The following is a 57,671-nucleotide window of genomic DNA, read 5'->3' as shown; positions in this document are numbered from 1 at the left end:
TCTCGGCTGCCTGCTGGTCCCGGCGATGTTCGGAGCCACCGGCACCGCCATACGCGCCCTCGAAGTCACCGCCCTGCCCGGTCAGATCGACCGGTTCACCTCCCAGTTCACGCAGAGGTTCCGCAATGTCCGCTGACACCGACACGGCGCCCACCGCCGTGGTGGGCCCCGCCCGACGGACCGCATCGCCGTGGGTCCTGATGTACCACTCGGTCGCCGAGTTCACCGACCCCGCCGAGGACCCGTACGGGATCACCGTCACCCCTCGCGCCCTGGAGGCCCAGCTGCTGTGGCTGCGCTCCCGCGGGCTGCGCGGGGTGTCGGTCGGCGAGCTGCTCAGGGCCCGCGCGGCCGGTCGCGCGGCCGGGCTGGTCGGGCTGACCTTCGACGACGGCTACACCGACTTCCTGACCCACGCGCTCCCGCTGCTGCGCCGCCACGACTGCACCGCCACCCTCTTCGTCCTGCCCGGGCGGCTCGGCGTGGACAACGTGTGGGACCCGCTCGGGCCGCGCAAGTCCCTGCTCACCGCCGAGGGCATCCGCGAAGTCGCCGCGGCCGGACAGGAGATCGGCTCGCACGGGCTGCTCCACCAGGACCTCACCGCGGCCACCGACGACGTGCTGCGGCAGGAGCTACAGGGCAGCCGCGACCTGCTGCGCGAGCTGACCGGAACCCTGCCCGAGGGGTTCTGCTACCCGTACGGGCACCTCGACGCCCGGGTCGTCGCCGCCACCCGGGCCGCCGGCTACGGCTACGCCTGCGCCATCGACCCCGGCCGGCTCGCGGGCCCGCACGCCCTGCCCCGTACGCACATCAGCCAGGCCGACGGGGGCGCGCGGCTGCGCGTCAAGCAGGTGCGCCACCAGGTCCGCGAGCTGCGGCGGGTGGTCCTGCCGTGAAGGCCCTGCACATCATCACCGGGCTCGGGGTCGGCGGCGCCGAGCAGCAGCTGCGGCTGCTGTTGCGGCACATGCCGATGCGCTGCGACGTCCTGACGCTGACCAACCCCGGGGCGGTCGCCGAGGGGCTGCGCTCCGACGGGGTGCGGGTCGTGCACCTGGGAATGCGGGGCAACCGGGATCTGGGGGCGCTGCCGCGGCTGGTGAAGTTCATCCGGCGCGGCCGCTACGACCTCGTGCACACCCACCTGTACCGGGCCTGCGTGTACGGGCGCCTCGCGGCCCGGCTCGCCGGCACCGCGGCGACCGTGGCCACCGAACACTCCCTCGGCGAGGCCGAGATCGAGGGGCGGCCGCTGTCGGGCGGGGTGCGCGCCCTGTACCTGGCCAGCGAGCGGCTGGGAGCCGCCACGGTCGCCGTCTCGGACACCGTGGCCGCCCGGCTGGAGGGGTGGGGGGTGCCGGCCGCGCGGGTGCACGTCGTACCGAACGGGATCGAGTCCGTCCGCTTCCGCTTCGAGGACGGCGTCCGGCGCTCCACCCGGGCCCGGACCGGGCTGCCGGAGCGGGCCTTCGTGGTCGGCGGGGTCGGCCGGCTGGTGCCCGGCAAGCGGTTCGACGTCCTGGTGCGGGCCGTGGCCGCGCTGCCGGGGGCGCACCTGCTGCTCGCCGGGGACGGGCCCGAGCGCGCGGCGCTGCGGCGGCTCGCCGCGGAGCTGGGCGCGCAGAGCCGGATCCACCTGCTGGGCGAGCGGGACCCGCTGGGCGACAGCGCGGACGGTCGCACTCCGGGGATCCCGGCGCTGCTGGCCGCCATGGACGTCTTCGTCTCGCCGTCGCGGGAGGAGGCCTTCGGGCTGGCCGTGGTCGAGGCGCTGGCCGCCGGGCTGCCGGTGCTGCACGTCACCTGCCCGGCCATCGACGACCTGCCCGCCGCGCAGGCCCCCGGCGCCCGGCGCATCGGCACGGGCACGGACGAGCTGATCGCGGCCCTGCGCGGCCACATGGAGGCGGGGGCCCGCCGGCTTCCGCCGCCGCCGGTGGTCCGCCGCTACGACATCACCCGCAGCGCGCGGCAGCTGCTCGACGTGTACGACCTGGCCCTGGCGGGGGCCGCCTCCCGGGGCTCCGCCCCGGACCCCGCTCACACACCGGCGGTGCCGGTGCCGGGTCCTGCCCGAACCCCGGGGCCGGAATGACCGGTCCGACATCCCCGAAGGAACCGCACACCGTTCAGGAAGCGAGCATGCTCATGGCCGACAGCGCCGATCAGAAGAAGTCCGGGAGCACGTCCGAGAAGAAGGCCGACCACCGGTCCGAGAAGAAGCGGCCGCGGAGGCGGTTGCTGCCGCCCCCCGCATGGTGGCCGCTGCCCGCGTGCGCCCTGCTGGGGCTGGCCGCGGGCGGGGCGTACGGGGTGCTCAAGGCGCCCGAGTACGCCGCCACCAGCTACGTCGTCGCCGTGCCCGACGACACCACCGAGCCCGCCACCGCCCTCGGCTTCGCCCAGGCCTACGCCCGCATCGCCACCAGCAGCTCCACGCTCGCCTACGCGCAGCCGCGCGCGGGCATCGCCGCCCGGCAGCTGCGGACCCAGGTGCGGGCCGAGACCTCGCCCGAGTCCCCGATGATCGCGATCACCGGTACCTCCAAGAGCCCCGCCGAGGCCGCCGACATCGCCAACGCCGTCGCCGACGCCCTGTCCCTGAGCAGCAATCAGGCCGCGAAGAACACCGGCGTGCAGCTGCTGCTGTTCAACCAGGCCGTGGCCCCCACCGACCCCGCCTCCCCGTCCGCCGCCATCAGCGGAGCCGTCGGGATGTGCGCCGGCGGGCTGCTCGGCGGGCTGTGGCTGCTGGCCCGGCCGGCCCGGCGCAGGGACCGGGAGCAGGTGCGGGAGCAGGCGGAACCGAGGGTGCGGGCGGCGGAGCAGCAGCCGGTCGTCGAGGAGTACCCCTCGCTCCCCGCGCAGGGTGAACACGCCGAGACCAAGGAGAAGGAGTCCGTGCGATGAGTACGGGCCCCGCCGCGGCCCTGTCGGTGACGCTGTGCCGCGACTCCCGGCAGTTCGCCGCGCTGGAGGAGCCGTGGAACCGGCTCGTCCGCGCCTGTCCCACCGCGACCCCCTTCCAGAGCCACGCCTGGCTGCACTCGTGGTGGCTGTCGTACGGGAAGGACGGCCGGCTCCGGATCGTGCTCGTGCGGCGCGGCGAGGAGCTGGTCGGCGCGGCCGCGCTGATGCTCGTACACCGGCCGCTGCCGCTGCTGGTGCCGCTCGGCGGCCCCATCACCGACTACTTCGACGTGCTCGTCTCCGCCGAGCACACCGACCAGGTGGTCCCGGCGCTGGCCCGCGGGCTGCACCGGGCCGCCCGGGGCGCGGTCGTCGACCTGCGCGAGGTCCGTCCCGGGGCCGCGGCCGAGGCGCTGTTCAAGTACTGGCCCGGGGTCGGCGCCCGGCTCGCCGACTCCACCTGCATGGAGCTGCCCGCGCTGCCCTTCGACGAGCTGGTCAAGCGGATGCCGGCCTCCGGCGCCCAGCGGGTGCGGGCCAAGCTCCGCAAGACCGACGCGGCCGGGATCGAGGAGCACGAGGTCGGCGAGCACGAGGTGCCGCGTGCCGTACGGACCCTGCTGCGGCTCCACGAGAAGCAGTGGCGGGGCCGCGGGGTGACCCCCGAGCACCTCAGGCCCCGCTTCGCCGAGCACCTGACCCGGGCCACCCGGCGGATGGTGCGGGCGGGGGAGGGGCGGCTGACGGAGTTCCGGCTGGACGGCAAGGTGGTGGCGGCCAACGTCACGCTGCTGTCGGCCGGGCTCAGCGGCGGCTACCTGTACGGCGCCGATCCCGACCTGCGCGCGCGCAAGGTGGACGTGGCGACGCTGCTGCTGCGCCACGAGGCCGGGCGGGCGCTCGCCGAGGGCCGTCCGGTGGTGAGCTTCCTGCGCGGCAACGAGCCGTACAAGAACCACTGGCGGCCCGAGACCGTGGTCAACCAGCGGTTCCTGCTGGCGACCAGCGCGCTCGCGCCCCTGCTGCGGCTGCACGAGTCGCAGGTGACGGGGCGCGAGCGGGCGGTGGACGCGCTGCGGGAGGCGCTGCCGGCCGCCAGGGACTGGCGGGCGCGGCTCAACGAACTGCGGGTGCGATGACCCGTCTAGAAGGGCCAGAAGCCGGAGTCCTCGCCCAGGTCGACCTTGACGCAGACCGACTGCTTGCCGACCAGCTTGGAGAGCCACTCGCCGAAGCTGAGCGGGACGCACCACTCCTTGGAGTTGAGCGGCGGCTTCACCGGCTCCGGCAGCGGCTGCGGCTGGGGCCGGGAGGGGACGGGCTCGGGCGACGGCACGGGCGTCGGCGTCGGCGTCGGCGTCGGCCCGGACACCTCGGGGGTCGGGACCGCCGGGCTCGGGGTCACCGGGAGCGGGACCTCGGGCGTGGGGACCAGCGGGCTCGGGGTCACCGGGGTGGGGACCACGGGGGTCGGGGTCACGGGGGCCGGGGCCACGGGCGTGGGCCGGGGCACCTCGGGCGTCGGCGTCTGGGAGGGGGCCGGGACCTGCGGGCTCGGGGCCTCGGAGGGCGTGGGTACCTCGGGAGTCGGCACGGCCGGCGTCGGGACCTGCGGGGTCGGGACTTGAGGAGTCGGGATCTGCGGGGTCGGGATCTGCGGGGTCGGGATCTGCGGAGTCGGGACCTGAGGAGTCGGGATCTGCGGGGTCGGGACCTGAGGCGTGGGGACCTGAGGTGTGGGGATCTGCGGGGTCGGGGCGGTCGGCGTGGGTACGACCGGCGTAGGCACGACGGGCGTCGGGACCACCGGGGTCGGGACCACCGGCGTCGGCACCACCGGGGTGGGGACGACCGGGTCGGGACCGTCCGCGCTCAGTGCCTCGCGGAAGACCTTCGTGGACTCCGGGTTCTCCTTGCACTGCCACACGCCGTGCGGGCAGTAGTCGGTGATGGTGTGGTAGAGCGGCTTGTGCAGCTCGATCCACTTCAGCATGCGCCGCACGTACTCCGGGTTGTCCCCGCGCCGGAACAGCCCCCACTCCGGGTACGAGATCGCCTTGCCGTGTGCTTCCGCGAAGTCGACGTGCTGCTGGAGCCCGTACGGCTGGGAGATCTGCTCGTCGAAGTTCCGGCCGGGACCCTGGTCGTACGAGTCCATCCCGATGATGTCGACGACGTCGTCGCCGGGGTAGCACTCGGTCCAGCCGATCGCGTCCTTGCCCCGGTTCGGCGCGAAGTCGAACCGGAACTCCTGTCCGGGCACGGCGCGCATCGCGGTGACGATGCGCTTCCAGTACACCTTCCAGTTCTCCGGGTCCGGCGCGCACCGGTGGGTGTAGGTGATGCCGTTCATCTCCCAGCCGAGCACGATCACCGTGTCCGGCACGCCCAGCGCCACCAGCCGTTCGGCGAGCCGCTGGAAGTGCCGGTCGAACTCGCCCTCCGCGCCCGCCCTGATCAGGCGGGCCACCTGGCGGTCGGGCACTCGGCCCTCGTTGCGCTCCTGCATGGGGACGTTGAGGACGAACAGCCGGTCGTCCTGGGCGCGGCGCCACCGCGCCCAGTCCTCCAGGAAGCCGACGTTGCCCTCGATGCCCGCCCACCGGTCGCCGGGCAGGTAGGTGTGCCCGACGCGGATCTCCTTGCCGCCGAGCCAGTTCGACAGGCCCGGGATCCGCGCCACTCCGGGCGGCCCGAAGTCGAGATAGGCGCCCATGGCGACGTCCGAGCCCGGGTACCGGTCCTCATCGGGTTCCGCGAGCGCGGCTCCGGTGGCGAGCAGTCCGGCCGTGACCGTACCGATGCAGGTGCTCGCCAGTCGGCGGCGTGGTCTGGGCATGGCGTCTCCCGAGCTTTCCTGAATCGGTGTGCTTACCAAAGACGTTAGGCATCAGATCTGACGAATGGCCTGTTCGGTGCTCTTGCCGTAGGCCATTCGCAGGTGCGCACCCTCTCCGCTTGGTCCGACTAGGTGAAAGACACCGCTGCCATGCACGCGTATCTCAACCATGTGCCCGCCGTTCTGCTCAGACTCGACCGGAATCCGTTCCACCACGGAACCCTCGGCGCCGTCAGATCCCTTGGCCGCAAGGGCGTGGAGGTCCATGCCGTCGTCGAGGCCGGGGGAGGTCCCATGGGGCGTTCGCGCTATGTGCGCGCCGTGCATCCCGGGCCGGCCGGCGGGCTGGACCCGGAGGCGCCGGAGACCCTGCTCGAGTGCCTGACCGGGGTGTCGGAGCGGATCGGCAGGCCGGCGGTGCTGATCGCCATGGACGATCTGAGCGCGATCACGGTGTCCCGGATCGGGCCGATGCTGACGGACCGTTTCCGGATCCCCCATCAGCCCGACAACCTGCCCGCCCGGGTGGCCGACAAGGCCGAGCTGGCGCGGCTCTGCGCCCGCTGGGACGTGCCGCACCCGGAGACGGTCGTCCCGGCGAGCGGCGGCGAGGCGGCGGAGGCCGCCTGGCGGCTCGGCCTGCCGGTGGTCGCCAAGTGGAGCCGGCCCTGGCTGCTGCCGGCCGGGGCCGACGGGCTGCGCAGCACGATGCTGGTGCACACCGTCGCCGAGGCGCGGCGGCTGTACGAGCGCTCCGCCGAGGCCGGGAGCCGGCTGCTGCTCCAGCGGTTCCTGCCGGCCGGGCCGGACACCGACTGGTTCTTCCACGGGGCCTTCGCCCGCGGCGGGCGTCCGCTGCTGGCGGGGTCGGGCCGCAAGGAGCTGTCGTGGCCGGTGCGGACGGGGCTGACGGCGGTGGGCCGCTGGCTGCCGGACCCCGCGGTGGAGGAGGCGGGGCTGCGGCTCGCCGAACGCCTCGGCTACCAGGGGATCCTGGACCTGGACTTCCGCCGGGACGAGCGGGGCACCTTCCGGCTGGTGGACTTCAACCCGCGCCCGGGCGCCCAGTTCCGGCTGTTCACGGACACGGCCGGGCTGGACGTCGTACAGGCGATGTACCTGGATCTGACGGGTCAGCGGGTCCCGGAGCCCGTGGGCGGGCCGGGCCGGGTGTTCGTCGCCGAGAACTACGCGCTGCTGGCGGCTGTGCGCGGCCGCTCCCTGCCGCGCCGCCGCGCGTCGGGCGCGTCGGCGGGCGCGTCGGCGGGCGCCGGGGAGCCGGCGTCCGGATCGGCGTCGGGTCCGGCGCGGGCCGTCGCGGTCCGGCGGCCCGGCCCGGACCGGGCGCCGGCGGGACGGCCCGGGCGGCCGGCGGTGGGCCGGGAGCGGGGGCGGGTGGAGGCGGCCTGGTTCGCCGGCGACGACCTGATGCCCTTCCTGGCCATGCTCTGCGCCTTCCTCGGGCGCGGGTTCGGCAAGGGCGCGCGCGTCCTGCGGGGTGTGCCCGCCCAGGGCCGGCGCACCGCCCTCGCGGCGGTCCGGGCGCCCCGCCAGCGGGGGCGGGACCAGCCCGGCCCGGCCCCGCTCTCCCGGTCCGCGCCGCCGGAGGCGCCGGCGTCGCCGGACGAGCTGGTGACCCGTTGAGTACGACAGTGGAAGGACGGCCGTGACCCGGATGGACGATCTCGTGGTGGTCGGCGCGGGCCCGTACGGGCTGTCGGTCGCCGCGCACGCGGCGGGTGCGGGGCTCGACGTACGGATCCTGGGGCGGCCGATGGCGTCCTGGCGCGACCACATGCCCGACGGCATGTACCTGAAGTCGGAGCCCTGGTCCTCCAACCTGTCCGCGCCCGACGGGCGGCACACGCTGGCCGAGTACTGCGCCACCCGCGGACTGGCCGCGGAACACGGCACTCCGCTGCCGATCGGCACGTTCAGCGAGTACGGGATGTGGTTCGCCCGCCAGGCCGTGCCGGAGGTGGAGGAGGTGACCGTCACGGAAGTGACCCCGCAGGGCGACGGCTTCCGCGTCCACACCGCCGAAGGGCCGCCGCTCCTCACCCGTACGGTCGCCCTCGCGGTCGGCGTGATGCCCTTCGCCCACCACCCGCAGACGCTGCGGGACCTGCCGCCCGGCCACTACTCGCACAGCAGCGGACACCGGGACCTGACCCGCTTCGCCGGTCTCGAGGTCGCCGTGCTCGGGGCCGGGCAGGCGGCCCTGGAGACCGCCGCCCTGCTGGCCGAGCAGGGCGCCCGGCCCTGCCTGGTCGCCCGCCGCGCCCGGCTGAACTGGAACGCGGTGCCGCAGCCGCTGAACCGCCCCGCGCTGCGCGCCCTGCGCGATCCGCACAGCGGGCTCGGCACCGGCTGGCGCAGCTGGGCGTGGTCGGAGCTGCCCTGGGCGGTGCGGCGGCTGCCCGCCGCCACCCGGGAGCGGATCGCGGCGACCGCGCTCGGCCCGGCCGGCGCCTGGTGGCTGCGGGACCGCTTCGAGCGGCGGGTGCCCGCGCTGCTCGGGCACCGGCTGCACCGGGCGGTCGCGGTGGGCGAGCGCACCCGGCTCGGGCTGACCACCAGGTCCGGCGAGTCCGTGGTCCTGGACACCGCGCACGTCATCGCGGCCACCGGGTTCAGCCCGGACCTGGCCCGGCTGGAGCTGCTCGACGCTGGGCTGCGGGCCGCGCTGGAGACCGTGGGCGGCAGCGGGAGCCCGGAGCTGAGCCCGGGCTTCGAGTCCTCGTGGCCCGGGCTGTTCTTCGCGGGGCTGCTGACGGCTCCCTCATTCGGCCCTTCCATGCGATTCGTGCACGGCGCGGGCTTCACGGCGGGGAGACTGGTGAGGGGAGTCCGCAAACGGCTCGGCGCACGGGGCCCGCTGCCGGGCTCCGCCGGCGAGGCCCGGTGTCCCCGGGCCGCCGCCGGGCATCCCAAGACGTATCTGCGGTGAGATCCGCAGTGAGACCCGCGGTGAGAGGGGTCCGCGATGAGCGCGGAGCGAGCACAGGGCCGTGGCTGGGTACGGATTCCCGGCAGCCGTGCCGAACAGCCCGCCACGGCCCGGGCCACCGGGTACGACCGTGGCCCGTACGCGACGGCGTCCCACCCCGTCCAGCCCCCGATCTACCTCTCCCTCGTCAAGCGCTGGCGGGAGGCCGGGCGCACCCTTCCGGGGCATCCTGACGAGGAGTGGGAGCGGCTGATCTCCCAGCCGTGCTGGCCCGGCCGTTAGGTGGTGTGTGTCTCGTGGCAGCGGCGGAGCGCGACCGTCCCGAGCAGGTCCGGCCGTCTCCCCGGACCGGGCCGGGGGAACGGCTGGCGCTGAACGGCATGGGAAGTTTCGAGTGGGACCTGGACGCCGGATCGCTGGCCCTGGACGAGGCCGGGATGGACGTCTTCGACCTGGAGCCCGAGCGGTTCGACGGCACCCCGGAAGGGGTCGGGCTGCGGATCCCGCCCGGGGACGGCGCCCGGCTGGCCGAGACCGTGGCAGGTGTCCTGGAGAGCGGCGCGGACACGTACGGGGCCTACTTCACGGTGCAGCGGCGCGACGGCCGGGACCAGTGGACGCACACCCAGGGCCGGGTGCTGCGGGACGGCGACGGGCAGCCGCGGCGGATCGTGGGGATCGTCCGCGACGCGACGGCCGAGCTGGCCCAGGCCACGATGCTGCGCAGGCTGGAGACGGCCCGGGCCCAGCAGACCACGATCGTCCAGCGGACCACGGAGGCCCTGTCGCGGGCGGTGACGGTCGACGACGTCACGGCCGCGCTGACCGGGGCGGGCGCCCTGGAGCGGCTCGGCGCGGACGGGCTGGCCCTGGGGCTGGTCGAGGGCGGCACGATGAAGATCATCGCGCTGAGCGGGGAGTCGCTGGAGATCCTCAGCGAGCGGCGGTTCACCCGGCTGGACGGCTCGCTGCCGCTGTCGCAGGCCGTGCTCAGCAGGCAGGCACGTTTCGCCACCTCGCTCAGAGCGCTCGGTGAGGAATTCCCGCTGCTCAGCGACTACCTGAGCCGGATCCGGTTCGACGCGGCCGCCTATCTGCCGCTGATCGCGCAGGCCCAGGCCATCGGCGGGCTCGTCCTCTTCTACCGGCGGCGCACCGAGTTCAGCCCCGAGGAGCGCAACCTCTGCCTGGGCCTCGCGGGCATCGTGGCCCAGTCCCTCCAGCGGGCGCTCCTCTTCGACCAGGAGCGGGAGTTCGCGACGGGACTTCAGGCCGCCATGCTGCCGCGGCGGATCCCGGACATCACCGGCGGGGAGATCGCGGTCCGCTACCACGCCGCCTGGAGCGGGCGGGAGGTCGGCGGGGACTGGTACGACGTGATCGCGCTGCCCCGCGACCGGGTCGGCATCGTGGTGGGCGACGTACAGGGCCACGACACGCACGCGGCGGCCATCATGGGTCAGCTGCGGATCGCGCTGCGGGCGTACGCGGGCGAGGGGCATCCGCCGTCCACCGTGCTGGCCCGGGCCTCGCGCTTCCTCGCGGAACTGGACACCGAGCGCTTCGCGACCTGCATGTACGCCCAAGTGGACCTGGAGACGGGCGGCGTACGGGCCGTGCGCGCGGGGCACCTCGGCCCGCTGATCCGGCACACGGACGGCCGGACGGGCTGGCCCAACGTGCGCGGCGGGCTGCCGCTCGGCCTGGCCACCCTCTTCGAGCAGGAGGAGTTCCCCGAGACCCGCCTCGACCTGGTCCCCGGGGAGACGCTCGTGCTGTGCACGGACGGCCTGGTGGAGGAGCCGGGCACCACCATCACCCACGGGATGGAGGCCCTGGCCCACGCGGTCCGCAGCGGCCCGCAGGAGGCCGGGGCCCTCGCCGACCACCTCTCCGACCGGCTCTGGGAGCGCTGGGGCTCCGGGGACGACGTGGCCCTGCTGGTGCTGCGCCGGGAACCCGACCCGGGCACCCACCGGGCCCCGCGCATTCACCAGTACATCCACCAGGCCGACCCGGAAGGGCTCTCGGAGGCCCGCTACGCCCTGCGCCAGGCGCTGCGCGACTGGGGCATGCCGGACCTCGCCGACGACGTGGAACTGGCCGCCGGGGAACTGCTGGTCAACGCCCTGCTGCACACCGACGGCGGAGCGGTGCTGACGATGGAGGTGCTGCCCGAGCCGGTCCGGCGGATCCGGCTGTGGGTCAAGGACCGCTCCAGCGTGTGGCCGCGCCGGCGCACCCCGGGCGAGGCGGCCACCACGGGCCGGGGGCTGCTGCTGGTGGACGCGCTGGCCACGCACTGGGGAGTGGAGTCCCGCGGCGACGGCAAGGCCGTGTGGTGCGAGTTCGACGCCGCGGGCGGCCCCCGGAGCGCGGGGTGACCAGGCGGTCACCCCGAGTTGTGGGAGTCCCGGAGCGGGGCGATGATGCGCGGTATGGAACGGATCGTGCTGTGCGCAGGCTGAGCAGGGGCGCCGTGGCGGGCATCCTGGCCGTGCTCCTGCTGGGCGGAGTCATGGCGGGGCTGCCGACGGTCGTGGACTGGACGACGGGGCGGCCGCACGCGGACCCCGGGTGCCAGTCGGTGGCGTTCATGTCGATGACGGACGTCGCGCCCGAGTGCCGGTAGCGGCGGCTACCGGCCGGGCGCCTCGGGCCGGAGCGGCCGTCTCAGTGGTCGGCGACGAGTTCGATGTCCTTGCCGTCCTCCGCGACCGTGTCGATGGAGCGCGGCATCAGGCCCGAGAAGTGGATCTCGTTGAGCCGCGCCTCGGCGCGCGCCGGGCCGGCGTGGACGCCCGGGGTGAACTTGAGCGAGCCGGTGGCCTGCCACTCGTGCTCCCGTCCGTCGCAGGTCGCCTCGCCGCCGCCGAAGGCGAGCCGCGTGCCGTCCTGGACGACGGCGGCCGCGATCTGGAGCTTCGCCCCCACGGGTGACGGGCTGGTGCAGTGGTACGTCCCGGAAAGGGTGACCGTACCGTCCTCGGAGATATGACCGTACGGCTGTACGGAAATTCCCTGGTCGAAAGAAGTCGCTTCGGCGGGGGCTGTGAATACTGCCGTGGCGGCCAGTGCGGACAGTGCCGCGAGGGCCATGCGGCTTCCGTGAATAGCCATGATTCCTCCGGTGGGTGCGGGTGGCGGGATTCCGCCGGAACGAATTGTGCTGGCAGTCGGGGGCAACTCGTCGTACACGCCTGCCGGGCGTGCTCGTGTCGGTGTGTGCAATTCCCTGCTCGGGCGCGTGAGACTGACCGAAATACGTCCCCGAAGGGATCCCGCATGCGCCAGTCCGCCGCTCCCGCTCCCGCACCCGCTCCCGCTTCCGCACCCGCTTCCGTCCGCGCCCACGGCCGCTTCCGCCCGCCCTCCCGCCTTCCGCGGTGGGCCGCCGCCGCCCTCCTCTCGCTGCTGGCGTTCGGCGCCACGGCCTGCCAGGGCGCACCCGAGGGGGCCGCCCTGGCCCCCGCCGCGGCTCCCGCCGTCGTGGTGGACGACGGGGCGCCGGGCGCCGAGGGCTCGGCCGGGCGGACCGGGGTGAAGGATGCCCGTGTGGGTGAGGCCGTACGGGTGCACGGCCGGCAGGTCGGACGGCACCTGGAGGCGCTGCTGAGCGCGTACGTGGACCCGGCGGTCAGCGTCGAGAAGAATTTCGCCCCGGCGGCCGGCAAGCGCTGGGTGGCCGCCTCGATGTCGTTCGTCAACGTGGGCGGGGCCTCGTACGGGGCGCTCGGACGCATGTGGGCGCACGACAGCGCGGGACAGCGCCACCCGGTGGTGCCCACCGGTGAACTGACCACCGGCAAACCCCTCGTCTTCGATTCCCTCGCGGTCGGTGAGCGGGCCGAGGGATGGGTCGTGTTCGAAATCCCGGAAAACGCGCGCATTGAGCGGCTCCAGTACCAGGACGCGAACATCCAGGCGAATTCCGGAGGGGGATTCTGGGCGGTCTAGCCCGCCCGGGTGAAAGGCCGTGAAAGGGTCGGGCGGCAGACCACTAGGGTGCGGCGCATGACTTCTACTCAAGCCGAAATCGACCGGTCCCAGCTCGGCACCCTTTCGGTGCTCGCCTGGATCGGCGACCCCTCCGAGGCGCACGACATCCCGTACCTCCTCGCCTACACCCTCGGGGACGGCCCGGGCGGCCGGGAGGCCGGCGAGGCGGCGGCCCGCGGGCTGCTGGAGGAGATCGGCCTGCCCATCGGCGACGTCGTCATGGACGGCACCCGCAACCCGGCCGCCTTCCCCGTGCAGATCCTGCTGGAGGGCAACCAGATCGCGCTCACCCTGCCGGGGATGAACGCGCAGTGCACCGCCCCCGACGAGTGGGTCGCCGCGGCGAACGAGAGCGGGCAGGCGTACTTCCTGTTCGCCACCCGCGCCTGGCCCGAGGCCGTACCCGGCCGGCCGGTCGACGCGCCGACCCTCCAGGCGTTCGCGGGCGACGAGGCCGTGCTCACCGGCAGCGCGCACTGCGTGCTGACCGTGCGGCGCCTGCAGAAGTAGCCGCGCGCCGCCGCGCACCGGACCGCGGTGCACTGCCGCGCAGCGGGCCGCCGCGCACCGGACCGCCGCGCACCGGGCCGCGGCGCACCGGGCCGCCGTGCACCGGGCCGCCGCGCACCGGGCCGCGCCGCCGCCAGGTTCTCCGGCCGCCGGGCTCCCAGCCTGCCCGGTGGCCGGTTCCGGTTCCGTTCCCGGCCCCGGTCTCAGGGGCGTTCGAAGGCGAACCTGAGCGAGCGGACCCGGTTGTCGAAGTTCGACCCGGCCAGATCCGGCAGGCCCACCGCGCGCAGGCCGACGGGCCGGGTGAGCAGTTCGCGGAACAGCTCCTTCATCTCCACCCGGGCCAGGTGCGCGCCCAGGCAGAAGTGCGGCCCGCCGCCGCCGAACCCCAGGTGCGGATTGGGCGAGCGGGTGATGTCGAAGGCGTCGGGGTCCGGGAAGACCGACTCGTCGCGGTTGGCGGAGGCGTAGTACAGGACCACCTTGTCGCCCGGCCGGAAGTCGTGGCCGCCCAGGGTGTGTTCGGCGACCACGGTCCGGCGGAACTGGATGATCGGCGTCGAGTGGCGCACCATCTCGTCCACCGCGCCGTCCGCGTACTTCTCGAAGTCCGAGAGCAGCAGGTCGCGCTGGCCGGGATTGTCGGTCAGCAGGGTCAGCCCGTGCGTGATCGCGTTGCGGGTGGTCTCCACCCCGGCGACCATCAGGAGCGAGAAGAAGGCGCCGAGCTGGCGGGCGCCGAGGGCCTGGCCGTCGACGTTCGCGCACACCAGCGCCGAGATCAGGTCGTCGGTGGGGTTCTTGCGCCGCTCCCGGCCGATGCCGGCCACCATCCGCTGCATCCGGGCCAGCGCGCGCAGGCCGCGCCCGGGCATCCGCAGCCGGGCCGCCAGCCCCCGCTCCACGCCGATGTTCTCGGAGGCGTGGTTGACGCGGTCGGCGATCTCGGCGCGGTAGTGCTCCGGGATGCCCATCATGTTGCAGATGACCTCCAGGGGCAGCCGGGAGGCCACCGCCGAGACGAACTCCTCGGGCTCCTCGGCCAGTACGTCGTCCACGATGCGGGTCGCCACCGCGTGGATGTCCGCCTCGGCGGCGGCCAGCAGGCGCGGCGTGAAGGCCCGTTGCACGATCTTGCGGAGCTGGGCGTGGTCCGGGCCGTCCAGATTGACCATGGAGTCCCCGAACAGGGCGCGGACCCAGCGGGCGGGCTCGGGGGTGGTCACGCCGGGCGCGCTGGCGAAGACCTTGGGGAGGCGGCTGGCCTCCTGCACGTGGGCGTGGCGGACGAGGGCCCAGTGCCCGCTGCCCTCGGGGACGAACACGGGCGATTCCCGGGCCCGCAGGCGGGCGAAGGCCGCGAGGCGGTGGGCGGGGGGCTGCTGCCAGAAGCCGGGCTCGGCCAGTTCCCTGCCGGGGTCCTGGCCGGGGCGTTGTGCGGGGAGTGTCATGGCCTGGAAACGGCGGAGCGGGCGCGGGAGTGACGGCCCGGGCTGAGCCCGGCAGCGGCGCCGCAGGTCACCGGGGCGTCCGGGTCGACAGGGTCATGCCGACGGCCACGGTGGCGGTAGCGACGAGCCCCGCCCAGAGCACCGCGTACGGGCCCGTCCACGTGCAGGCCAGCACGGCGAGCGCCGACACCGGGAGCACCAGCTGCTGGGCGAGGCCGCGCTTGAAGTGCCGGGAGTGCAGGAGCCACACCATCAGCAGGAACACGGCGGTCGGGACGGTCACGGCCGCGTTCGCCGCGACCTGGGAGATGTGCGCCTTGTGGACCGCGTGCTCCACCGAGACCTCGATGCCCGCCCCGATCGCCGCACCGGAGGCGAAGATCAGCAGGTGGCCGTAACCCCACGGGATGGCCTCGCGGTTGGATGTCAGGTGCTCGTGCATCGGCACCGCAAAGTAGATCCACCACGCGGCGAAGACGATCAGCAGCCCGCCGCCCGCGATCGGCAGCAGCAGGTCCAGCGCCTCGTTCTCGTCGAGGGCCGACTTCACCGCCACCGTGCTCGCGGCGATCGTCTCGCCCAGCACGATGATGGTGAACAGGCCGTACCGCTCCACGATGTGGTGCGCGTGCCACGGCGTCTGGTGACCGTGCTCGGCGATCACCGGGACCAGCAGTTCCATGGCGGCCACGACCAGGAACAGCCAGCGCTTCCAGTCGTCCGGGGCGAACAGCAGCGCCACCCAGGCGGCCTGGCAGATCACCAGCCCCGCCGCGTACTTCAGCGCCGACGCGCGGGCGGCCCCGGTCTCCCCGGCGGCCGCCCGCAGCCACTGCGCGGTGAGCGCCACCCGCATGATCAGGTAGCCGATGACGGCCACCGTCCAGTCGTTCTCGTCGAAGGCGCGGCTGACGCCCGCCGCGTAGACGAGCACGCCCGCGATCTGGACGAGGGTCGCGATCCGGTACGGCACGTCGTCGACGTCGTAGGCGGAGGCGAACCACGTGAAGTTCATCCACGCCCACCACACGCCGAAGAAGACGAAGAAGTAGCCGATCACGCCCGCGCCGGGATGGCCCTCGGCCAGCGCGTGCACCAGCCGGGCACCGGCCTGGGCGATCGCGACGACGAAGCAGAGGTCGAAGAACAGCTCCAGCGGGGTCGCCGCGCGGTGGTGCTCGTCGCGGCTGCGCGCGGTCATGGGGGTGTACGCCATATCGGCCAGCAGACCAGACGCGTGCGGTTTCAGCAGGCCAGACGCGCGGCCCTCGCCATCAGGGTGCCCCGGGCGGTCGCGTACCGCTCCACCACCAGGCGGGCCAGACGCGGATGGTCGGCCAGCGGCTGCGACACGGTCCAGGCGCCGCACCCGGCCAGGGTGTGCGTGAAGCGGCCCGGTGCCAGCAGGTGCGCGGCCACGGCGATCCGGCGGTGCCCGGCGGCGCGCAGGCCGGCCAGCGCCTCGGGCACGGAGGGCCCGGCCGAGGTCAGGTAGGCGGGGACCACCGGGACCGGGTCGGGGCCGCCGTCGTCCGCCAGCAGCGCGGCGAGCCGGGCCGCGCAGTCCGCCGTACCGGCGTTGCCGCCGGGCCGGGAGGAGCCCGCGCCCGCCACGATCACCGCGTCGGCCGGCGCGTAGGGGCCGCGGCGGCGCTCGGCGTCGCGCAGGCGGCTGTGCAGGGCGAGCGCGACGGCCGGCTCGCCGGCGAGGCTCTCGGTGAGCAGGCAGCCGGTGCCTTCGAGGACGGCCGGAATGTCGATGCGGCGGTGGTAGCCGTCGCCGAGCAGCAGCGGGACGACCACCGCGCGCGGGTGTTCCCGTACGGCCTCGGCCAGGGACGGCGACTGGACGTCCAGGTGGCCCACGGCCGCCCGGACCCCGCTCAGCGAGTCGATGGCGGCGGTCAGCCGGCCGATGGTCGAGGCGGCGGCCGGGGCCGCGCTGCCGTGCACGGCGAGTACGAGCATGTCCCTCACGCTAGGCGCCCGCGGGGCTCCCGGCAGGGCGTCGAAGGGCCCCCGTCGGGGGCCGCAGGTCCTGCGCGGGGAGGGGGCCGTCGGCCCAGGTCAAGGGGTCCTTTTCGGTGCGGCGGGGCCGGGGGCGCGGCCTACGGTCGAAGGGTCGGGAGCAGTCGGGAAGATACGCACGCACACGGAGTGAGTGAGACCCATGGCGCAGACGCTGGTTGTCATCGGGCACGGCATGGTGGGACACCGCCTGCTGGAGGCGCTCGCCGAGCGCGACGCACTCGCGGACCCGGCCCGCCCCGGCGACCCCGGGTGGCAGGTCATCGTCCTCGCCGAGGAGGAGCGCCCCGCCTACGACCGCGTGCACCTGTCCGCGGCCTTCACCGGCGCCACCGGCGAGGAGCTCTCCCTCGCCGCCCCCGGCTTCCTGGAGCGGTACGGCATCGACCTGCGCCTGGGCGACCCGGCCGAGCAGGTCGACACCGCCGCCCGTACGGTCACCAGCCGGTCCGGGGCGGTCGTCGGCTACGACGCGCTGGTGCTGGCGACCGGCTCGTACCCGTTCGTCCCGCCGATCGAGGGCGCGGACGCCGAGGGCTGCTTCACCTACCGGACGCTCGACGACGTCGAGGCGCTCACCGCGTACGCCGCGGACGCCCGCACCGGCGTGGTCATCGGCGGCGGGCTGCTCGGCCTGGAGGCGGCGGGAGCGCTGCGCACCCTCGGACTGGCCACCCACGTGGTGGAGTTCGCGCCGCGGCTGATGCCGCTCCAGGTGGACGACGGCGGCGCGGCCGCCCTGCGGGCCACCATCGAGTCGATGGGCGTCGCCGTGCACACGGGCGTCGGCGCGGCCGGAGTCGGCACCGACGGGGACGGCCGGGCCGTCAGCCTGCGGCTGACCAGCGGACAGGACATCAGCGCGGACGTGGTGGTCTTCTCGGCGGGCGTGCGCCCGCGCGACCGCCTGGCGCGCGAGTGCGGGCTGGCGGTCGGCGACCGCGGCGGCGTGGTCGTGGACGCGCACTGCCGCACGAGCGACCCGTACGTCTACGCGGTCGGCGAGTGCGCGCAGACCGTGGACGGCAAGGTGTACGGCCTGGTCGCGCCCGGCTACCAGATGGCCGAGACGGTCGCCGAGGCCCTCGCGGGCGCCGGGACGCTCACCTTCACCGGAGCCGACACCTCCACCAAGCTCAAGCTGATGGGCGCCGACGTGGCCTCCTTCGGCGACCCGTTCGCCCCGGAGGGCCGGGACGGGGCCGTCTCCGTGGTGTTCTCCGACGCGCGCGAGGGCGTGTACAAGAAGCTGCTGCTGGGCCCCGACGGCGCGCTGCTCGGCGGCATCCTCGTCGGCGACGCGGAGGCGTACGGCTCGCTGAAGCCGCACGCCGGCCGGGTGCTGCCGGCCCCGCCGGAGGCCTTCATCCTGCCCTCGTCGGAGGGCGTCGCGCTGCCGGGCGCGGACGCGCTGCCCGACGACGCGGTGGTCTGCTCCTGCCACAACGTCACCAAGGCGCAGGTCCGCGACGCCGTGGTCGCCGAGGCCCTCACCGACATCGGCGGGATCAAGAAGTGCACCAAGGCGGGCACCGGCTGCGGCGGCTGCCTCGGCACGCTCCAGGCCGTGCTGGACGCCGAACTGGAGGCGGCGGGCATCGAGAAGCCGCGCGGCCTGTGCGAGCACTTCGCCCTCACCCGCGCCGAGATCTACGAGAAGGTCCGCACCGAGCACATCCGCAGCTTCAGCGAACTGCTGGAGACGTACGGGGAGGGCGGCGAGGGCTGCGCCGTCTGCAAGCCGGTGGTGGCCAACGTACTGGGCACCCTCGCCCCCGACCTGGGCATCGGGCACATCCTGGCGGGCGAGCAGGCGGCCCTCCAGGACTCCAACGACCTGTTCCTCGCCAACCTCCAGAAGGACGGCACCTACTCGGTCGTCCCGCGCGTCGCGGGCGGCGAGATCAGCGCCGAACAGGTCATCGCGCTGGGCGAGGTGGCCCGCGACTACGGCCTCTACACGAAGATCACCGGAGCGCAGCGGATCGGGCTCTTCGGGGTCCGCAAGGAGCAGCTGCCGGACATCTGGCGCCGGCTGGGCGGGGCGGGCTTCGAGTCCGGGCAGGCGTACGGGAAGTCGCTGCGCGCGGTGAAGTCGTGCGTCGGCGCCCGCTTCTGCCGGTTCGGGCAGGGGGATTCGATCCAGCTGGCGATCGACCTGGAGCTGCGCTACCGGGGTCTGCGCACCCCGCACAAGTTCAAGGGCGGGGTCTCGGGCTGCCTGCGCGAGTGCGCGGAGGCGCGGGGCAAGGACATCGGCGTCATCGCCACCGCCAACGGCTGGAACCTGTACGTCAGCGGCAACGGCGGCGCGGTCCCGCGCCACGCCGACCTGCTGGCCTCGGACCTGTCGGCGGCCGAACTCTTCGTCCTCGTCGACCGGTTCCTCATGTACTACATCCGCACCGGCGAGCGCCTGGAGCGCACGGCGGCCTGGATCGAGCGGCTGGACGGCGGCCTGGAGCACCTGCGGGAGGTCCTGATCGAGGACTCGCTCGGCATCTGCGCGGAGCTGGAGGCGCAGATGGAGCGGCACGTGGCGGCGTACGAGGACGAGTGGCAGGCGGTCCTGGAGGACCCGGCGGCGCTGGAGCGCTTCGGGACGGTCGATTTCGGCGGCGCCCCGCGGTCGCTCGAGCCGGGGCGCGGACGCGCCGCCGTACTGGCGGACGGCACGCAGGCGGCCCTCTTCAAGGACCGGACCGGAGAGGTGTACGCGGTGGGCAACCGGGACCCCTTCTCGGGCGCGGACGTCATCGCCAACGGGATCATGGGCTCCCGCGACGGGGTCCCCGTCGTCGCCTCCCCGATGCACAAGCAGGTCTTCGACCTGCGGACGGGCGTCTGCCTGGACGATCCGGAGGTCCGCCTGCCGGTGCTCCCGCTGGACTGACGCACGGGCGCACTGCCGAACGCACTGTGGGCGACGGGACCTTGTCCCGTCGCCCACAGTGCGTTCTCCTCTGCCGCGAGGCACCCGCGGACACGGAATCTGGATAGGCAAGGACACACCTCGACCTCTGAGGACACACCATGAGTTCCGCCACGAAGGACGCGGTACGGCCGCAGCTCGCCGATCCGGCGCAGTACCGTCCCGGCCGCACCATCACCGAATGGACGCCGGAGGACCCCTCCTTCTGGCAGTCCACGGGGAAGAAGGTCGCGACCCGCAACCTGTGGATCGCGGTGCCGGCCCTGCTGGTGGCCTTCGTGGTCTGGCAGGTGTGGAGCATCACGGCGACCAACCTGAAGGACGTCGGCTTCGGCTTCTCGCAGTCCCAGCTGTTCTGGCTGACGGCGGTCCCCGGCATCACCGGCGGTACCGCGCGCATCCTCTACACCTTCATCGGCCCGATGATCGGTCAGCGCCGCTTCACGGCGCTCTCCACGGTCGTGCTGATCGTGCCGCTGCTGTGGCTGGGCTTCGCGGTGCAGAACCCGGACACCCCCTACGGCACGATGATCGCGATCGCCGCGCTGTGCGGCATCGGCGGCGCGAACTTCTCCTCCTCCCTGGCCAACATCGGCTTCTTCTACCCGAAGGGGGAGAAGGGCAACGCGACGGGCATCAACGGCGGCCTGGGCAACCTGGGCGTGTCGGTGGTCCAGCTGCTGACCCCGATCCTGATCACCTCGTCGGTCCTGGCGATCGGCGCGGGCCAGAAGAAGGCCAACGGCTCGGAGATCTACCTCCAGAACGCGGCCTTCGTCTGGGTGCCGGTGCTGATCGTGCTCGCCGCGGTGGCCTGGTTCGGCCAGAACGACCTGAAGGTGGCCTCCACCCCCTTCAGCCAGCAGAAGATCATCTTCAAGCGCAAGCACAACTGGCTGATGACCTGGCTCTACGTCGGCACCTTCGGCTCCTTCATCGGCTTCGCGGCGGCCCTGCCGCTGCTGATCAAGACCACCTTCCCCGCCTACTCGGTGGCCACCTACGCCTGGATGGGCCCGGCGCTGGGCGCGCTGGCCCGCTGGGCGGGCGGCTGGATCGCCGACAAGCTGGGCGGCGCCCGGGTGACGATCCTGTCCTTCGTGGGCATGGCCGCGTCCATCATCGGCGTGATCACCTTCCTGCCGGCCGGCTCTGACTCCGGCTCCTTCTACGGCTTCTTCTTCTGCTTCCTGTCGGCCTTCTTCTTCTCGGGCATCGGCAACGGCTCGACCTTCCGGCAGATCCCGGTGATCTTCCGGGGCCAGCACCTGAAGGGGCTGACCGAGGGCACCCCGCAGTACGCGGCCGCGCTGAAGCAGGCGGAGATCGAGTCCGGCGCGGTCACCGGGTTCACGGCCGCGATCGCCGCCTACGGCTTCTTCTTCATCCCGGCGATGTTCGCCAACTTCGCGGTGACCAGCGCGATGTGGGGCTTCGTGGGCTTCTACGCCTCCTGCGTGGTCGTGGCCTGGTGGTTCTACGCCCGCAAGGGCGCCGAAGCCCCGAGCTAGACCCCGCCCAGCCCTCGTCCGAGCCTCCGCCCCGGCCCCCTCCACGGGTCCGGGGCGGAGCCCCGAGGCGGCGGTGCGTGCGGGCCCGCACCCGCACACCCGCACACCCGCACCCGCACCCGCACACCCGACACCCACGAAAGGCCACGCCAGTGCTCGGCATGTTTCTGCAACTCGGGGTCATGGTGGCGGCCATCTGGCTCGGGTCGCGGAAGGGCGGCGTCGCCATGGGGCTCTGGGGAGCCGTCGGGGTGTTCGTGCTCGCGACCTTCTTCGGGGTGACCCCCGCCGACACCTCCGGCATCGTCGACGTCATGCTGATCATCCTCGCGGTGATCATGGCGGCCGCGGCGATGGAGGCGGCCGGCGGCATCGACTACCTCGTCGGGCTCGCGGAGCGGGCCATCCGCCGCAACCCCCGCCGGGTGGTCTTCGTCGCACCCCTCGTCGCCTGGGCCTTCACCCTGGGCGCCGGCACCGCGCACGTCTTCTACCCGCTGCTGCCCGTCATCCACGACGTGGCCCGCGAGGGCGGGGTCCGGCCCGAGCGGCCCATCGCGGTGGCCTCCATCGCCGCCACCTTCGGTATCACCGCCTCACCCGTCTCCGCCGCCATGGCCGCCATGATCGTGATCTTCGACGGCGAGGGCTGGAACCTCCCCCGGATCATGGCGGTCGCCGTCCCCGCCACCCTCCTCGGCGTGCTGGTCGCGGCCGCCGTGCAGTCCAGGGTCGGCAAGGAGCTCGACCGGGACGCCGAGTACCTGCGCCGGCTCGCCGCCGGGGAGATCGAGGCCCCCGCCCCGGCCGAAGCCGCCGCGCCGCCCGGTCCGCGGGCGCGCTGGTCGGCGTACCTCTTCCTCGGGGGGACCGTCGCCGTGGTCGTCAGCGGTCTGCTCCCCGCGCTGCGCCCCGACACGGGCAAGGGCCCGCTCTCCATGCCCGCCACCATCGAGATCCTGATGATGGCGGTGGCCGCGCTGATCCTGCTGCTGTGCAAGGTCGACGCCAAGCGCGTGCCGGGCACGGACGTGGCCAAGTCCGGTCTGGTCGCGGTGATCGGCGTCTTCGGACTGTCGTGGCTGGGCCTGTCCTTCATCGGGGCCAACGAGGCGCGGATCACCGGCGCCCTCGGCGGGGTCGCGCAGGACCACCCGTGGTTCTTCGCCATCATGCTGCTGCTCCTCTCCGCGCTGCTGTTCAGCCAGGCCACCACCACGAAGGCGCTGATGCCGCTCGGCCTCGCCCTGGGCATACCGGCACCGTTCCTCATCGCGATGTGGCCCGCCGTGAACGGCTACTTCCTCTTGCCGACCTACGGGACCTTCATTGCCGCGATCAACTTCGACCGGACCGGTACCACCCGCGTCGGCCGGTTCGTCGTCAACCACTCCTTCATGCTGCCGGGCCTGGTCACGACGTGCGTCGCGGTATCCACAGGCTTCGCTCTGGTTCGTATCGTCTGATTTTTCGAGAAACTTGTGAAAGTTTTCACAAGCGCACGATGGACTTTCGGTCCACCCGAAATCCCAGCTCAGGGGCGGTCCGGCGGTCGGGTCGGCGGAGATCGCGGGACCTTCGGGTGTCAGCTCGGGACCAACGCGGCGCCAAATGATCGATCAAAAGGCGTGCAATGGGAGCAAGCAATGAGGCGATGGAAGAAGGTGCGGGCGATGACTGCCACCCCTGCGGAGACCACGAAGATCGGCGAGGCCTGCGAGGCCTGGGAGGGCTTCAAGGGCGGCCTGTGGCGTGACGCCATCGACGTCCGGGACTTCATCCAGCAGAACTACACGCCGTACGAGGGTGACGACGCCTTCCTTGCCGGCCCCACCGAGCGCACCACGGCCGTGTGGAAGGCGATCACGGACAAGTTCCCGGAGGAGCGGGAGAAGGGCGTCTACGACGTCGCGTACGACATCCCGTCCTCGATCACCGCGCACGCGCCCGGCTACATCGACCGCGACAAGGACCTGATCGTCGGCCTCCAGACCGACGCCCCGCTGAAGCGCGCGATCATGCCGTACGGCGGCTGGCGCATGGTCGCCGGCGCCCTGGAGACCTACGGCTACCCGGTCTCCGAGGAGCTGGAGAAGGTCTTCACCGAATACCGCAAGACCCACAACGCGGGTGTGTTCGACGCCTACACCCCCGAGATCCGCGCCGCCCGCAAGGCCGGCATCGTGACCGGACTCCCGGACGCCTACGGCCGCGGCCGCATCATCGGCGACTACCGCCGCGTGGCCCTGTACGGCGTGGACCGCCTCATCGCCTTCAAGAAGGAAGAGAAGGAGGGGCTGAACGCCCTCCCGGCCGGCCACCGTTCGCTGGAGGAGACGATCCGCCTGCGCGAGGAGCTCGCCGAGCAGATCCGCGCCCTCGCCGAACTCAAGGCGATGGCCGCCTCCTACGGATACGACATCTCCGGCCCGGCGACGACCGGCCGCGAGGCCATCCAGTGGCTGTACTTCGCCTACCTGGCCGCCGTGAAGGAGCAGAACGGCGCGGCCATGTCGCTCGGCCGCACCTCCACCTTCGTCGACGTCTACCTCCAGCGCGACATCGAGGCCGGCCTCCTCACGGAGGAGCAGGCCCAGGAGCTGGTCGACGACTTCATCATCAAGCTCCGCATCGTCCGCTTCCTGCGCACCCCCGACTACGACGAGCTCTTCTCCGGCGACCCGACCTGGGTCACCGAGTCGATCGCCGGCATGGGCGAGGACGGCCGTCCGCTGGTCACCAAGACCTCCTTCCGGTACCTCCAGACCCTCTACAACCTCGGCCCGGCCCCCGAGCCGAACATGACCGTCTTCTGGTCGCCGCAGCTGCCGCAGGGCTTCAAGGAGTTCTGCGCGCGCGTCTCGATCGACACCTCCTCGGTGCAGTACGAGTCCGACGAGCTGATGCGTCCGCGCTTCGGCGACGACACCGCCATCGCGTGCTGCGTGTCGGCGATGCCGGTCGGCAAGCAGATGCAGTTCTTCGGCGCCCGCGTGAACCTCGCCAAGACCCTCCTCTACGCGATCAACGGCGGCCGCGACGAGAAGTCCGGCGCCCAGGTCGGCCCCGAGACCGGCGCCCTCACCTCCGAGGTGCTGGACTACGACCAGGTCATGGCCAAGTTCGACGAGCAGATGGAATGGCTCGCCGCCACCTACGTCCACGCCCTGAACGTCATCCACTACATGCACGACCGGTACGCCTACGAGCGCATCGAGATGGCGCTGCACGACCGCGACGTGCGCCGCACCATGGCCTGCGGCATCGCCGGCCTGTCGGTCGCCGCCGACTCCCTGTCCGCCATCAAGCACGCCAAGGTCACCGCGGTGCGCGACGAGACGGGCCTGGCCACCGACTACCGCGTGGAGGGCGGCTACCCGGCGTACGGCAACAACGACGACCGCGTCGACGACATCGCCGTGTGGCTCGTCGAGGAGTTCATGAAGAAGGTGCGCAAGCACGAGACGTACCGGGGTGCCGAGCACACCCAGTCCGTGCTGACGATCACCTCGAACGTCGTCTACGGCAAGAAGACCGGCAACACCCCGGACGGACGCCGCGCGGGCGAGCCGTTCTCGCCGGGTGCCAACCCGATGAACGGCCGCGACACCCACGGCTACGTCACCTCGGCCCTGTCGGTCGCGAAGCTGCCGTACGAGGACGCCGAGGACGGCATCTCGCTGACCAACACCGTCACCCCCGACGGCCTGGGCCGCACCCCCGAGGAGCGGATCAAGAACCTGGCGGGCGTGCTCGACGGCTACATGGCCAGCGACGGCTTCCACATGAACGTGAACGTGCTCAACCGCGACACGCTCATGGACGCCATGGAGCACCCGGAGAACTACCCGCAGCTGACCATCCGGGTCAGCGGCTACGCGGTGAACTTCGTCCGCCTCACCCGCGACCAGCAGCTCGACGTGCTGAACCGCACCTTCCACGGCTCCCTCTAGGAACCGTCACAGGCCGCGCGGCCCCGGGGCCGGGCCCTCACCCCGGCCCCGGGCCGCGCGATCCAACGGACACCAGATCAGCAGATCCGAACTGGAGCACCTGCCATGACCGTCCTCTTCGGTACGAGCCTCCCCGTCGGCCCCGACGCGGCGGTCGCCGTCAGCGCCGGCCAGACCCTGGCGGCCGCGGCCACCCAGCGGCCGAGCGAGGGCTCGGTGCACTCCTGGGACCTGTCGACCGGCGTGGACGGCCCGGGCACCCGCTTCGTCACCTTCCTCTCCGGCTGCCCGCTGACCTGCCTGTACTGCCACAACCCCGACACCTGGAAGATGCGCAACGGCAAGCGGACCTCGGCCGACGCCGTGATCGCCGAAGCCGCCAAGTACCGCACTTTCATCGCCGCGTCCGGCGGCGGGGCCACCGTCTCGGGCGGCGAGCCGCTGCTCCAGCCCGTCTTCGCGGGCGAACTGCTGCACCGGCTGAAGCACGAGCTGGGGCTGCACACCGCCCTGGACACCTCGGGCTTCCTCGGCGTACGGGCCACCGACGCGCTGCTGCGCGACACGGACCTGGTCCTGCTCGACATCAAGTCCTGGGACCGGGAGACGTACAAAAAGGTCACCGGGCGGCCGCTGCAGCCCACCCTGGACTTCGCGCGGCGCCTCGCGGACCTCGGCAAGGAGGTGCACGTGCGCTTCGTGCTGGTTCCGGGGCTCACCGACGCGCGGGAGAACATCGAGGGGGTCGCCGAATTCGCCGGCGCCCTCGGCAACGTCTCGCGGGTCGACGTCCTGCCCTTCCACAAGCTGGGCGAGGGCAAGTGGCAGGCCCTGGACATGAACTTCACCCTCCACGACACGCCCTCGCCCGGAGCGGAGCAGGTGGCCGAGGCCAAAGCGATCTTCGCGGCCCGGGGACTGACCGCCGTCTGAACCCGTTCGGCCCAACCGAGGCCATGGCATAACGGGCTGAATCGCCACAGACCGCCTAGCGTGGTGCTGTGTCCGAGCCCACAGAAGTACTCGCCGCAGCCCCGCCACCGCCGGAGCCACCCGAAACCCCGCCGCCGGCCGGCAGATCCGTCACCGCGCGGGCCACCCTGGCCGGCACCGTTGTCTCGCTCCTGCTCATCGCCGCGATCGTGCTGGGCAGCCGGCTGCTGCGCGACTTCGACTCGGCGCTGCTGCCGTACGCGGTCGCGACGGTCTTCCTGGCCTTCGGCGTGGCCTACCGGTACACGGTCTGGGTCTCCGCGCCCGGCGCGCGCCGCCTCTTCAAGAAGGGCTTCGGCAGCTTCTTCTCGGCCGCCAACTTCCGCAAGGCACCCACCGCCCTGCCGAAGATGATCGCCACCTACCTCGGCTTCCAGAAGTTCCTCGGCGCCCGCTCACGCCCCCGCTGGGCCGCCCACCAGCTCATCTTCTGGGGCTGCATCCTGGCCGCGCTCATCACCTTCCCGCTCACCTGGGGCTGGTTCACCTTCACCTCGGACAGCGGCTCCGGACCCGGGTACGAGATGCGGATCTGGGGCTTCAAGGTGCTCGGCTTCGACTCGCTGAACATCCTGGGCTGGCTGATGTTCCACGGCCTGGACGTCGCGGCGGTCCTGGTCATCCCGGGGGCTTCGTACTTCCTGTGGCGGCGGATGAAGGACCGCGGGGCCATCACCGGCCAGCGCTTCGCCTACGACCTGCTGCCGCTGATCTGCCTGATCGTGATCTCCGTGACCGGGCTGCTGCTGACCTTCTCGTCGATCTTCCTGCACGGCGGCGGCTACGAGTTCCTCGCCATCCTGCACATGGTGTCGGTGGTGTTCACCCTCATCTACATCCCGTTCGGGAAGTTCTTCCACATCGTCCAGCGGCCGGCCGCCGTCGGCATGCAGCTGTTCAAGTACACGGCCCGCCAGGAGGACCAGGTCTTCGCCTGCAAGCGCTGCGGGGAGCCCATCGACACCACCCCGTACGTGGAGAACCTGCGCGGCACCATGCAGGACCTGAAGCTCGACTTCAACGCCTTCGTCGAATACTGCCCGCGCTGCAAGCGGGTGCTGCGCGGCAACGCCTATCTGACCCACGTCAAGAAGGGCTTCAAGTGACCGCGACCGACCCCGCCAAGGCCGCGTCGCGGCCCGTTCCGCTCTCCATCGACCCCTCCATCGCCCCGCCCGGCACGCGCAACTTCCGCGACGCGGGCGGCATCCCCGCCGACCAGTGGCGCGCCGACCAGAACGGCGAGACCCTCGTCCCCACCCACTGCTGCTTCTGCGGCGTGCAGTGCGGGATGTACCTGCGCGTGGACAAGGGCGGCAAGGTCTTCGGCGTGGAGCCGCGCAACCACGACATCAACCGGATGCGGCTGTGCCCCAAGGGCATCAACGCCTACCAGCAGGTCAACCACCCCGACCGGCTGACCGCCCCGCTGATGCGCCGCTCCCGCGACGAGGAGTTCAAGGAGACCTCCTGGGAGGAGGCCCTCGACTTCACCGTCTCCGAGATCCGGCGCATCCAGCAGGCCCACGGCAACGACGCCTTCGGCCTGCTCGGCGGCGCCAGCCTGTACTCCGAGAAGACCTACCTGGTCGGCAAGTTCGGCCGGGTCGCCCTCAAGACCCGGCACGTCGACTACAACGGCCGGCTCTGCATGGTCAGCGCCGCGGGCGCCAACAAGCTGGCCTTCGGGATCGACCGGGCCGCCAACCCGTTCTCCGACATCCTCCTCACCGACTGCCTGCTGATCGCCGGGTCGAACGTGGGGGAGTGCTTCCCGGTGATGACCCAGTACGTCTGGGGCGCCCGCGACCGGGGCGCCTCGCTGATCGTGGTCGACCCGCGCGAGACCGCCATCGCCCGCACCGCCGAGGTGCACGTCGCCCTCAAGCCCGGCACCGACTCGGCCTTCTTCAGCGCCGTCCTCCACGTGATCGTCGCCGAGGGCCTGACCGACGACGCCTACCTCGCCGCCCACACCACCGGCTGGGAGGAGGTCAAGCAGTCCGTCGCCGCCTACCCGCCCTCCCGGTCCGCCGCGATCTGCGGGGTCCCGGCCGAGCAGATCGTCCAGGTCGCCCGGATGTTCGGCGGCGCGGGCAAGGCGATGGCCTTCCACGCGCGCGGCATCGAGCACCACTCGCAGGGCGTGGAGAACTGCCTGTCCGTCATCAACCTGTGCGTGGCCACCGGAAACCTGGGCAGGCCCGGAGCCGGCTACGGCACCATCACCGGCCAGGGCAACGGCCAGGGCGGCCGCGAGCACGGCCAGAAGGCCGACCTGCTGCCTGGCGGCCGCTCCATCATGAACGAGGAGCACCGCCGCCAGATCTGCCGGATCTGGGGCATCGAGGAATCCGAGCTCCCGCCCGCCGGCACCTCCATGATGGAGATGGTCTGGCAGATGCAGCGGCGCGAGATCCGCGGTCTGATCGGCATCTGCAACAACCCCTTCGTGTCGCTGCCCAACTACGCGACGGTCAAGGAGGGGTACGACGCCCTGGAGTTCCACGCCCAGTTCGACTTCTTCCTCTCGGAGACCGCGACCAACGCGCACGTGGTCTTCCCGGTCACCGTCTGGGCCGAGGACGAGGGCGTCATGGCCAACACCGAGGCCCGCGTCGTCAAGCACAACAAGGCACAGGAGCCGCCCCCCGGGGTGCGCACCGACACCTGGGTGATGTGCGAACTCGCCAAACGCCTCGGCGCCGGGGACAAGTTCGACTTCGCGGGCTCCCGCGAGGTGTTCGAGGAGCTGCGCGTCGCCTCGGCCGGCACGGTCAACGACTACTACGGCATCACCTACGAACGCCTGGAGGAGACCGGCGGGATCATGTGGCCCTGCCCCTCCACCGACCACCCGGGCACCCCCCGGCTGTTCGAGGGCGGCAAGACCTTCCACCCCGACGGCAAGATCCACATGCAGGTCGTCGAGTGGCACGCGCCGATGGACCCCTACACCGAGGAGTTCCCGCTCTCCCTCACCACCGGCCGCACCGTCGCGCACTTCCTCTCCGGCAACCAGACCCGCCGCCTGGGCGCCCTCGTCGAACAGACCCCGCGCCCCTGGGTGGAGGTCCACCCCTCGCACGGCTTCAAGAACGGCGACCCGGTCCGGGTGGTCACCCGCCGCGGCAGCGAGGTCTTCCCGGCCCTGGTCACCGAGGCCATCCGCCCCGACACCGTCTTCATCCCGTACCACTGGCCCGTCCCGACGGCCGCGAACGCCCTGACCATGGACGCTCTCGACCCCCGCTCGAAGATCCCCGAGTACAAGGTCTGCGCGGCTCGGGTCGAGGCCGCCGAGCAGGTCGACGAGGTTCCCGCGCCGCCCACCGCCCCCGGCCACGAGGCCTATCCGGAGACCCAGGTCTCCCGCACCGACCCCCTGCCCCCCACGTCCCCGCAGGGCCGTGGCACGGCGGAGAGGAGCTGACCCGCCATGATGGGCCGAACGATCTTCATCGATCCGGGCCGCTGCATCGGGTGCCAGGCCTGTGTCTCCGCCTGCCGCGAATGCGACTCCCACCGCGGAAAGTCGATGATCCACCTCGACTACACCGAACCCGGCATGTCCGTCGCCTCCCTCCCGACCGTCTGCATGCACTGCGAGGACCCCGTCGCCCCATGCGCCGAGGTCTGCCCCGCCGACGCGATCCTGGTGACCGCCGACGGCGTGGTCCAGCAGGCCGACACCACCCGCTGCATCGGCTGCGCCAACTGCGTCAACGCCTGCCCCTTCGGCGTCCCGAAGATCGACCTCCAGGCGAAGCTCCAGATGAAGTGCAACCTCTGCTACGACCGGACCGCCTACGGCCTGGCCCCCATGTGCGCCACCGTCTGCCCCACCGGGGCCCTCTTCTACGGAACCCTCGAGGAGCTCCAGGCCGAGCGCCCCGGAGTCCAGGTCGCCGACTCCTTCGCCTTCGGCGACGTGATGGTCAGCACCGGCGTGGCCATGGTGGTGCCCGCCGACAAGGTCCAGTGGCCGGTCCCGGGCGGGCTGCCCGTGGTTGAGGTGAACGGGGTGGACGTCCGATGAGCGTCACCGAACAGCCGGCTCCCGGATCCGGCCGGGATCCCGACGGCGACGCGGCCGCGGAGCAGCTCCGGGACCGGATCAGCGCCGACTCCCTGACCACCCGGCGCGACTACCTGCGGATCGTCGCCACCGTCTCCGGCGGCCTGGCCGTCGGCGGTGTCGGGGTCGCCGCCGGCATGCTGCACCGGCACGGCGACAGCGAGAAGCTGCCCGAGGCCAAACTGGTCGCCGCCCAGCTGGCGCCCGGCCAGTCCGTCGCCTTCCGCTTCCCCGGCGACGAGGACCGCGCGCTGGCCGTACGGCTGGCCGACGGCACCCTCGTCGGCTACTCCGCCGTCTGCACCCACCTGGCCTGCGCCGTGCTCTGGCGCGAGGACCGGGGGCCCGAGGGGGAGCTGTACTGCCCTTGCCACGAGGGCGTCTTCGACGTCCGCACCGGCGAGGTGACCGCGGGCCCGCCACCGCGCCCGCTCCCCATGGTCTTCCTGACCGAGCAGGCCGACGGCAGTGTCTGGGCCATCGCCACCGCCCGGTCGGGAGAGCCGGCCAAGGACGCCCTGTGCCGGCAGTTCGGCGATTCCCGCCCCGAGACGACCCGCAGGCTGGGCTGCCCCGGAGCGGATCGCGCCGCCTCCGACGAAAGCCGACGGACGTGAGCGACGCACAACTGCCCCCGCGCCCCGACTACCGGCCGGGAAGCGCCCAGCCCCGGCTGAACCGGCCGGTGCGCGAGCGGTATCCGCAGATCCGCTCCACCAGCGGCTACGGGGACCCGCGGATCCGGCACACGGGCCCCGGCCCGGGCGCCGGCACCGAGCAGGAGCCGGAGCGGTCCTCGAAGCTCAACGCCCGTCTGACCCTGGCCCTGACCGTGGTCGTCGGACAGCTCTGGGCGCTGACCGTGACCGTCAACGAGTGGATGAAGGGCAACACCGGAACGGCCTGGTGGGGTGCGGGATTCCTGATCCTGTCCTTCCTGGTCGTGATCGTGCTGTGGCTCCTCGACCCGAAGGACCGATGACCATGTCGATACCCACGCCCACCCCGTCCCCGGTGCCCTCGCACCGCGCGGAGACCTACAGGCCCGGCGCCACCATCGGCGACTGGCGGCCCGAGGACGACGGCTTCTGGCAGTCCACCGGCCGCAAGGTCGCCCAGCGCAACCTCTGGGTCTCGATCCCCGCGCTGATGCTCGGCTTCGTGGTCTGGCAGGTCTGGTCGGTCACCGTGGTCAAGCTCAACGACGTCGGCTTCGGCTTCTCCCGGTCGCAGCTGTTCTGGCTGACCGCCATCCCCGGCATCACCGGCGGCACCTTCCGGATCCTGTACACCTTCATCGGGCCGATCTTCGGCGAGCGGAAGTTCACCGCCTTCAGCACCTTCATCCTGATCGCGCCGATGCTGTGGCTGGGCTTCGCGCTCCAGGACACCGGCACCCCGTACTGGGAGCTGGCGCTGATCGCCGCGGTCTGCGGCATCGGCGGCGCCAACTTCGCCTCCTCGATGGCCAACATCGGCTTCTTCTTCCCCAAGCGGGAGAAGGGCAGCGCCAACGGCCTCAATGGCGGGCTCGGCAACCTGGGCGTGAGCGTGGTCCAGCTGGTCGCCCCGCTGGTGGTCACCGCCGCCGTACTCGGCGCCCCGGCCGGCGGCCCCCAGCGCGATGCCAAGGCGAACACCGACATCTGGCTGCAGAACGGCGCCTTCCTCTGGGTGCCGCTGCTGGTCATCATGGCGCTGCTCGCCTGGTTCCTGATGAACGACCTCAAGGTGGCCGCCGCCCCCTTCAGCCAGCAGAAGATCATCTTCAAGCGCAAGCACAACTGGCTGATGACCTGGCTCTACGTCGGCACCTTCGGCTCCTTCATCGGCTTCGCCGCGGGCCTGCCCCTCCTCATCAAGAACAACTTCGAGGCGCAGGGCTACCAGGCCACCACCTATGCCTGGATCGGCCCCTTCGTCGGCGCGCTCATGCGCTGGGCCGGAGGCTGGCTCTCCGACAAGATGGGCGGCGCCAGGGTCACCATGCTGTCCTTCGTCGGCATGGCGGCCGCGCTGGTCGTGGTGATCTTCGCGCTTCCGCACAGCGGGGACCAGGGCAACTTCTGGGCCTTCTTCATCGGCTTCCTGGCGGCCTTCGCCTTCTCCGGCCTCGGCAACGGCTCGACCTTCCGGCAGATCCCGGTGATCTTCCGGGACCAGCACATGCGGGAGGCCGAGGGCAAGGGCCCCGAGGCGCAGGGCGCCGCGCTGAAGCAGTCCGAGATGGAGGCGGGCGCCGTCACCGGCTTCTCCTCCGCCATCGCCGCCTACGGCTTCTTCTTCATCCCCGCGATGTTCGCCGCCATGGCGGTCACGCACGCGCTGTGGCTGTTCATCGGCTTCTACGCCACCTGCCTGGTGGTGTGCTGGTGGTTCTACGCCCGCAAGGGCGCCGAAGCCCCCAGCTGAGCGGGGCCGCCCCCGGGGGCGGCCGTACCCTGGAGGCATGAGCACCCCAGCCGCCCCCGGCCCGCAGCACGGGTCCGCCGTGCCGCCGAAGCCTGAGCCGAAGCCCAAGCCCCGGCTCGTCTTCGACGACCCGCTGGACCAGCAGTCCTCGGACGACACCGACCGGGGCTGGGGCGAGCGGCCGCCCGCTGGCGGAAGCGCGGCCGACCTGGCCCGATTCCTCGACGAGAAGCCCCCGCACCACGTCTGAGCCGCCGGGGCGGCCCGTGCGGACCGCCCGGCTAGAACCCGTCGCGCGACCCCGGTGCCCCGGTGCCGCCGCCACCGCCGTTGGCCCCGCGCTGCGCGACCAGAGCGTCCCGGATCTCCTTGAGGACCTCCAGCTCCGTGATCTCCATGGTCTCCTTGACCCCCTCCTTGGCCTTGCGGCGCGCCTCCACCTTGGCGAGGTACTTCGCCATCGGCAGCACCATCAGGAAGTACACGACGGCCGCGGTGATCAGGAAGGTCAGCGCGGCGTTGAGCACCGAGCCCCAGAGGATCTCGACGCCCGTGGGCTGGCCGCTCGCGTCGACGCCGCAGGGGGCCTTCAGGCACGACTTGTAGACGTCGAGGTTCTTGGTCCCGATGGCTCCCACCAGCGGGCTGATGATCCCCTTGACGATGGAGTTCACGATGTTCGTGAACGCGGCACCGATGACCACGGCGACCGCGAGGTCGACCACGTTGCCGCGCATCAGGAAGGCCTTGAAGCCCGCCAGGATGCTCTCCTTCTTCTTCTCGCTCACCACTGAGCCCTTCTTCATATCTGCCGAACACGGAGTCAACGGTTCCGAAAACTACGGCAGTCCGGGCGCGATGTGTCCAATCGACCCACACCTCTAGGTGACTTGACCGACCGCTTGTGCGAATCAACACAGCGTCACCGCCAGTCGGGCCGTCGCGCCCGCGCCCACGAGGTCCCGCGCGGTATCCCGGGGCACGGACAGCACCACGAGCGCCCCGCCGTCCCCGACACCCGGATCGGGGCCCGGTACTTCGGCGACCCGGGCGCCCGCGGCCACCACTCGCGCAGGCCCGGCGCGCTCCGCCGCGACCACGTCCACCCGGTCGCCGGGCCGCAGCAGCCGCACCGTCCCCGCGTCGGCGATACGCACCGGGGCCGACACCATCCGCACGGGTGCGGGCGGAGCGGCGCCCGGGGAGGCCCGGACCTCCGGTGGCGCGGCCGACCGCGAGGCCTGGGCCTCCGTCCCGCCCACGGCCAGCGCCGCCGCCACGACGGCCAGCCCGGCCGCGACGGCCCGCCGCCGGCGCCGCAGGGCCCGCCGCAGCCGGTCGCCGCCCCGCCCGACCCGCAGCGGCGGGAACGGGGGCACGGCCCGCGCCGGGGGACACGGGGACGAGCACGGGACAGCGGGAGGGGGAGCGGGAGCGGGAAGGGGAAGAGGCGGGTGAACGAGGCCGGAAGCGGACGCGGAACCGCGGCCGGAAGCCGGTACGGAACCGCGTACGGAAGCCGCGGCAGCAGGGGAAGCGGGTGCGCACGAGAGGGCCGAAGAGCGCGCGGGCGTACGGGACATGAGGGCCACCACCAGTCGGAGTGAGTCGCTGTGCCCGGACCCGTCGCCCGGACACAGCCCACGATCCGGCCTCCCGCCCGATCCCGCTCCGGCCTGTGGACGATCCCCAGCTTGTGGACAACCCCGTCACCCGCAGGTGTCAGCCCCCGCTTGTACGGCGGCTATGGCGGCCACCGCGCGTACGGCGGCTATGGCGGCCACCGCGCGTATGGCGGCTACTTCGGCTACGGCAGCTCGATGCCCAGGTCCCAGCCGTCGTGGGCGTGCGTGCACAGGCAGGCCCGCGACTCCGTCGCCGGGAGGGCGGCCACCGCGTCGAAGAGCACCTCGCGCAGCCGGCCGACGTTCTCGCCGAACACCCGCAGCACCTCCGTGTGGGACACGCCCTCGCCGGTCTCGGCGCCCGCGTCGAGGTCCGTCACCAGGGCCATCGACGTGTAGCAGAGCCCCAGCTCCCGGGCGAGGACGGCCTCCGGGTGGCCCGTCATGCCGACCACCGACCAGCCCGCCGCCGCGTGCCAGCGCGACTCGGCGCGCGTCGAGAACCGCGGCCCCTCGATGACGACCATGGTGCCGCCGTCCACCGGCTCCCACTCCCGCCCCCGGGCCGCAGCCAGGGCGACCGAGCGCCCCACCGGGCAGTACGGGTCCGCGAAGGTGGTGTGCACGACGTTCGGCACGCTGCCGTCGGGCAGCGGCTCCCCGTCGAAGTAGGTCTGCGCCCGGGACTTCGTACGGTCGACCAGCTGGTCGGGGACGAGCAGCGTGCCCGGACCGTACTCGGCGCGCAGGCCGCCGACCGCGCACGGGCCCAGTACCTGGCGGACGCCGACCGACCGCAGCGCCCACAGGTTCGCCCGGTAGTTGATCTTGTGTGGCGGGACGGTGTGGCTGCGACCGTGCCGGGGGAGGAAGGCCACCTGCCGGCCGCCCAGCTCACCCACGTACAGGGAGTCGCTCGGGGGACCGTACGGGGTCTCCACCTGGATCTCGGAGACGTCCTCCAGGAAGGAGTAGAAGCCCGAACCGCCGATGACACCGATCTCTGCGTTCACCATGCGGCCACCCTAACCGGGCATGCGGAAGGCCCCGCTGCCCGGTGGGCGGCGGGGCCTTGCGACGTATGGACGCGTGGCGCGCGGACGCGCGGTCAGGCAGCCGAGGTGGAGCTGCTGCCCGTGCTCGACGACGTCGAGGAGGACGAAGCGGCGGGAGCGGCGGCCGTGGACGTCGACGAGGTCGAGGCCGGCTTCGAGGCAGGGGTGCTGCTCGACGAAGCGCCACGGCTGTCGTTCCGGTAGAAACCGGAACCCTTGAAGACGATGCCGACCGCGGAGAACACCTTCTTCAGGCGTCCGTCACAGTTCGGGCACACGGTCAGCGCGTCATCGGTGAACTTCTGCACGGCCTCAAGGCCCTCACCGCACTCGGTGCACTGGTACTGGTAGGTCGGCACGAATTTCCTCCTGGCACTCTGACTCAATGAGTGCTAACGACGCTCCATGGTGACGTATTCCGGCGGATCAGTCCACCGTCACCGGCACGCGGTGACCCATCCCACGCTCGTTCACCCGGTTACGGGAGGCCGCGGGGGCGGCCTGCGAGGTGGCCTGCGGCGCCGCCGGCGGGGTGGCCGGTGCGGCGGACGCGGCGGCCGGAGCGGCGGCGGGGGCCGCGGCCGGCGCCGAGGAGTTCACGATCCGGCTCGGAGCCTTCGGCGCCAGCTTCGCGCGCAGGGCCAGCAGGGTGACCAGGGCCAGCGCGGTGGCGGCCATCGGCACCAGGAAGCCGTACGAGGAACCGTGGGCGTCCGTCAGGCGGCCGGCCAGGGTCACGGCGACGGCCTGCCCGAAGGCGACCGCGCCGGTCAGCCAGGTGAAGGCCTCGGTGCGCGAGGCGGCCGGGATCAGCTGCTCGATCATCGTGTAGCCGGTGATCAGCGCCGGGGCGATGCACAGACCGACGACCAGGCCGAGCGCGCCCAGCAGGACCGCCGAGTTCGCGGCCCACAGGACCGAGGCGGCGGCGGTGAGGCCGATGTAGCCCAGGATCAGGCGGCGGCGCGGGCCGATCTTCCAGGCGATGGCGCCCATGGCGATGCCGGCGACCATGTTGCCCGCGGCGAAGACGCCGTAGAGCAGGCCGTTGGCGCCCGGGTTGCCGATCTCGTTGGAGAAGGCGGCGAGCGAGACCTGCATGCCGCCGAAGACGGCGCCGATCCCGAGGAAGGCGACGATCAGGACGCGCAGGCCCGGGAAGGACAGGGCGGAGGCGTGCCGCTCGCCGTTGGCCGGGCGGCCGACCGGCTTGGGCTGGGTGGCGCGCTGCGCGGCGAAGACGAGACCGCCGACGAGCGTCAGGGTGGCCTCGGTGATCAGGCCCGCCGAGGGGTGGACCTGGGTGCACAGGAAGGTCGCGAGGACCGGGCCGACGACGAAGGTGAACTCGTCGGTGACGGACTCGAACGCGGCCGCGGTCGGCAGCAGCGGGGAGCCCTCGAGCTTGGCGGCCCAGCGGGCGCGGACCATCGGGCCGGCCTGCGGGACGGAGGCGCCGGTCGGGACGGCGGCCAGCACCAGCGCCCACAGCGGGGCGCCGAGGAGCGCGAGGGCGGCCAGCGCGCCCACGGAGGCGGTGTGCGTCAGGGCGGCCGGGACCAGGACGGCGCTCTGGCCGAACCGGTCGGTGAACTTGCCCATCAGCGGGGCGAACACGGCCATGGACACGCCGGTCACGGCGGTCACGATGCCGGCGCTGCCGTAGGAGCCGGTGGTGTGCTGGACGAGCAGGAGGATGCTGACGGTGAGCATCCCGAAGGGGAGCCGGGCGGCGAAGCCGGGAAGTACGAAGCCCAGGGCACCGGGAGTGCGCAGGAGCTGCCCGTAGCCGGGGCGGGCGGACGTGTTGGACGTGGCGGATGTTCCGGTCGTGACCGCGGATGTCACGGCCTTGCCTTTCCGCTGCCTGGTAGAGCGTCCCCGTCTGCGGACGGTGCGTCGCCTTGTGAGCGACCGCACCCGTACATGTGGGAGCCCCGAGAGCTGTCCTCTTGCGCAGAACCGAGTGATACCTGGGCGCCCACTGCGGGAGGGAGCCACGGCCGCTTTGCGGTCGCGCCAGCTCTGCGTCAGGCAGAGTTGGTTCGATCTGTTGTGCCTTCATCGTACAGGGGAACCCACTACCACGCCCTGTGATTGCGGCGACAAGGCGTGTCTTCACCTGCGATTAACGGGAGCTTCGCCTTTTTAAGCCCGCCAAAACAAGGGCAAAGTGGGTCATATATCACGGAAATCGGCCGAATTAGAACGCCGCTCTAAAGTCTGGCTCCATCGGGACGCGTCACCGGCGCGAGCCCGCGGACCCGTTTCCGCCCGTCCCCAGCCACCCGGCCAGCTTGCCGCCGCGCGCCACCGCGCGCAGCCGCGCCTCGGCCGCGTCCCGTACCGGATCCGTGGCCACCACCAGCAGCTCGTCCCCGCGCCGCAGCACGGTCGACGGCAGCGGTACGAAGCTCTTGCCCTCGCGGACCACCAGGGTGACCGAGGCCCCCGCCGGCAGCCGCAGCTCGCTCACCTCGACGCCGTGCATCCGCGAGGCCGGCGGGATCGCGAAGGACAGCAGGTGCCCGCGCAGCTTCTCCAGCGGCGCCGACTCGATGCCGAGGTCGGAGGCGTTCTCGTCGGTGGCCCCGAGCTCCAGCTTGCGCGCCAGCCAGGGCAGCGTCGGCCCCTGCACCAGGGTGTAGACGACGACCAGCACGAAGACGATGTTGAAGACGCGCTCGCTGCCCTCGATCCCGGACACCATCGGGATGGTCGCCAGGATGATGGGCACGGCTCCGCGCAGCCCGGCCCAGGACATCAGGGCCTGCTCCCGCCACGGGATCCGGAAGGGCAGCAGGCTGACGAAGACCTCCAGCGGCCGCGCGACCATCGTCAGGACGAGGCCGATGATCACGGCGGGCCAGAAGTCGTTCACCAGCTCGTGCGGGGTGACCAGCAGGCCGAGCAGGACGAACATGCCGATCTGGGCGATCCAGCCGAGTCCGTCCGCGAACCCCCGGGTGGCCGGCCAGTGCGGGAGCTTGGCGTTGCCGAGCACCATCGCGGCCAGGTAGACGGCGAGGAAGCCGGAGCCGTGCGCCATCGCGCCGGCCGCGTACGCCGTCACGGCGATGGCCATGACGGCGATCGGGTAGAGGCCGGAGGCGGGCAGCGCCACGTGCCGCAGCCCGTACGAGCCCAGGAACCCCACGGTCAGGCCGATCGCGGCGCCGATGGCCAGCTCCAGGGCGATCTTGCCGATCAGGACGTACCAGTCGTCGATCGGGCCGACGGTGGCGAAGGCCACGACCAGGATGACCACGGGGGCGTCGTTGAAGCCGGACTCCGCCTCGAGCACGCCCGTGATCCGGGAGGGGAGCGGGACCTTGCGCAGGACGGAGAAGACGGCCGCCGCGTCGGTCGAGGAGACGACCGCGCCGATCAGGAGGGCCTGGCGCCATTCCAGGCCGACCAGGTAGTGCGCCCCCACGGCCGTGATGCCGACGCTGACCGCGACGCCCACCAGTGACAGCACGATCGCGGCCGGCAGGGCCGGTTTGATCTCTTTCCACTTGGTGCCCAGACCACCCTCGGCGAGGATCACGACGAGCGCGGCATACCCGATGACCTGGGTCAGCTCGGCGTTGTCGAATACGACGTTGCCGATGCCGTCCTGGCCTATCGCGATGCCTATGCCGAGGTAGATGAGCAGGCTGGGGAGGCCGCTGCGTGAAGAGATGCGCACCGCCGCGACGGCGACGAGCAGCACGAGCGAGCAGACCAGCAGTAGCTCATTGAGCGTGTGGACAGTCAGCGGGCGACCCTTCCTCAAAGCGCGCGGAGGATCCGGTGGATCTTTCCTCCGGCGGCAGGTTCGGCAAGTAGTTCGTTACCTTACCTAATCTTTGACGTTCCCTTTACGCGATAGCCACATTGTGAAACGCCTGTTCGTCCCTGTCCTTGCCAGCTCCACCCCTGACGGATCAACGAGTACGGTCCTGCGCCTATGGTTGCTCCCAGCACTCCCAGGACCACCCTGCCCCTCTAAGGACAGCGATGCCCGCCAACGAAACCGCTCCTCCCGTCAAGAAGAAGGGACGACGCGCCCGTCTGATCGTGCTCGTGCTGGTCCTGGCTCTCTTCGCGGGCCTCGGCTACGGGGCGTACTGGGGCGTGGACAGCGTGCGCGCCTCGTTCCCCCAGACGACCGGCTCCCTCAAGGTGCCGGGCCTCACCGGGACCGTCGACGTCAAGCGCGACGCCCACGGCATCCCCCAGCTCTACGCCGACAACGACGACGACCTCTTCCGCGCGCAGGGCTTCGTCCACGCGCAGGACCGGTTCTGGGAGATGGACGTACGGCGGCACATGACCTCCGGGCGGCTCTCGGAGATGTTCGGCCCCGGCCAGGTCGAGACCGACGCCTTCCTGCGCACGCTGGGCTGGCGCCAGGTCGCGCAGACCGAGTACGACAAGAAGCTTTCGGACGAGACCAAGAAGAACCTCCAGTCCTACGCCGACGGGGTCAACGCGTACCTGAAGGGGAAGTCCGGCAAGGACCTCTCCGTCGAGCACGCCGCCCTCAAGCTCAGCGACGGCTACCAGCCCGAGCAGTGGTCCCCGGTGGACTCGGTGGCCTGGCTCAAGGCGATGGCCTGGGACCTGCGCGGCAACATGCAGGACGAGATCGACCGCGCGCTGATGTCGAGCAAGCTCACGCAGGCGCAGATCGACGAGCTCTACCCGCCCTACCCCTTCGACCGGAACAAGCCGATCGTCGACGGCGGCAAGATCACGGGCGGCCAGTACGTGCCCCAGGGCTCCAGCGGCTCCAGCGGCTCCAGCGGCCCCAGCGGCACCGGCGCCAACGGCGGCACCGGCGCGACGGGCTCCCAGGCCTCCGCCGGCACCGGCACCGGCAGCGGGCTCGCCGGCAACGCCACCGCCCAGGGCGCCACCGTCGGCCTGCGCACCCAGCTGACCTCCCTGGCCAAGACCCTGGACGAGATCCCCGCGATCCTCGGCCCCAACGGCAGCGGCATCGGGTCGAACTCCTGGGTGATCGCGGGCAAGTACACGACCACCGGCAAGCCGCTGCTCGCGAACGACCCGCACCTGTCCCCGCAGCTGCCCTCGGTCTGGTACCAGATGGGCCTGCACTGCCGCACGGCCTCGGCCCAGTGCCAGTACGACGTGTCCGGCTACACCTTCTCCGGGATGCCCGGCGTGGTCATCGGGCACAACAACGACATCGCCTGGGGCATGACCAACCTCGGTGCGGACGTCACCGACCTCTACCTGGAGCAGGTCAAGCCCGAGGGCTACGTCTACGACAACAAGGTGATCCCCTTCACCACCCGTGACGAGGTGATCAAGGTCGCGGGCGGCGCCAGCAAGAAGATGACCGTCCGCATCACCAACAACGGCCCGCTCGTCTCCGACCGCAGCGACGAGCTCGGCACGGTCGGCTCCCGCGCCCCGGTCGCCAGCTCCGCGCCCGACCGCGGCAACGGCTACGCCGTCGCCCTGCGCTGGACCGCCCTGGAGCCGGGCAAGTCGATGGACGCGGTCTTCAAGCTGAACAAGGCCAAGAACTTCGACGAGTTCCGCAAGGCCGCCGCCGACTTCGAGGTGCCCTCCCAGAACCTGATCTACGCCGACGGCAAGGGCCAGTCCGGCAACATCGGCTACCAGGCGCCGGGCCGGATCCCGGTCCGCGGCGCCGGCGACGGCCGGATGCCCGCGCCGGGCTGGGACTCCAAGTACGCCTGGAAGACCGCCAAGGACGGCAGCGTCGAGTACATCCCGCAGGGCGAGCTGCCCTTCGAGTCCAACCCCTCGCGCGGCTACATCGTCACCGCCAACCAGGCGGTCGTCGAGAGCGGCACCGGCGCCGGCAAGTACCCGTACCTGCTGACCACCGACTGGGGCTACGGCGCCCGCAGCCAGCGGATCAACGACCTCATCGAGGCGAAGATCAAGGACAGCGGCAAGATCTCCACCGACGACATGCGCGCCATGCAGATGGACAACAGCAGCGAGATCGCCGCGCTGCTGACCCCGATGCTGGCCAAGATCCAGGTCTCCGACCCGGACGTGCGCTCCGCGCAGAAGCTCCTGGAGGGCTGGAACTACACCCAGGAGAACGACTCGGCCGCGGCCGCCTACTTCAACGCGGTCTGGCGCAACATCCTCAAGCTGTCCTTCGGCGACAAGATGCCCAAGGAGCTGCGCATCGAGGGCAGCTGCATGAACGTCCGCGCCGACAGCAGCGGTCCGGCCGACGAACTCGCCGAGACGGTCCGCGAATGCGGCACCCGCGGCCCCGACTCGGCGCAGCCGGACGGCGGCGACCGCTGGTTCGAGGTGGTCCGCCGCCTGGTCAAGGACGAGAAGTCGCCCTGGTGGCAGTCGCCCGCGGCGCGCAACAAGCCCGCCGCCACCACCCGCGACGAGCTGTTCGCGCGGGCCATGGCCGACGCCCGCTGGGAGCTCACCGCCAAGCTCGGCAAGGACCAGTCGACCTGGAGCTGGGGCCGGCTGCACCAGCTGACGCTGAAGAACCAGACGATCGGCACCGAGGGCCCCGGCTTCATGCAGTGGCTCCTCAACCGCGGCCCGTGGAACCTGGGCGGCGGCGAGGCCACCGTCAACGCCACCGGCTGGAACGCCTCCAGCGGCTACGGGGTCACCTGGGTCCCATCGATGCGGATGGTCGTCAACCTCAACGACCTCGACAAGTCCCGCTGGATCAACCTGACGGGCGCCTCGGGGCACGCGTACAACGGGCACTACACGGACCAGACGACGATGTGGGCCAAGGGCGAACTGCTGGACTGGCCCTTCGGCAAGGACGCCGTGGACAAGGCGACGGTCGACACCCTGACCCTCACGCCTTAGAAGCGGAGCACCCCGGACGGGGTGGCCACCGCCTGGACGGGGTGGTCGTGCGGTTCCTCCGGGACCCGCGCGACCACCTCGTCGTCGTAGAGGAGCACCACCAGTGCGGGATGCGCCCCGGCGCGCTCCAGCCGCTCCAGGACCCGGTCGTACGAGCCCCCGCCGCGGCCCAGCCGCATCCCGCGGCCGTCCACCGCGAGCCCGGGCAGCAGCACGGCGTCGGCCGCGGTCACCGCGTCCGGCCCGAGCGCCGGCCCGGTCGGCTCCAGCAGCCGCATCTTCCCCGGGTGCGCGGCCTCGGCGAGGCCGCCCGGACCCTCGTACGCCGCCCAGTCGAGGTCGTTGTCGGGCAGCAGCAGGGGCAGCAGCACCCGCTTGCCGGCCGTGCGCAGGGCGTCGAGGAGGGCCCGGGTGCCGGGCTCCGTGCCGATGGAGACGTACGCCGCGACCGTTTGGGCACCGGCCAGTTCGGGTAGGGCGAGGGCCGTGACGGCGAGTGCGTCGGCCGCCGCGCGGCAGGTTTCGGGGGACAAGGCGCGGCGGGCGGCGAGGAGTTCCCGGCGCAGTCGAGCCTTGATGGAAACGGGATGCGGATTCTCTGTCACAGCGGATTCAAATATCCTCGGGAAATCGGCACATAAGTGGACCTACCTACTGCGATCTGGCCTGGCGTTCGGCAGGACCCACTATCGTTCGGGGCATGACTATGTTGCACCCCGTGATCAAGAAGGCCGTGATTCCGGCTGCGGGCCTCGGCACTCGCTTCCTTCCGGCGACCAAGGCGACCCCGAAGGAAATGCTCCCCGTTGTGGACAAGCCGGCCATCCAGTACGTGGTCGAGGAAGCCGTGGCGGCCGGGCTCGACGACATACTCATGATCACTGGGCGTAACAAGCGCGCTCTCGAAGACCACTTCGACCGCAACTACGAGCTGGAGTCGGCCCTCATCGCCAAGGGCGACGACGACCGGCTGAAGAAGGTCCAGGAATCCAGCGACCTGGCCACCATGCACTACGTCCGCCAGGGCGACCCCCGGGGCCTGGGCCACGCCGTGCTGTGCGCCGAGCCGCACGTCGGCCGCGAGCCCTTCGCCGTCCTGCTCGGTGACGACCTCATCGACCCGCGCGACCCCCTGCTGCGTCAGATGGCCGAGATCCACGGCCGCACCGGCGGCACCGTCATCGCGCTCATGGAGGTGGACCCGGCCAGCGTGCACCTCTACGGCTGCGCCGCCGTCGAGGCCACCGACGAGGACGACGTGGTCCGCATCACCGGTCTCGTCGAGAAGCCGGACCCCGCGGACGCCCCCAGCAACTACGCGGTGATCGGACGGTACGTCCTCAACCCCGCGATCTTCGACATACTGCGGGAGACCGAGCCGGGCCGCGGTGGGGAGATCCAGCTCACCGACGCCCTGCAGAAGCTGGCCGCCGACGAGACCATCGGCGGTCCGGTGCACGGCGTGGTCTTCCGGGGCCGCCGCTACGACACCGGCGACCGCGGCGACTACCTGCGGGCCATCGTCCGCCTCGCGTGCGAGCGCGAGGACCTGGGCCCGGAGTTCCGCACCTGGCTTCACCGTTACGTCACGGAGGAGATGTAGCACCTTGAGCAGTTCCGCACCGCAGCATCCTCGACCGGCTGGCGGCCACCGCCTGTGGTCCGTGGACGAGCACCTCGCGGACGTCCTCGCCACCGTCCGGCCGCTGGAGCCCATCGAGCTCCAGCTGCTGGACGCACAGGGCTGTGTCCTGGTCGAAGACGTCACCGTGCCCGTCGCCCTCCCGCCCTTCGACAACAGCTCCATGGACGGCTACGCCGTCCGCACGGCCGACGTCCAGGGCGCGAGCGAGGAGTTTCCCGCGGTGCTGACGGTCATCGGGGACGTCGCGGCGGGCAGCGGCGAGCTGCCCACCGTGGGCCCCGGCGAGGCCGCCCGCATCATGACCGGCGCCCCGCTGCCGCCCGGCGCGGAAGCCGTCGTACCGGTCGAGTGGACCGACGGCGGCACGGGCGGGGGCGCGGCCTCCGGGATGACCCCGGCCAGCGCCGCCCCCGAGGGCTCGGGCGGCGAGGTACGGGTGCACCGCCCGGCCGAGGCCCGGGCGCACGTCCGCTCGCGCGGCAGCGACGTACAGGCCGGCGACCTGGCCCTGGCGGCCGGGACCGTCCTCGGGCCGCCGCAGATCGCCCTGCTGGCCGCCATCGGGCGGGGCACCGTACGGGTGCGGCCGCGCCCGCGCGTGGTCGTGCTGTCCACCGGCAGCGAGCTGGTCCAGCCGGGCGAGACGCTGGCCTCCGGGACGATCTACGACTCCAACAGCTTCGCGCTGGCCGCGGCCGCGCGGGACGCCGGAGCCATCGCCTACCGGGTCGGCGCCGTCGAGGACGACGCCGACACGCTGCGCGCCACCATCGAGGACCAGCTGATCCGGGCCGACCTGCTGGTCACCACGGGCGGGGTCAGCGTCGGCGCGTACGACGTGGTCAAGGAGGCGCTGACCTCGGTGGCCGGCGGCGAGGACGACGTCGACGGCGGCAAGATCGACTTCCGCAAGCTCGCCATGCAGCCCGGCAAGCCGCAGGGCTTCGGCACCATCGGCCCGGACCACACCCCGCTGCTGGCGCTGCCCGGCAACCCGGTGTCCTCGTACGTCTCCTTCGAGCTGTTCGTGCGCCCCGCGATCCGCGCGCTCATGGGCCTGCCCGAGTCCGAGGTGGGCCGGCCGACCGTGCGGGCGGTGCTCAAGGCGGACAAGGCGCTCGGCTCCCCGGCCGGCCGCCGGCAGTTCCTGCGCGGCAAGTACGACGCGCAGAGCGGGACGGTCAGCCCGGTCGGCGGATCGGGCTCGCACCTGATCGCCGCGCTGGCCCACGCCGACTCGCTGATGGTCGTACCGGAGGACGTCACCTCGGTGGAGCCGGGGAGCGAGCTGGAAGTGGTCCTGCTCGGCTGAAGCCCCGCCGGTGCGGGTAGCGTGTGTCGCACCACACAGGCCCCTCAGGGGCCCAGAGCGGAGCGGCGCAGCGATGAGTACCGAGAGCAGGCTCACCCACCTCGACGAGGCCGGCGCGGCCCGGATGGTCGACGTCTCCGAGAAGGACGTCACCACCCGGACGGCCCGCGCCAGCGGGCGGGTACTCGTCTCACCCCGGGTGATCGAGCTGCTGCGCGGCGAGGGCGTCCCCAAGGGCGACGCCCTCGCCACCGCGCGGATCGCCGGGATCATGGGCGCGAAGAAGACCCCCGACCTGATCCCGCTCTGCCACCCGCTGGCCGTCTCGGGCGTGAAGGTCGACCTGTCGGTGGCCGACGACGCCGTGGAGATCCTCGCCACCGTGAAGACGACCGACCGCACGGGCGTCGAGATGGAGGCCCTGACGGCGGTCGCCGTCGCCGGGCTCACCGTGATCGACATGGTGAAGGCCGTGGACAAGGGCGCGGTCATCACGGACGTGCGGGTGGAGGAGAAGACCGGCGGCAAGTCCGGCGACTGGGCGCGCTCGTGAACGCCCCGCGCGGCGGCGAGGTGCACAGCCACAGCCACAGCCACAGCCCCGGCCTTGGCCACGGCAGCACGGCTGCGTCGCCCGCGCCCGCGGCCCCCGGTGCCGCTTCCTCGGGCCGGGCGCTGGTGGTCACGGCCTCGAACCGGGCCTCGCAGGGCGTGTACGCCGACAAGGGCGGCCCGCTGCTCGCCGAGGCGCTGGAGCAGCTCGGCTTCGCGGTGGACGGGCCCCGGGTCGTCCCCGACGGCGATCCCGTCGAGCAGGCGCTGCGCGAGGGCGTGGCCGCGGCGTACGACGTCATCCTGACCACCGGCGGCACCGGCATCTCGCCGACCGACCGCACCCCGGACGCCACCGCGCGGGTCCTGGACTACGAGATTCCGGGCATCCCGCAGGCCATCCGGGCCGAAGGGCTGGCGAAGGTGCCGACCGCGGCGCTGTCCCGGGGCCTGGCGGGCGTGGCCGGGCACACCCTGATCGTCAACCTGCCGGGTTCGACGGGCGGGGTGCGCGACGGCCTGGCCGTCCTGGCCCGGATCCTGCCGCACGCCGTGGACCAGATCCGCGGCGGTGACCACCCCAGACCCGCGGAGCATTCCGGGAGCACGAGCTGAACGGCCCCTCCTGGCCGGTCGTCCTGACGGACGGCGATGTCACGCTCCGGCCGATAAAGCTGCGGGACCAGAAGGCGTGGCGCGAGGTCAACCGGCGCAACCGCGAGTGGCTCCGGCCGTGGGAGGCGACGATTCCGCCGCCCGCGCCGTGGGGGCCGGTGATCCAGCGGCCGACGTACCGCCAGATGGTCCGCCACCTGCGGGCGGAGGCGAACGCGGGCCGCATGCTGCCGTTCGTCATCGAGTACCAGGGCCGTCTCGTCGGCCAGCTGACGGTCGCCGGGATCACCTGGGGCTCGATGTGCGCGGGCCACGTCGGCTACTGGGTGGACCGCGAGGTCGCGGGCCGCGGGGTGATGCCGACGGCGGTCGCGCTCGCGGTGGACCACTGCTTCCGGAAGGTCGGCCTGCACCGGATCGAGGTGTGCATCCGCCCCGAGAACGGGCCGAGCCGCCGGGTGGTGGAGAAGCTGGGCCTGCGCGAGGAGGGGCTGCGGCCGCGCTACCTGCACATCGACGGGGCCTGGCGCGACCACCTCGTCTACGCGGTCACGGCCGAGGAGGTGCCGGAGGGGCTGCTGCGGCGCTGGCACCGGGCACGCCACGCGCAGTCCCCGCCGAAATGAAGAAACGAATATCCGTTCGAATTAAGACCTTCGCGGAACCGATTCGCCCATAACCTGATCCGAAGAGTCACAAAAAAAGTCCGTGATATCAGCGAGATCGCGCGACACACCGGCCCAATTGGCCGATCCCCTCGCCCGTACCCCTCTACGGTGTGAGGTGTGAGCAGCAGCGGCCTCATCTACGCAGTCATTGTCGGGGCCTGGGCCGCCTACTTGGTGCCCATGTGGCTCCGGAGGCAGGACGAGCTGAACGAAGCCCGTCCGACGGAACGCTTCTCCACTGCCATTCGGCTGCTTTCCGGCCGGGCGGGAATGGAGCGCCGTTACGCCAAGGGACTGCGTGAGCGCGGTGACGAGCAGGCGGAGCCCCAGCCCCACGCGGACCCGGACGCCGCGACGGAAACGGTGAATTCCGTGGACGCCGACGTCCGGGCCGTCGGCGTGCCCCCGACCAGGGCGGAGCCGAGACCGGCCGCCGCCGAACGGGAGCAGCGCGCGGAGCGGGCCCGGCGCGAACAGCGCCTCCAGGTCCTCGCGCGCCGCCGGCGCACCACCGCACTGCTCTTCCTCGTCTTCACCCTCGGCGCGGTCGTCGCCGCGGTCGGCGGACTGCGCTTCCTGTGGGCCCCGGCCGTGCCCGCCCTGCTGCTGAGCGCGTACATCGTGCACCTGCGGGTCCAGGAGCGCCGGCGCTACGAGTTCACCATGGACCGGCGGCGCGCCGAGGCCGCCGCCCGGCAGCTGCGGGAGAACCGCCAGCGCCGCTGCCACCCCGAGGACGCCGCCGGAGCGGGCGCCGACCCGGACCCCGCGCCACCCGTCTCCCCGCAGGAAGCCGGACGGCGCGCCCTGGTCGAGCAGACCGACCACGCCGAGTGGGTGGACCAGCAGCGCGAGCGCGAACGCGGCCCCGCCCGAGGTGACAGCTGGGAGCCCGTCCCGGTCCCGCTGCCCACGTACGTGACGGCCCCGGTCGCCCCGCGCGCCACCGGCCCGGCCGCCCCGGACGCCTGGAGCTCGACCCGCTCCAGCACGGCCGAGCCGACGGAACCCCGCCTGCGCGCCCAGCCCGCCGTCCCGGCGCCCAAGACGGAGACCAAGCCCCCGAGCACCCCGCGCCCGCGCGGCCGCGACCGGGGCCGCACCCCGCTGTTCGACCAGTACGAGGGCGAAGACCGCCCGCGCGCCGCGAACGAGTAACGGGTGACCTGCGCGGACCCTCCGGGATACGCGTTTTGGAGCACCCCCGCCGGGATGCTAATGTTTCACACGTCGCAAGGGCCTGTGGCGCAGTCTGGTAGCGCACCTCGTTCGCATCGAGGGGGTCTGGGGTTCAAATCCCCACAGGTCCACAGACGATGAAGATCCCGCCCGATCGCAAGATCGGGCGGGATCTTCTGCTTTCCCGGTGCGCCCCTACCCGCGCGTAAACCCCATGCGAACCTCCAATCCCAGACGGTTAAACTCCGCCTGCCCGCAACTCCCGTGAAGGTCACCGGGGTCGGGCTGCTCGAACGGGGGGTTCATGAGCTCGCTGCCCATTGGCAGAAGAGCGGACAGGAGACGGGGGAGAGGCCGCGGGGTTTTTGCCGCCGGCGCCCTGCTGCTCGCCGTACTGACCGCCACCACCGGCCCGACCGGATCCGCGTTCGCGGCCGCCGCGCCGCCCGGGGCCGCCGCCGCACCGCAGGCCGAGCCCACCGCGCCCGCCGAGTCCGCCAAGGCCGGGCCCAAGGCCCTGCCGAAGGCCGACCCGAAGGCCGACCGCGAAGCCGCCGTCACGGCGCTCGCGAAGAGCGGCGCGGCGCAGGCCTGCCCGCCGGCCCTCGCACCGCACACCACCGTCGACTGCGTCGTCGAGCCGTACCAGACGGCCTCCTTCACGCTCACGCTGCCGCAGCAGAAGGACGTGGTGCTGTACCAGGTCCTCCACACGCGCTGGGCCAACCACCGGCTGATCGCCCCCGACGGCGTGGCCGTCACCTGCGAGAACGTCCTCGGGTCCGGCTCCGCGGGCGGCACCATGCGCTGCCCGACGGGCACGGCGGGCACGTACCGGCTGGAGATCGCGGACCAGAGCGGCTCGCAGAACACCGTCTCGGCGGCGTACGTCCCGGTGCTCACCTCCACCGCCTGCAAGGCGGTCGGCGCCGCCGACCGCAAGCTCGGCGCCCCGACCGTGTTCCGCGGTTCGCTGGCCGCCGGCTCCGCGGGCGACTGCTACACGCTGGACCTGGCGGCGGGCGAGGTGCTGCGCCGCTACGCGTCCACGTACCGGGTCGACGCGGACGTGTACGACGCCACCGGCAAGGTGGTCTGCAGCCTGGGGACCAACGCGGACACGGAGTTCGACTGCAAGCTCGCGGGCACCGCGCCCTACCGGGTGTCGGTGCTGCAGGGCTCCGGAACCGCCGAGGCCTACGACCTCAGCCTGGCCCGGCTCTCCAAGCCGGAGGGCTGCCCCGTGTTGGAGCCGCAGGCGTTCGGCGCATCGCCGGACCTGAGCTCCACCGCGCGCTGCCGCACCCTGAGGGTGCCGCAGGCCGGTCACTACACCTTCGCCCCGGTGGCCTCGGGCAGCGCTCCGTACGGAGGGCTGTTCGCCGCCGACGGCACCGCGATCAACGCGTGCCGGCAGGGTGCCTGCGACCTGACTCCTGGCGACTACACCTGGGTCGTCGAAGCGAGCAACGGCGACGCTGGTGCGTTCGGCATCGCCTTCCACTCCGCCAGGGAGACGCGCGGCTGCACCGCGACCCACGACAACGGCCTGGTGGCCGGCCCGGCCGCCGCCACCTTCGGCGGGCTCGGGCAGAAGCTCTGCCTGACCCTGCCGACCGCCAGCGGGCAGGGCCTCTACTTGCTCAACCGGCCGCCTGCCGAGGGCATCAGGGCCGCTGTGACGGTGTACGACGCGGCAGGGGCCGAGCAGTGCAAGGCGGACGGCTACACGTTCTACGTCTGCAAGCTCACGGGCACCGCTCCATTCCGGGCGGTCCTGAACGGCGAGCCGTCCAAGGCCTTCCGGCTGGTGATCCACCGGACCGGCAACGCCGAGGGCTGCGCGGCCTGGCCGCAGAGCGGGTTCGACGGCTCCTGGGGTGCGGAGGCTCCGGTCAGCGGGGAGGTGCGGCAGCACTGCCTGAGCCTGCCGGCCGACAAGCACTCCACCGCGGAGATGATCGACTACACCAACCTCCAGAACAAGGTGAACGGCGAGGTCCTGCTCGTCGACCCCGCGGGCACCACCGTGTGCGCGACCGCTCCCAGCTCGACCACCACATGCGTCCTTGCTGCGGGTGTCCCGTACACCGCCATGGTGGTTTTCACGGGGTACGGATCGGACACCTACAAGCTGGTCCGGCGTGATGTGTCGCCGACCGCGAAGTGCGTGACGCCGGCCTCGACGAAGGTTGGCGGCCAGTCCACGTCCTTCGACCTGACCTCGGCGCTCGACGCCCGCTGCGTACGGGTCTCCGCCGCGGCCACGGACAAGTTCTGGCTGAGTTCGCGGACCCTGGGGAACGCACGCTACGAGCCCTCCGCGCTGATGATGGTGCTCGACGCCAACGGCAAGTACCTCTGCCGCCAGACGGGCGCCTCCTGCCGGGTCACCGGCTCGACCTCATACGTCGCGGTCGTAGCCGCCTCGGGCTACAAGGACAAGCCCATCCGTGCCAATGTGGACACCTGGAAGGTCGGCACGGCGGCCGGATGGGTACAGGAGTGCACGGCCAACCCCATCTCGGTCAACGGCTTCCCGTCGCGAAGCGGGGTGCTTACCGAGTCGTCGGCGGGCTATTGCGCCGTGGTCGACGTAAAACCAGGCCAGGCCTTCAAGGTTGTCGGCACCAGCAGTTCGACCACCAGCGAGCACCCGTCTCTGAACCTGCACAGCGCTGCGCGGTGGACAAGTGAGAACCTTGAGTACCAGTGCGGACAGGTATGGGGCGCGTTCGGCGCCCGGTGCCAGGCGCTCAGCTACACCGAGCCCACCCAGGCCGTACTCCTGATGAGCGCAGCCCACAGCGCCACGCCCGTCGAGTACAGCATGCAAGGCCTCTGTGACACCGAATGCGTACACCCGAAGCCGGGGGCTGTGCCGACTTCGATAAGCCCTGCCACGGGCCCCGCCGGGACACAGACCCACGCCGTCGTCCACGGGACCGGATTCACCCTGGACACCAAGCTCCACCTGGTGCGCAGCGGCACCTGGGATGACCCGAAGCCGGTCATGAAGGTGCTCTCCGTGAACGCCGACGGCACCGTGCTCGACGTTCTGGTCGACACGAACGGGCTGGAGCCGGGCACCTATGACGTGGCGCGCGACGGTTACACACCCAGCCCCGGACAGCCCTCCCCTGGCTACCTGCCCAAGGCGTACACGGTGACGCCCGCAGCGACGCTCTCGAAGAGCCGGTTCGTGCCGATCACGCCGTCGCGGTTCCTGGACACGCGTGACGGTGTCGGGGCGACGAAGGCGCGGGTCGGTCCGGGCGGTGTCGTGACCCTGCAGGTCGCGGGAGTGAAGGGGGTCCCGGCCAGTGGGGTGACGGCGGTGGTGATGAACGTGACCGCCGTCAACCCGACCGAGGCCGGGCACGTGATGGTCTACCCGAACGGGCAGCCCAAGCCGGCCGTGTCGAACCTCAACTTCTCGGCCGGGCAGATCGTGCCCAACCTGGTGACCGTGCCGGTCGTGAACGGGAAGGTGGACCTGCGCAACAACGCGGGTTCCGTCGACCTGATCGCGGATGTGACCGGGTACTTCACCGACAAGGCGGCGACGGGTTCGGCCTTCACTCCGATCACGCCCTCGCGGTTCCTGGACACCCGTGACGGCACGGGTGCAACCAAGGCCCGGGTCGGTCCGGGCCGTGTGGTCTCCCTTCAGGTGGCCGGTGTGAAGGGGGTTCCCGCCAGCGGGGTGACCGCGGTGGTCATGAACGTGACCGCTGTCGATCCGACCGAGTCGGGCCACGTGACCGTCTACCCGAACGGGCAGGCGGCCCCCGGAGTATCGAACCTCAACTTCACGGCCGGTCAGGTCGTCCCGAACCTGGTGACGGTCCCGGTCGTGAACGGGAAGGTGGACCTGCGCAACAACTCGGGTTCGGTCGATCTGATCGCCGATGTCACGGGCTACTACTCGGCCACGGGGTCCATGTTCTCGGCCGGTTCGCCCGTGCGGCTGCTGGACACCCGGGAGGGTCTCGGCGCCCGCGCAGGGGCGGTCGGCCAGGGCGGCGTAGTCAGCCTGCAGGTCGCCGGGGTCGAGGGTGTGCCACTGACGGGGGTCACCGCGGTGGTCCTCAACGTCACCGTCACCAACCCGACCCACGACGGTCACCTCATCGTCCAGCCGCACGGGGTTGAGCGCCCGAACGTCTCGAACCTCAACTTCAGGGCCGGGCAGACTGTCTCCAACCTGGTGGTCGTTCCGGTCGTGGACGGTCGGGTGACCTTCTACAACAACACCGGGTCTGCCGACGTCATCGCCGACCTCAACGGCTGGTTCACCGCCTGAGCCGACCGCGCGCACCCCGGGGGGCCCGTCCGATCTCACGATCGGGCGGGCCCCTCGGCCGTTGAGCGGGGAGCGCGGTGGGTTGAATGGGCCCATGACGATCACGAGTGAGCCGAGTGAGCCGAGCCGGCCGGATGGTGCGACGGCGCAGGCGTGGGCCGCGCTCGGTGGGGCGGCGGAGCTCGCCGGGCGGGTGCGGTACCGCGGGGCGCCGGGGTTGGGGCACGGGCCGCTGCCGGTACGGGAGCTGGCGCGGGCCACGGTCGGGGTGTGCGCGCTCGCCGCGGCCGAGCTGGCCGCCGTACGGGCCGGGGGCGGGGCCGCCGACGCGGATCCGCCCGTCGTGGACGAGGGCGCGGTGGCCACGGCCTTCGTCAGCGAGCGCAGGCTGAGGGTGCGGGGGCGGGAGCCCGTGAGCTTCGCCCCGCTGTCCGGCTTCTGGCGGGCGGCGGACGGCTGGCTGCGCACCCACGCCAACTACCCGCACCACGAGGCCGCACTGGTGCGGGCCCTCCGGCTGCCGTCCGCGACACCGGAGGCGGTACGGGCCGCGGTGGCGGGCCGGACGGCCGTCGAGGTGCAGGAACGCGTCTACCGGGAGGGCGGGCTCGCCGTCGCCGTGGCGCGGGAGTACGGGGAGCCGCGGCCGCTGGCCGAGACCGTACGGGAGTCCGGGGCGCAGGGCCGCAGGACGCCGGGGCCGGCCCCCGCGGGGCTGCCCGCGGCCGGGGTGCGGGTGCTGGACCTGACCCGGGTGATCGCGGGGCCGGTCGCGACGCGCACGCTCGGGCTGCTGGGCGCGGACGTGCTGCGCATCGACGCGCCGGGGCTGCCGGAGGCGGCCGACACGTACGCGGACACCGGCTTCGGCAAGCGGTCGGCGCTGCTGGACCTCGCGGCCGCGGCGGACCGGGAGGTGTTCGAGGGGCTGCTGGCCGGGGCGGACGTGGTGGTGACCGGCTACCGGCCGGGCGCGCTGGAGCGGCACGGGCTCGGGGCCGCGGAGCTGCTGGAGCGGGCGCCGGGGCTGGTGGTGGCCCAGCTGTGCGCGTGGGGCTGGGACGGGCCGTGGGCCGGCCGCCGGGGGTTCGACTCGCTGGTGCAGGCGGGCTACGGGATCGCCGCGCGGTACGCCGGTCCGGACGGCGCCCCCGGGGTGCTGCCGGCGCAGGCCCTGGACCACGGCACGGGGTACCTGGTGGCAGCCGGGGTGCTGCGGGCGCTGGCGCGGGGCGGCGGGCGGGCGCTGCGGTTCTCCCTGGCGGGTACGGCCTCGTGGCTGGTCCGGGAGGTCCCGGCGGCGGCCGGGCCCGGCGCCGCGGAGTACGCGGCGGAGCCGTGGCTCAGGGAGGCGGACTCGGGGTACGGCCCGCTCCGGTACGCCGCGAGCCCCTTCGGGGACTGGCCGGCGGGCCCGTCCCGCTGGGGCGCGGACCGGGCCGCCTGGCTCCCGCGGTAGGGCGCCGCGTCAGGGCAGGAGCGGCTTGGCCATGCAGCGGCTGGAGTCGTGGAAGCGGTAGTGGCCGAACTTCGGGGCCATGGCGTAGCCCGAGGACAGGTACAGCGCGATGGCCTCCGGCTGCTGGTCGCCCGTCTCCAGGACCATCCGGGTCCGGCCCGCCGCGCGGGCGTCGGCCTCCAGGACGGCCAGGATCCGGCGGGCCAGGCCCAGGCCGCGGGCTTCCGGTATCACGTACATGCGCTTCAGCTCGGCGTCGCCGTCCGAGTAGCCCTCGTCGTTCTGCTCCTGGCCGCGCCACCCGCCGCTGGCGACCGGCACGCCCTGGGCGTCGTACGCGAGCAGGTAGAGGCCCCGCGGCGGGACGAACATGGCGGGGTCGAGGAAGGTGGCGTCGCCCTCGCCGTCCTCGTACCGGGCCTGGTACTCCAGCTGGACCTGGTCATTGAGCTTGACCGCGTCCGGGTGGTCGTACGGCACTGGCTGGAGCTGGATCCCATGAGACATCGGAACATCGTACGGAACGCTGCCGCTAGGGTGCAGGGATGCTCACTGTGACCTCCGTGAATGTGAATGGGATCCGCGCCGCCGCCAAGAAGGGCTTCGGGGCGTGGCTCGAGGGATCCGACGCCGACGTGGTCTGCCTCCAGGAGGTACGGGCCGAGGAAGGGCAGATTCCGGAGGAGGTGCGCAGCCCCGAGGGCTGGCACACCGTGTTCGCGCCGGCCGCCGCCAAGGGGCGGGCCGGGGTCGCGCTCTACACGCGGCGGGCGCCCGAGCGGGTGCAGGTGGGGTTCGGCAGTGACGAGTTCGACACCAGCGGGCGGTACCTGGAGGTCGACCTGCCCGGCGTGACCGTCGCCAGCCTCTACCTGCCGTCCGGTGAGGCCGGGACCGAGAAGCAGGACGAGAAGTACCGCTTCATGGCGGAGTTCCACACCTACCTCCAGACGCTGAAGGCGCGGGCCGCGGCGGACGGGCGCGAGGTCGTGGTCTGCGGGGACTGGAACATCTGCCACCGCGAGGCCGACCTCAAGAACTGGAAGACGAACCGGAAGAACGCCGGCTTCCTGCCCGAGGAGCGCGAGTGGCTCGGCACCGTATACGACGCGGCCGGGTACGTGGACGTCGTGCGCGAGCTGCACCCGGACACCGAGGGCCCGTACTCCTGGTGGTCCTACCGCGGGCGGGCCTTCGACAACGACGCGGGCTGGCGGATCGACCTCCAGGTCGCGACCCCGGGCCTGGCGGCGAAGGCCGTGAAGGCGTTCGTGGAGCGGGCCGAGACGCACCCGGAGCGGTGGTCCGACCACGCGCCGGTGACGGTCGTCTACGAGCTCGGTGTGTGACCGGAAGCGGAAGCGGAAGCGGATTCGGTGCCGGACGCCAGCAGGCGGTCCATCGCCATCGTGAGCTCCGCCTCGACCACGCTCTTCGCCAGCGGGCGCAGGCGCGGGAGGGCGTCGTCCGCCAGGTGGGCCGAGATCAGCTCGGCGAACAGGGCGGCCATCGCGTCCGCGTGCTCGCGGACGCGGCGGCCCGTCTCCAGGACGGCCGCCAGCGGGACGCCCTCGCGCACCAGGGCCGAGGAGACGTCCAGCAGGCGGCGGCTGACGTGCACGATCTCGTCGCCGTCGGTGGCGAGGTAGCCGAGGGCGAGGGAGGCCGCCAGGTTCTCCGGGGTGACCTCGCCCTCGAAGTAGTCGGCCAGCGCCTCGGGCGTCAGCCGGACCGGGGTCTCCTCCGACCAGCCGATGCCGAGCAGTTCGCCGAGCTGGCCGACGTCGCGGCCGTTCTCGAAGGCGGCGGTCAGCTCCGCGATGCCGCCGAGGGTGTGGCCGCGTTCGAGCAGGGCCGCGATGGTGCGCAGCCGGGCCAGGTGGTGGTCGTCGTACCAGGCGATGCGGCCCTCGCGGCGCGGCGGCGGGAGCAGCTTGCGCTCGCGGTAGAAGCGCAGGGTGCGGACCGGTATGCCGGCCGCCTCGGCCAGCTCCTCCGTACGGTATTCGCGCACTGTCGTTCCTGCTTCCCTGTCCACCACGCCCGAAGCCTATGGCGTACTGGCGGTAACTTTCCGGGCTCGCCCCCTACCCATGAGTACGGGGCTGCTCTACTCTCCCGATTGTGCCAGTGATTGCTGGCAGTGTTGCGGATGTGGAAGGCGGCGGGCATGGGCGGCATGGGCGGCGGCGACATCACGAAACGCGAGCACGTACGCGTGGCGGTGATCGGATCCGGATTCGGCGGGCTCGGCGCGGCCGTACGGCTGCGGCGCGAGGGGATCACGGACTTCGTCGTGCTGGAGCGCGCCGACTCGGTCGGCGGCACCTGGCGAGACAACAGCTATCCGGGGTGCGCGTGCGACGTCCCCTCGCACCTGTACTCCTTCTCCTTCGCGCCCAACCCCGACTGGCCCCGGACCTTCTCCGGCCAGCCGGCCATCCGCGCGTACCTGGAGCACGTCGCCGACACCTTCGGACTGCGCCGGCACATCCGGCTCGGCCACGAGGTCCTGATGATGCGCTGGGACGCCGACGAACTGCGCTGGGAGGTCGAGACCTCGGCCGGCACACTCACCGCCGACGTCGTCGTCTCGGCGACCGGACCGCTGTCCGACCCCAAGATGCCGGAGGTCCCCGGGCTCGCCGAGTTCCCGGGCAAGGTCTTCCACTCCGCGCGCTGGGACCACGACTACGACCTGGCCGGCAAGCGCGTCGCCATGATCGGTACGGGTGCCTCCGCCATCCAGATCGTGCCCGCCATCGCGCCCGACGTGGAGCGGCTGACCCTCTTCCAGCGGACCCCGCCGTGGGTGATGCCGCGCACCGACCGGGCCATCACCGCCGCGGAGCGCTGGCTGCACCGCCAGCTGCCCTTCACCCGGGCGGCGCGCCGCGGGCTGCTCTGGGGCATCCGGGAACTGCAGGTCAGCGCCTTCACCAAGCGGCCGAACCAGCTCGGGCTCATCGAATCGCTGGCCAAGGCCAACATGGCGCGCTCGATCAAGGACCCGGCGCTGCGCGCCAAGCTGACGCCCGACTACAGGATCGGCTGCAAGCGGATCCTGCTCTCCAGCGAGTACTACCCGGCGCTGGCGCGGCCCAATGTGGACCTGGTCGCCTCCGGGCTCAAGGAGATCCGCGGCTCGGTCCTGGTCGCCGCCGACGGGACGGAGACCGAGGTCGACGCGATCGTCTTCGGCACCGGCTTCCACGTCACGGACATGCCGATCGCCGACCGGGTGGTGGGCGCGGAGGGCAAGACGCTCGCGGACGAGTGGAAGGACGGGATGCAGTCGCTGCGCGGGGCCACCGCGGCGGGCTTCCCGAACTGGATGACGATCATCGGTCCGAACACCGGGCTCGGGAACAGCTCGATGATCCTGATGATCGAGTCGCAGCTCAACTACATGGCCGACTACCTGCGGCAGCTGGGCATGCTGGGCGGGCGGGTCGCGCTGGCGGCGCGGCCGTCGGCGGTGAACCGGTGGAACCGGCAGGTGCAGGCCCGGATGGAGCGGACGGTGTGGAACACCGGCGGCTGCACCAGCTGGTACCTCGATGCGCAGGGGCGCAACACGACGGTCTGGCCGGGGACTACGGGTGAGTTCCGGCGGGAGACGCGGGGCGTCGATCTGGCGGAGTACGAGGTGGTGCGGGTGCGGGAGCGCGAGCCGGTCCCTGCCGGGGGCTTTGGGTCGTCGGGTGCGGCGCCGTTGCCGGGGGCGCTGCCCCCGGACCCCCGCGCCTCAAACGCCGGCGAGGCTGGTTTTGCCTCCGGCGGCGCCTCAAACGCCGGCGAGGCTGGTTCTGCCTCCGGCAAGGCTGAGTTGGGGGC

General features: G+C 72.3%; 50 protein-coding genes and 1 tRNA gene (1 of these 51 running past the window's edge). 36 read left to right on the top strand and 15 right to left on the bottom strand.

Annotated elements, in window-relative coordinates; genetic code table 11:
• The 5 genes in view from murJ to ACFWP3_RS21880 are tightly spaced (at most 53 nt apart) and all read left to right on the top strand, a layout consistent with a single transcriptional unit that may run on beyond the window.
• Positions 1-136, top strand: partial view of a murein biosynthesis integral membrane protein MurJ gene (gene murJ / locus ACFWP3_RS21900; protein ID WP_384223604.1) — the end only. 1,655 nt of this gene lie to the left of the window's left edge; only the last 136 of its 1,791 coding nucleotides appear in the window; its start codon lies beyond the left edge, outside the window; its stop codon occupies positions 134-136.
• Positions 126-902: a polysaccharide deacetylase family protein gene (locus tag ACFWP3_RS21895; protein WP_384223576.1), complete on the top strand. Its 777-nt coding sequence runs from the start codon at positions 126-128 to the stop codon at positions 900-902. Before murJ ends, ACFWP3_RS21895 begins: the two co-directional genes overlap by 11 nt.
• Complete coding sequence (locus tag ACFWP3_RS21890; RefSeq protein ID WP_384223574.1) at positions 899-2,101, top strand: glycosyltransferase; 1,203 nt, start codon at positions 899-901, stop codon at positions 2,099-2,101. The genes ACFWP3_RS21895 and ACFWP3_RS21890 overlap by 4 nt, the downstream gene beginning before the upstream one ends.
• A 53-nt stretch (positions 2,102-2,154) precedes the next feature.
• Positions 2,155-2,916, top strand: a complete 762-nt coding sequence (locus ACFWP3_RS21885) for a lipopolysaccharide biosynthesis protein (RefSeq protein WP_384223602.1) — start codon at positions 2,155-2,157, stop codon at positions 2,914-2,916.
• Positions 2,913-4,055, top strand: a complete 1,143-nt coding sequence (locus ACFWP3_RS21880) for a GNAT family N-acetyltransferase (protein WP_384223571.1) — start codon at positions 2,913-2,915, stop codon at positions 4,053-4,055. Before ACFWP3_RS21885 ends, ACFWP3_RS21880 begins: the two co-directional genes overlap by 4 nt.
• 5 nt (positions 4,056-4,060) lie before the next feature.
• Here the strand turns inward: ACFWP3_RS21880 and ACFWP3_RS21875 are convergent, their stop codons facing one another.
• Complete coding sequence (locus ACFWP3_RS21875) at positions 4,061-5,755, bottom strand: glycosyl hydrolase (protein ID WP_384223568.1); 1,695 nt, start codon at positions 5,753-5,755, stop codon at positions 4,061-4,063.
• 51 nt (positions 5,756-5,806) lie between these two features.
• Positions 5,807-6,022: a hypothetical protein gene (locus tag ACFWP3_RS21870; protein ID WP_384223565.1), complete on the bottom strand. Its 216-nt coding sequence runs from the start codon at positions 6,020-6,022 to the stop codon at positions 5,807-5,809.
• A 27-nt stretch (positions 6,023-6,049) separates the two neighbouring features.
• Here ACFWP3_RS21870 and ACFWP3_RS21865 point away from each other — a divergent pair, with 27 nt between their 5' ends.
• The 5 genes from ACFWP3_RS21865 (at position 6,050) to ACFWP3_RS21845 (ending at position 11,337) form a co-directional block, all read left to right on the top strand.
• Positions 6,050-7,399, top strand: a complete 1,350-nt coding sequence (locus ACFWP3_RS21865; RefSeq protein WP_384223562.1) for an ATP-grasp domain-containing protein — start codon at positions 6,050-6,052, stop codon at positions 7,397-7,399.
• A gap of 31 nt (positions 7,400-7,430) precedes the next feature.
• Positions 7,431-8,705 carry an NAD(P)-binding domain-containing protein gene (locus ACFWP3_RS21860; protein WP_384223599.1) on the top strand — a complete coding sequence of 425 codons (1,275 nt, stop codon included), beginning with the start codon at positions 7,431-7,433 and terminating at the stop codon, positions 8,703-8,705.
• A 36-nt stretch (positions 8,706-8,741) separates the two neighbouring features.
• On the top strand, positions 8,742-8,987 hold the full coding sequence (locus tag ACFWP3_RS21855; RefSeq protein ID WP_384223559.1) for a hypothetical protein: 246 nt from the start codon (positions 8,742-8,744) through the stop codon (positions 8,985-8,987).
• A 14-nt stretch (positions 8,988-9,001) separates the two neighbouring features.
• The gene (locus ACFWP3_RS21850) at positions 9,002-11,089 is read left to right on the top strand and encodes a SpoIIE family protein phosphatase (RefSeq protein WP_384223556.1); all 2,088 of its coding nucleotides are present in this window, start codon (positions 9,002-9,004) and stop codon (positions 11,087-11,089) included.
• A 71-nt stretch (positions 11,090-11,160) separates the two neighbouring features.
• On the top strand, positions 11,161-11,337 hold the full coding sequence (locus ACFWP3_RS21845; protein WP_384223554.1) for a hypothetical protein: 177 nt from the start codon (positions 11,161-11,163) through the stop codon (positions 11,335-11,337).
• 41 nt (positions 11,338-11,378) lie between these two features.
• Here the strand turns inward: ACFWP3_RS21845 and ACFWP3_RS21840 are convergent, their stop codons facing one another.
• On the bottom strand, positions 11,379-11,825 hold the full coding sequence (locus ACFWP3_RS21840; protein WP_384223551.1) for a DUF6299 family protein: 447 nt from the start codon (positions 11,823-11,825) through the stop codon (positions 11,379-11,381).
• Positions 11,826-11,990: 165 nt separating this feature from the next.
• Between ACFWP3_RS21840 and ACFWP3_RS21835 the strand changes: the two genes are divergently transcribed.
• Both ACFWP3_RS21835 and ACFWP3_RS21830 read left to right on the top strand, forming a co-directional pair.
• Complete coding sequence (locus tag ACFWP3_RS21835) at positions 11,991-12,662, top strand: hypothetical protein (protein WP_384223548.1); 672 nt, start codon at positions 11,991-11,993, stop codon at positions 12,660-12,662.
• Positions 12,663-12,719: 57 nt separating this feature from the next.
• Positions 12,720-13,214, top strand: coding sequence for a DUF5949 family protein (locus tag ACFWP3_RS21830; protein WP_384223545.1), 495 nt, complete (start codon positions 12,720-12,722; stop codon positions 13,212-13,214).
• A 203-nt stretch (positions 13,215-13,417) separates the two neighbouring features.
• On the opposite strand, the gene ACFWP3_RS21825 is transcribed toward ACFWP3_RS21830, so the two are convergent.
• The 3 genes from ACFWP3_RS21825 to ACFWP3_RS21815 form a co-directional block, all read right to left on the bottom strand.
• On the bottom strand, positions 13,418-14,665 hold the full coding sequence (locus ACFWP3_RS21825; protein WP_384223542.1) for a cytochrome P450: 1,248 nt from the start codon (positions 14,663-14,665) through the stop codon (positions 13,418-13,420).
• Between the two features lie 67 nt (positions 14,666-14,732).
• Positions 14,733-15,881 carry a low temperature requirement protein A gene (locus ACFWP3_RS21820; RefSeq protein ID WP_384223539.1) on the bottom strand — a complete coding sequence of 383 codons (1,149 nt, stop codon included), beginning with the start codon at positions 15,879-15,881 and terminating at the stop codon, positions 14,733-14,735.
• A 29-nt stretch (positions 15,882-15,910) separates the two neighbouring features.
• Entirely contained in the window at positions 15,911-16,633 is a 723-nt protein-coding gene (locus ACFWP3_RS21815; protein WP_384223536.1) for a sirohydrochlorin chelatase, read from the bottom strand.
• A gap of 202 nt (positions 16,634-16,835) precedes the next feature.
• Here ACFWP3_RS21815 and nirB point away from each other — a divergent pair, with 202 nt between their 5' ends.
• The 12 genes from nirB to ACFWP3_RS21755 all read left to right on the top strand — a co-directional run bounded on the left by nirB (position 16,836) and on the right by ACFWP3_RS21755 (position 32,822).
• Positions 16,836-19,586: a nitrite reductase large subunit NirB gene (gene nirB, locus ACFWP3_RS21810; protein WP_384223533.1), complete on the top strand. Its 2,751-nt coding sequence runs from the start codon at positions 16,836-16,838 to the stop codon at positions 19,584-19,586.
• Positions 19,587-19,726: 140 nt separating this feature from the next.
• Positions 19,727-21,136 carry an MFS transporter gene (locus ACFWP3_RS21805; protein WP_384223530.1) on the top strand — a complete coding sequence of 470 codons (1,410 nt, stop codon included), beginning with the start codon at positions 19,727-19,729 and terminating at the stop codon, positions 21,134-21,136.
• 161 nt (positions 21,137-21,297) lie between these two features.
• Positions 21,298-22,602 (top strand): anaerobic C4-dicarboxylate transporter family protein, encoded by a 1,305-nt coding sequence (locus ACFWP3_RS21800; RefSeq protein WP_384223527.1) that lies wholly within the window; start codon positions 21,298-21,300, stop codon positions 22,600-22,602.
• Positions 22,603-22,809: 207 nt separating this feature from the next.
• Positions 22,810-25,089, top strand: a complete 2,280-nt coding sequence (gene pflB / locus ACFWP3_RS21795; RefSeq protein WP_384223524.1) for a formate C-acetyltransferase — start codon at positions 22,810-22,812, stop codon at positions 25,087-25,089.
• 105 nt (positions 25,090-25,194) lie between these two features.
• Positions 25,195-26,022 (top strand): pyruvate formate-lyase-activating protein, encoded by an 828-nt coding sequence (gene pflA / locus ACFWP3_RS21790; protein WP_384223521.1) that lies wholly within the window; start codon positions 25,195-25,197, stop codon positions 26,020-26,022.
• Positions 26,023-26,090: 68 nt separating this feature from the next.
• Complete coding sequence (locus tag ACFWP3_RS21785; protein WP_384223518.1) at positions 26,091-27,188, top strand: MFS transporter; 1,098 nt, start codon at positions 26,091-26,093, stop codon at positions 27,186-27,188.
• Entirely contained in the window at positions 27,185-29,515 is a 2,331-nt protein-coding gene (locus tag ACFWP3_RS21780) for a molybdopterin oxidoreductase family protein (protein ID WP_384223516.1), read from the top strand. Before ACFWP3_RS21785 ends, ACFWP3_RS21780 begins: the two co-directional genes overlap by 4 nt.
• Before the next feature lie 6 nt (positions 29,516-29,521).
• Positions 29,522-30,121, top strand: coding sequence for a 4Fe-4S dicluster domain-containing protein (locus ACFWP3_RS21775; RefSeq protein WP_030662475.1), 600 nt, complete (start codon positions 29,522-29,524; stop codon positions 30,119-30,121).
• A complete protein-coding gene (locus ACFWP3_RS21770) occupies positions 30,118-30,777 on the top strand; it encodes a ubiquinol-cytochrome c reductase iron-sulfur subunit (RefSeq protein ID WP_384223513.1) in 660 nt (219 codons plus the stop codon). The genes ACFWP3_RS21775 and ACFWP3_RS21770 overlap by 4 nt, the downstream gene beginning before the upstream one ends.
• Complete coding sequence (locus tag ACFWP3_RS21765; RefSeq protein WP_384223511.1) at positions 30,774-31,142, top strand: hypothetical protein; 369 nt, start codon at positions 30,774-30,776, stop codon at positions 31,140-31,142. The genes ACFWP3_RS21770 and ACFWP3_RS21765 overlap by 4 nt, the downstream gene beginning before the upstream one ends.
• A 2-nt stretch (positions 31,143-31,144) precedes the next feature.
• A complete protein-coding gene (locus ACFWP3_RS21760) occupies positions 31,145-32,572 on the top strand; it encodes a NarK family nitrate/nitrite MFS transporter (protein ID WP_384223508.1) in 1,428 nt (475 codons plus the stop codon).
• Between the two features lie 37 nt (positions 32,573-32,609).
• A complete protein-coding gene (locus tag ACFWP3_RS21755) occupies positions 32,610-32,822 on the top strand; it encodes a hypothetical protein (protein WP_384223507.1) in 213 nt (70 codons plus the stop codon).
• A 31-nt stretch (positions 32,823-32,853) separates the two neighbouring features.
• Here the strand turns inward: ACFWP3_RS21755 and mscL are convergent, their stop codons facing one another.
• From mscL to ACFWP3_RS21725, 6 genes are all read right to left on the bottom strand, one after another.
• On the bottom strand, positions 32,854-33,360 hold the full coding sequence (mscL, locus tag ACFWP3_RS21750) for a large conductance mechanosensitive channel protein MscL (protein WP_384223504.1): 507 nt from the start codon (positions 33,358-33,360) through the stop codon (positions 32,854-32,856).
• Positions 33,361-33,483: 123 nt separating this feature from the next.
• Positions 33,484-33,951, bottom strand: a complete 468-nt coding sequence (locus tag ACFWP3_RS21745; protein WP_384223502.1) for a hypothetical protein — start codon at positions 33,949-33,951, stop codon at positions 33,484-33,486.
• A 428-nt stretch (positions 33,952-34,379) separates the two neighbouring features.
• Positions 34,380-35,213 carry an S-methyl-5'-thioadenosine phosphorylase gene (locus ACFWP3_RS21740; RefSeq protein ID WP_384223499.1) on the bottom strand — a complete coding sequence of 278 codons (834 nt, stop codon included), beginning with the start codon at positions 35,211-35,213 and terminating at the stop codon, positions 34,380-34,382.
• Positions 35,214-35,305: 92 nt separating this feature from the next.
• Positions 35,306-35,611 (bottom strand): FmdB family zinc ribbon protein, encoded by a 306-nt coding sequence (locus ACFWP3_RS21735; protein ID WP_384223497.1) that lies wholly within the window; start codon positions 35,609-35,611, stop codon positions 35,306-35,308.
• Between the two features lie 67 nt (positions 35,612-35,678).
• Positions 35,679-37,100, bottom strand: a complete 1,422-nt coding sequence (locus ACFWP3_RS21730) for an MFS transporter (RefSeq protein WP_384223494.1) — start codon at positions 37,098-37,100, stop codon at positions 35,679-35,681.
• A 394-nt stretch (positions 37,101-37,494) separates the two neighbouring features.
• Positions 37,495-39,030 carry a potassium/proton antiporter gene (locus ACFWP3_RS21725; RefSeq protein WP_384223492.1) on the bottom strand — a complete coding sequence of 512 codons (1,536 nt, stop codon included), beginning with the start codon at positions 39,028-39,030 and terminating at the stop codon, positions 37,495-37,497.
• A 224-nt stretch (positions 39,031-39,254) separates the two neighbouring features.
• On the opposite strand from ACFWP3_RS21725, the gene ACFWP3_RS21720 reads away from it, so the two are divergent.
• Positions 39,255-42,098, top strand: a complete 2,844-nt coding sequence (locus ACFWP3_RS21720) for a penicillin acylase family protein (protein WP_384223489.1) — start codon at positions 39,255-39,257, stop codon at positions 42,096-42,098.
• Here ACFWP3_RS21720 and ACFWP3_RS21715 read toward each other — a convergent pair.
• Complete coding sequence (locus ACFWP3_RS21715) at positions 42,095-42,703, bottom strand: 5-formyltetrahydrofolate cyclo-ligase (protein ID WP_384223488.1); 609 nt, start codon at positions 42,701-42,703, stop codon at positions 42,095-42,097. The genes ACFWP3_RS21720 and ACFWP3_RS21715 overlap by 4 nt on opposite strands.
• Positions 42,704-42,798: 95 nt before the next feature.
• Between ACFWP3_RS21715 and galU the strand changes: the two genes are divergently transcribed.
• The 9 genes from galU (at position 42,799) to ACFWP3_RS21670 (ending at position 53,834) form a co-directional block, all read left to right on the top strand.
• A complete protein-coding gene (gene galU / locus ACFWP3_RS21710; RefSeq protein ID WP_384223486.1) occupies positions 42,799-43,701 on the top strand; it encodes a UTP--glucose-1-phosphate uridylyltransferase GalU in 903 nt (300 codons plus the stop codon).
• A 4-nt stretch (positions 43,702-43,705) separates the two neighbouring features.
• Positions 43,706-45,055 carry a gephyrin-like molybdotransferase Glp gene (gene glp / locus ACFWP3_RS21705; protein ID WP_384223483.1) on the top strand — a complete coding sequence of 450 codons (1,350 nt, stop codon included), beginning with the start codon at positions 43,706-43,708 and terminating at the stop codon, positions 45,053-45,055.
• 73 nt (positions 45,056-45,128) lie between these two features.
• Positions 45,129-45,608 (top strand): cyclic pyranopterin monophosphate synthase MoaC, encoded by a 480-nt coding sequence (gene moaC / locus ACFWP3_RS21700; protein WP_384223481.1) that lies wholly within the window; start codon positions 45,129-45,131, stop codon positions 45,606-45,608.
• Between the two features lie 122 nt (positions 45,609-45,730).
• Entirely contained in the window at positions 45,731-46,222 is a 492-nt protein-coding gene (locus ACFWP3_RS21695) for a molybdenum cofactor biosynthesis protein B (RefSeq protein ID WP_384223597.1), read from the top strand.
• A complete protein-coding gene (locus ACFWP3_RS21690) occupies positions 46,219-46,848 on the top strand; it encodes a GNAT family N-acetyltransferase (RefSeq protein WP_384223595.1) in 630 nt (209 codons plus the stop codon). The genes ACFWP3_RS21695 and ACFWP3_RS21690 overlap by 4 nt, the downstream gene beginning before the upstream one ends.
• A gap of 159 nt (positions 46,849-47,007) precedes the next feature.
• Positions 47,008-48,048, top strand: a complete 1,041-nt coding sequence (gene glpR, locus ACFWP3_RS21685) for a gephyrin-like molybdotransferase receptor GlpR (RefSeq protein ID WP_384223478.1) — start codon at positions 47,008-47,010, stop codon at positions 48,046-48,048.
• A gap of 78 nt (positions 48,049-48,126) precedes the next feature.
• Positions 48,127-48,200: transfer RNA gene (locus tag ACFWP3_RS21680), tRNA-Ala, on the top strand.
• Positions 48,201-48,373: 173 nt separating this feature from the next.
• The gene (locus ACFWP3_RS21675) at positions 48,374-52,375 is read left to right on the top strand and encodes a hypothetical protein (RefSeq protein WP_384223476.1); all 4,002 of its coding nucleotides are present in this window, start codon (positions 48,374-48,376) and stop codon (positions 52,373-52,375) included.
• Between the two features lie 94 nt (positions 52,376-52,469).
• The gene (locus ACFWP3_RS21670) at positions 52,470-53,834 is read left to right on the top strand and encodes a CoA transferase (protein ID WP_384223474.1); all 1,365 of its coding nucleotides are present in this window, start codon (positions 52,470-52,472) and stop codon (positions 53,832-53,834) included.
• A gap of 9 nt (positions 53,835-53,843) precedes the next feature.
• Here ACFWP3_RS21670 and ACFWP3_RS21665 read toward each other — a convergent pair whose 3' ends face one another.
• Positions 53,844-54,341, bottom strand: coding sequence for a GNAT family N-acetyltransferase (locus ACFWP3_RS21665; RefSeq protein WP_384223471.1), 498 nt, complete (start codon positions 54,339-54,341; stop codon positions 53,844-53,846).
• A 38-nt stretch (positions 54,342-54,379) separates the two neighbouring features.
• Between ACFWP3_RS21665 and ACFWP3_RS21660 the strand changes: the two genes are divergently transcribed.
• Positions 54,380-55,183 carry an exodeoxyribonuclease III gene (locus ACFWP3_RS21660; protein WP_384223469.1) on the top strand — a complete coding sequence of 268 codons (804 nt, stop codon included), beginning with the start codon at positions 54,380-54,382 and terminating at the stop codon, positions 55,181-55,183.
• Here ACFWP3_RS21660 and ACFWP3_RS21655 read toward each other — a convergent pair.
• Positions 55,165-55,848 (bottom strand): MerR family transcriptional regulator, encoded by a 684-nt coding sequence (locus tag ACFWP3_RS21655; protein WP_384223466.1) that lies wholly within the window; start codon positions 55,846-55,848, stop codon positions 55,165-55,167. The genes ACFWP3_RS21660 and ACFWP3_RS21655 overlap by 19 nt on opposite strands.
• Positions 55,849-56,028: 180 nt before the next feature.
• Between ACFWP3_RS21655 and ACFWP3_RS21650 the strand changes: the two genes are divergently transcribed.
• Positions 56,029-57,671: flavin-containing monooxygenase (locus tag ACFWP3_RS21650; RefSeq protein ID WP_384223593.1), on the top strand; the 1,643-nt coding region annotated here is incomplete at its 3' end.

The sequence above is a fragment of the Streptomyces sp. NPDC058525 genome, assembly GCF_042719495.1.
Taxonomy (GTDB): Bacteria; Actinomycetota; Actinomycetes; order Streptomycetales; family Streptomycetaceae; genus Streptomyces.
Note: the sequence above shows the minus strand (reverse complement) of the source record. Positions and strands in the feature narration are given on the sequence as shown.

Bases quoted from the DNA above. Each gene is read 5' to 3' on its own strand.
- ACFWP3_RS21895 (WP_384223576.1), top strand. From the start codon at position 126: ATGTCCGCTGACACCGACACGGCGCCCACCGCCGTGGTGGGCCCCGCC.
- ACFWP3_RS21885 (WP_384223602.1), top strand. From the start codon at position 2,155: ATGGCCGACAGCGCCGATCAGAAGAAGTCCGGGAGCACGTCCGAGAAG.
- ACFWP3_RS21880 (WP_384223571.1), top strand. From the start codon at position 2,913: ATGAGTACGGGCCCCGCCGCGGCCCTGTCGGTGACGCTGTGCCGCGAC.
- ACFWP3_RS21875 (WP_384223568.1), bottom strand. From the start codon at position 5,755: ATGCCCAGACCACGCCGCCGACTGGCGAGCACCTGCATCGGTACGGTC.
- ACFWP3_RS21870 (WP_384223565.1), bottom strand. From the start codon at position 6,022: ATGGACCTCCACGCCCTTGCGGCCAAGGGATCTGACGGCGCCGAGGGT.
- ACFWP3_RS21865 (WP_384223562.1), top strand. From the start codon at position 6,050: ATGGGGCGTTCGCGCTATGTGCGCGCCGTGCATCCCGGGCCGGCCGGC.
- ACFWP3_RS21860 (WP_384223599.1), top strand. From the start codon at position 7,431: ATGGACGATCTCGTGGTGGTCGGCGCGGGCCCGTACGGGCTGTCGGTC.
- ACFWP3_RS21855 (WP_384223559.1), top strand. From the start codon at position 8,742: ATGAGCGCGGAGCGAGCACAGGGCCGTGGCTGGGTACGGATTCCCGGC.
- ACFWP3_RS21840 (WP_384223551.1), bottom strand. From the start codon at position 11,825: ATGGCTATTCACGGAAGCCGCATGGCCCTCGCGGCACTGTCCGCACTG.
- ACFWP3_RS21835 (WP_384223548.1), top strand. From the start codon at position 11,991: ATGCGCCAGTCCGCCGCTCCCGCTCCCGCACCCGCTCCCGCTTCCGCA.
- ACFWP3_RS21830 (WP_384223545.1), top strand. From the start codon at position 12,720: ATGACTTCTACTCAAGCCGAAATCGACCGGTCCCAGCTCGGCACCCTT.
- ACFWP3_RS21825 (WP_384223542.1), bottom strand. From the start codon at position 14,665: ATGACACTCCCCGCACAACGCCCCGGCCAGGACCCCGGCAGGGAACTG.
- ACFWP3_RS21820 (WP_384223539.1), bottom strand. From the start codon at position 15,881: ATGGCGTACACCCCCATGACCGCGCGCAGCCGCGACGAGCACCACCGC.
- ACFWP3_RS21815 (WP_384223536.1), bottom strand. From the start codon at position 16,633: ATGCTCGTACTCGCCGTGCACGGCAGCGCGGCCCCGGCCGCCGCCTCG.
- nirB (WP_384223533.1), top strand. From the start codon at position 16,836: ATGGCGCAGACGCTGGTTGTCATCGGGCACGGCATGGTGGGACACCGC.
- ACFWP3_RS21805 (WP_384223530.1), top strand. From the start codon at position 19,727: ATGAGTTCCGCCACGAAGGACGCGGTACGGCCGCAGCTCGCCGATCCG.
- ACFWP3_RS21800 (WP_384223527.1), top strand. From the start codon at position 21,298: ATGTTTCTGCAACTCGGGGTCATGGTGGCGGCCATCTGGCTCGGGTCG.
- pflB (WP_384223524.1), top strand. From the start codon at position 22,810: ATGACTGCCACCCCTGCGGAGACCACGAAGATCGGCGAGGCCTGCGAG.
- pflA (WP_384223521.1), top strand. From the start codon at position 25,195: ATGACCGTCCTCTTCGGTACGAGCCTCCCCGTCGGCCCCGACGCGGCG.
- ACFWP3_RS21775 (WP_030662475.1), top strand. From the start codon at position 29,522: ATGATGGGCCGAACGATCTTCATCGATCCGGGCCGCTGCATCGGGTGC.
- ACFWP3_RS21770 (WP_384223513.1), top strand. From the start codon at position 30,118: ATGAGCGTCACCGAACAGCCGGCTCCCGGATCCGGCCGGGATCCCGAC.
- ACFWP3_RS21760 (WP_384223508.1), top strand. From the start codon at position 31,145: ATGTCGATACCCACGCCCACCCCGTCCCCGGTGCCCTCGCACCGCGCG.
- ACFWP3_RS21755 (WP_384223507.1), top strand. From the start codon at position 32,610: ATGAGCACCCCAGCCGCCCCCGGCCCGCAGCACGGGTCCGCCGTGCCG.
- ACFWP3_RS21740 (WP_384223499.1), bottom strand. From the start codon at position 35,213: ATGGTGAACGCAGAGATCGGTGTCATCGGCGGTTCGGGCTTCTACTCC.
- ACFWP3_RS21720 (WP_384223489.1), top strand. From the start codon at position 39,255: ATGCCCGCCAACGAAACCGCTCCTCCCGTCAAGAAGAAGGGACGACGC.
- galU (WP_384223486.1), top strand. From the start codon at position 42,799: ATGACTATGTTGCACCCCGTGATCAAGAAGGCCGTGATTCCGGCTGCG.
- moaC (WP_384223481.1), top strand. From the start codon at position 45,129: ATGAGTACCGAGAGCAGGCTCACCCACCTCGACGAGGCCGGCGCGGCC.
- ACFWP3_RS21675 (WP_384223476.1), top strand. From the start codon at position 48,374: ATGAGCTCGCTGCCCATTGGCAGAAGAGCGGACAGGAGACGGGGGAGA.
- ACFWP3_RS21670 (WP_384223474.1), top strand. From the start codon at position 52,470: ATGACGATCACGAGTGAGCCGAGTGAGCCGAGCCGGCCGGATGGTGCG.
- ACFWP3_RS21665 (WP_384223471.1), bottom strand. From the start codon at position 54,341: ATGTCTCATGGGATCCAGCTCCAGCCAGTGCCGTACGACCACCCGGAC.
- ACFWP3_RS21660 (WP_384223469.1), top strand. From the start codon at position 54,380: ATGCTCACTGTGACCTCCGTGAATGTGAATGGGATCCGCGCCGCCGCC.